This is a genomic window from Kitasatospora sp. NPDC023385, from assembly GCF_055664045.1.
In genome coordinates this window covers 171360-227157 of sequence record NZ_JBVOOL010000002.1, presented here as the reverse complement: position 1 = coordinate 227157, position 55798 = coordinate 171360, and the positions used below count along the sequence as shown (strand labels likewise).

54 protein-coding genes, 1 tRNA gene and 1 pseudogene (2 of these 56 only partly in view) are annotated in these 55798 nt (G+C 72.8%); 31 read left to right on the top strand and 25 right to left on the bottom strand.

Features of this window, described 5'->3' with window-relative positions; translation table 11 throughout:
• Both AC0B61_RS03930 and AC0B61_RS03925 read left to right on the top strand, forming a co-directional pair.
• On the top strand, positions 1-105 hold the 3' portion of the coding sequence (locus AC0B61_RS03930) for an MFS transporter (protein WP_471739025.1). The gene continues 1404 nt to the left of window position 1, outside the view; the window shows 105 of its 1509 coding nt (coding positions 1405-1509); its start codon lies beyond the left edge, outside the window; its stop codon occupies positions 103-105.
• A complete protein-coding gene (locus AC0B61_RS03925) occupies positions 102-713 on the top strand; it encodes a TetR/AcrR family transcriptional regulator (protein WP_471739024.1) in 612 nt (203 codons plus the stop codon). Before AC0B61_RS03930 ends, AC0B61_RS03925 begins: the two co-directional genes overlap by 4 nt.
• A gap of 90 nt (positions 714-803) precedes the next feature.
• Here the strand turns inward: AC0B61_RS03925 and AC0B61_RS03920 are convergent, their stop codons facing one another.
• From AC0B61_RS03920 to AC0B61_RS03895, 6 genes are all read right to left on the bottom strand, one after another.
• Positions 804-2057, bottom strand: coding sequence for an ABC transporter permease (locus tag AC0B61_RS03920; protein ID WP_471739023.1), 1254 nt, complete (start codon positions 2055-2057; stop codon positions 804-806).
• Positions 2057-2848, bottom strand: coding sequence for an ABC transporter ATP-binding protein (locus AC0B61_RS03915; RefSeq protein WP_471739022.1), 792 nt, complete (start codon positions 2846-2848; stop codon positions 2057-2059). Before AC0B61_RS03915 ends, AC0B61_RS03920 begins: the two co-directional genes overlap by 1 nt.
• The gene (locus AC0B61_RS03910) at positions 2845-4485 is read right to left on the bottom strand and encodes a peptidoglycan-binding protein (RefSeq protein ID WP_471739021.1); all 1641 of its coding nucleotides are present in this window, start codon (positions 4483-4485) and stop codon (positions 2845-2847) included. The genes AC0B61_RS03915 and AC0B61_RS03910 overlap by 4 nt, the downstream gene beginning before the upstream one ends.
• A 50-nt stretch (positions 4486-4535) precedes the next feature.
• A complete protein-coding gene (locus AC0B61_RS03905; protein ID WP_471739020.1) occupies positions 4536-5069 on the bottom strand; it encodes a hypothetical protein in 534 nt (177 codons plus the stop codon).
• Positions 5069-5977 (bottom strand): hypothetical protein, encoded by a 909-nt coding sequence (locus tag AC0B61_RS03900; protein ID WP_471739019.1) that lies wholly within the window; start codon positions 5975-5977, stop codon positions 5069-5071. The genes AC0B61_RS03905 and AC0B61_RS03900 overlap by 1 nt, the downstream gene beginning before the upstream one ends.
• A 303-nt stretch (positions 5978-6280) precedes the next feature.
• Positions 6281-6616, bottom strand: coding sequence for a hypothetical protein (locus AC0B61_RS03895; RefSeq protein WP_471739018.1), 336 nt, complete (start codon positions 6614-6616; stop codon positions 6281-6283).
• A gap of 265 nt (positions 6617-6881) precedes the next feature.
• Here AC0B61_RS03895 and AC0B61_RS03890 point away from each other — a divergent pair, with 265 nt between their 5' ends.
• Entirely contained in the window at positions 6882-7394 is a 513-nt protein-coding gene (locus tag AC0B61_RS03890) for a helix-turn-helix domain-containing protein (protein ID WP_471739017.1), read from the top strand.
• A gap of 115 nt (positions 7395-7509) precedes the next feature.
• Here the strand turns inward: AC0B61_RS03890 and AC0B61_RS03885 are convergent, their stop codons facing one another.
• On the bottom strand, positions 7510-9036 hold the full coding sequence (locus AC0B61_RS03885) for an MFS transporter (RefSeq protein WP_471739016.1): 1527 nt from the start codon (positions 9034-9036) through the stop codon (positions 7510-7512).
• A gap of 304 nt (positions 9037-9340) precedes the next feature.
• Between AC0B61_RS03885 and AC0B61_RS03880 the strand changes: the two genes are divergently transcribed.
• On the top strand, positions 9341-10117 hold the full coding sequence (locus AC0B61_RS03880) for a TetR/AcrR family transcriptional regulator C-terminal domain-containing protein (protein ID WP_471739015.1): 777 nt from the start codon (positions 9341-9343) through the stop codon (positions 10115-10117).
• A gap of 60 nt (positions 10118-10177) precedes the next feature.
• Here the strand turns inward: AC0B61_RS03880 and AC0B61_RS03875 are convergent, their stop codons facing one another.
• Together AC0B61_RS03875 and AC0B61_RS03870 are read right to left on the bottom strand one after the other, a co-directional pair.
• Positions 10178-10951 (bottom strand): isocitrate lyase/PEP mutase family protein, encoded by a 774-nt coding sequence (locus AC0B61_RS03875; RefSeq protein WP_471739014.1) that lies wholly within the window; start codon positions 10949-10951, stop codon positions 10178-10180.
• A 107-nt stretch (positions 10952-11058) separates the two neighbouring features.
• The gene (locus AC0B61_RS03870; RefSeq protein WP_471739013.1) at positions 11059-12471 is read right to left on the bottom strand and encodes a hypothetical protein; all 1413 of its coding nucleotides are present in this window, start codon (positions 12469-12471) and stop codon (positions 11059-11061) included.
• A 64-nt stretch (positions 12472-12535) separates the two neighbouring features.
• On the opposite strand from AC0B61_RS03870, the gene AC0B61_RS03865 reads away from it, so the two are divergent.
• Positions 12536-13348: an ArsR/SmtB family transcription factor gene (locus tag AC0B61_RS03865; protein ID WP_471739012.1), complete on the top strand. Its 813-nt coding sequence runs from the start codon at positions 12536-12538 to the stop codon at positions 13346-13348.
• 38 nt (positions 13349-13386) lie between these two features.
• Here AC0B61_RS03865 and AC0B61_RS03860 read toward each other — a convergent pair whose 3' ends face one another.
• From AC0B61_RS03860 to AC0B61_RS03830, 7 genes are all read right to left on the bottom strand, one after another.
• Positions 13387-13905 (bottom strand): DinB family protein, encoded by a 519-nt coding sequence (locus tag AC0B61_RS03860; RefSeq protein WP_471739011.1) that lies wholly within the window; start codon positions 13903-13905, stop codon positions 13387-13389.
• Complete coding sequence (locus tag AC0B61_RS03855; protein ID WP_471739010.1) at positions 13905-14702, bottom strand: VOC family protein; 798 nt, start codon at positions 14700-14702, stop codon at positions 13905-13907. Before AC0B61_RS03855 ends, AC0B61_RS03860 begins: the two co-directional genes overlap by 1 nt.
• Positions 14703-14845: 143 nt before the next feature.
• The gene (locus AC0B61_RS03850) at positions 14846-17413 is read right to left on the bottom strand and encodes a terpene synthase family protein (RefSeq protein WP_471739009.1); all 2568 of its coding nucleotides are present in this window, start codon (positions 17411-17413) and stop codon (positions 14846-14848) included.
• 310 nt (positions 17414-17723) lie between these two features.
• Positions 17724-18896, bottom strand: coding sequence for a hypothetical protein (locus AC0B61_RS03845; RefSeq protein WP_471739008.1), 1173 nt, complete (start codon positions 18894-18896; stop codon positions 17724-17726).
• Complete coding sequence (locus tag AC0B61_RS03840) at positions 18893-20698, bottom strand: hypothetical protein (RefSeq protein ID WP_471739007.1); 1806 nt, start codon at positions 20696-20698, stop codon at positions 18893-18895. The genes AC0B61_RS03845 and AC0B61_RS03840 overlap by 4 nt, the downstream gene beginning before the upstream one ends.
• Positions 20699-20832: 134 nt before the next feature.
• Entirely contained in the window at positions 20833-21612 is a 780-nt protein-coding gene (locus tag AC0B61_RS03835) for a toll/interleukin-1 receptor domain-containing protein (RefSeq protein ID WP_471739006.1), read from the bottom strand.
• Positions 21613-21684: 72 nt separating this feature from the next.
• Positions 21685-23001, bottom strand: a complete 1317-nt coding sequence (locus AC0B61_RS03830; protein WP_471739005.1) for a helix-turn-helix domain-containing protein — start codon at positions 22999-23001, stop codon at positions 21685-21687.
• 594 nt (positions 23002-23595) lie between these two features.
• Between AC0B61_RS03830 and AC0B61_RS03825 the strand changes: the two genes are divergently transcribed.
• Both AC0B61_RS03825 and AC0B61_RS03820 read left to right on the top strand, forming a co-directional pair.
• Positions 23596-24240 (top strand): HhH-GPD-type base excision DNA repair protein, encoded by a 645-nt coding sequence (locus tag AC0B61_RS03825; RefSeq protein WP_471739004.1) that lies wholly within the window; start codon positions 23596-23598, stop codon positions 24238-24240.
• Between the two features lie 43 nt (positions 24241-24283).
• Positions 24284-24568, top strand: a complete 285-nt coding sequence (locus tag AC0B61_RS03820; RefSeq protein ID WP_471739003.1) for a DUF2087 domain-containing protein — start codon at positions 24284-24286, stop codon at positions 24566-24568.
• Here AC0B61_RS03820 and AC0B61_RS03815 read toward each other — a convergent pair.
• Positions 24541-24762, bottom strand: a complete 222-nt coding sequence (locus AC0B61_RS03815) for a KTSC domain-containing protein (protein ID WP_471739002.1) — start codon at positions 24760-24762, stop codon at positions 24541-24543. The two genes, AC0B61_RS03820 and AC0B61_RS03815, sit on opposite strands and share 28 nt — an antisense overlap.
• 68 nt (positions 24763-24830) lie before the next feature.
• Positions 24831-26357 carry an MFS transporter gene (locus AC0B61_RS03810; RefSeq protein WP_471739368.1) on the bottom strand — a complete coding sequence of 509 codons (1527 nt, stop codon included), beginning with the start codon at positions 26355-26357 and terminating at the stop codon, positions 24831-24833.
• Positions 26358-26454: 97 nt separating this feature from the next.
• On the opposite strand from AC0B61_RS03810, the gene AC0B61_RS03805 reads away from it, so the two are divergent.
• Positions 26455-27576 (top strand): helix-turn-helix transcriptional regulator, encoded by a 1122-nt coding sequence (locus tag AC0B61_RS03805; RefSeq protein WP_471739001.1) that lies wholly within the window; start codon positions 26455-26457, stop codon positions 27574-27576.
• Here AC0B61_RS03805 and AC0B61_RS03800 read toward each other — a convergent pair.
• Positions 27513-28403 carry a hypothetical protein gene (locus tag AC0B61_RS03800; protein ID WP_471739000.1) on the bottom strand — a complete coding sequence of 297 codons (891 nt, stop codon included), beginning with the start codon at positions 28401-28403 and terminating at the stop codon, positions 27513-27515. The genes AC0B61_RS03805 and AC0B61_RS03800 overlap by 64 nt on opposite strands.
• Positions 28404-28407: 4 nt before the next feature.
• Positions 28408-28926 carry a YbhB/YbcL family Raf kinase inhibitor-like protein gene (locus tag AC0B61_RS03795; RefSeq protein ID WP_471738999.1) on the bottom strand — a complete coding sequence of 173 codons (519 nt, stop codon included), beginning with the start codon at positions 28924-28926 and terminating at the stop codon, positions 28408-28410.
• Positions 28927-29010: 84 nt separating this feature from the next.
• Between AC0B61_RS03795 and AC0B61_RS03790 the strand changes: the two genes are divergently transcribed.
• A complete protein-coding gene (locus AC0B61_RS03790; RefSeq protein ID WP_471738998.1) occupies positions 29011-29742 on the top strand; it encodes a rhomboid family intramembrane serine protease in 732 nt (243 codons plus the stop codon).
• Between the two features lie 33 nt (positions 29743-29775).
• Here AC0B61_RS03790 and AC0B61_RS03785 read toward each other — a convergent pair whose 3' ends face one another.
• Positions 29776-31353, bottom strand: coding sequence for a helicase HerA-like domain-containing protein (locus AC0B61_RS03785; protein WP_471738997.1), 1578 nt, complete (start codon positions 31351-31353; stop codon positions 29776-29778).
• A gap of 233 nt (positions 31354-31586) precedes the next feature.
• On the opposite strand from AC0B61_RS03785, the gene AC0B61_RS03780 reads away from it, so the two are divergent.
• Both AC0B61_RS03780 and AC0B61_RS03775 read left to right on the top strand, forming a co-directional pair.
• Positions 31587-31883, top strand: coding sequence for a type II toxin-antitoxin system VapB family antitoxin (locus AC0B61_RS03780; RefSeq protein WP_030061387.1), 297 nt, complete (start codon positions 31587-31589; stop codon positions 31881-31883).
• 266 nt (positions 31884-32149) lie between these two features.
• Positions 32150-32836, top strand: coding sequence for a LytR C-terminal domain-containing protein (locus AC0B61_RS03775; protein WP_471738996.1), 687 nt, complete (start codon positions 32150-32152; stop codon positions 32834-32836).
• 73 nt (positions 32837-32909) lie between these two features.
• Here AC0B61_RS03775 and upp read toward each other — a convergent pair whose 3' ends face one another.
• Positions 32910-33545: a uracil phosphoribosyltransferase gene (upp, locus tag AC0B61_RS03770; protein ID WP_030061389.1), complete on the bottom strand. Its 636-nt coding sequence runs from the start codon at positions 33543-33545 to the stop codon at positions 32910-32912.
• 174 nt (positions 33546-33719) lie between these two features.
• On the opposite strand from upp, the gene AC0B61_RS03765 reads away from it, so the two are divergent.
• From AC0B61_RS03765 to AC0B61_RS03730, 8 genes are all read left to right on the top strand, one after another.
• Positions 33720-33944 carry a hypothetical protein gene (locus AC0B61_RS03765; RefSeq protein WP_471738995.1) on the top strand — a complete coding sequence of 75 codons (225 nt, stop codon included), beginning with the start codon at positions 33720-33722 and terminating at the stop codon, positions 33942-33944.
• A 374-nt stretch (positions 33945-34318) separates the two neighbouring features.
• The gene (locus AC0B61_RS03760) at positions 34319-34804 is read left to right on the top strand and encodes a tRNA adenosine deaminase-associated protein (RefSeq protein WP_471738994.1); all 486 of its coding nucleotides are present in this window, start codon (positions 34319-34321) and stop codon (positions 34802-34804) included.
• A gap of 26 nt (positions 34805-34830) precedes the next feature.
• Positions 34831-35358, top strand: coding sequence for a tRNA adenosine(34) deaminase TadA (tadA, locus tag AC0B61_RS03755; protein WP_471738993.1), 528 nt, complete (start codon positions 34831-34833; stop codon positions 35356-35358).
• A gap of 69 nt (positions 35359-35427) precedes the next feature.
• Positions 35428-35517 (top strand) — tRNA-Ser (locus AC0B61_RS03750).
• A 445-nt stretch (positions 35518-35962) separates the two neighbouring features.
• Entirely contained in the window at positions 35963-36127 is a 165-nt protein-coding gene (locus tag AC0B61_RS03745; protein ID WP_471738992.1) for a hypothetical protein, read from the top strand.
• Between the two features lie 112 nt (positions 36128-36239).
• Positions 36240-36533 (top strand): Dabb family protein, encoded by a 294-nt coding sequence (locus tag AC0B61_RS03740; RefSeq protein ID WP_471738991.1) that lies wholly within the window; start codon positions 36240-36242, stop codon positions 36531-36533.
• A 294-nt stretch (positions 36534-36827) separates the two neighbouring features.
• Complete coding sequence (locus tag AC0B61_RS03735) at positions 36828-37667, top strand: RNA polymerase sigma factor SigF (protein ID WP_471739367.1); 840 nt, start codon at positions 36828-36830, stop codon at positions 37665-37667.
• A gap of 144 nt (positions 37668-37811) precedes the next feature.
• A complete protein-coding gene (locus AC0B61_RS03730) occupies positions 37812-38717 on the top strand; it encodes an RNA polymerase sigma factor SigF (RefSeq protein ID WP_471738990.1) in 906 nt (301 codons plus the stop codon).
• On the opposite strand, the gene AC0B61_RS03725 is transcribed toward AC0B61_RS03730, so the two are convergent.
• Entirely contained in the window at positions 38704-39615 is a 912-nt protein-coding gene (locus tag AC0B61_RS03725) for a tyrosine-protein phosphatase (protein ID WP_471738989.1), read from the bottom strand. The two genes, AC0B61_RS03730 and AC0B61_RS03725, sit on opposite strands and share 14 nt — an antisense overlap.
• 414 nt (positions 39616-40029) lie before the next feature.
• Here AC0B61_RS03725 and AC0B61_RS03720 point away from each other — a divergent pair, with 414 nt between their 5' ends.
• The 8 genes and pseudogenes from AC0B61_RS03720 to AC0B61_RS03685 all read left to right on the top strand — a co-directional run bounded on the left by AC0B61_RS03720 (position 40030) and on the right by AC0B61_RS03685 (position 50361).
• The gene (locus AC0B61_RS03720) at positions 40030-42402 is read left to right on the top strand and encodes a hypothetical protein (RefSeq protein ID WP_471738988.1); all 2373 of its coding nucleotides are present in this window, start codon (positions 40030-40032) and stop codon (positions 42400-42402) included.
• 112 nt (positions 42403-42514) lie between these two features.
• Positions 42515-44029 carry a GT4 family glycosyltransferase PelF gene (gene pelF, locus AC0B61_RS03715; protein WP_471738987.1) on the top strand — a complete coding sequence of 505 codons (1515 nt, stop codon included), beginning with the start codon at positions 42515-42517 and terminating at the stop codon, positions 44027-44029.
• Positions 44030-44102: 73 nt separating this feature from the next.
• Positions 44103-45674, top strand: coding sequence for a hypothetical protein (locus AC0B61_RS03710; RefSeq protein ID WP_471738986.1), 1572 nt, complete (start codon positions 44103-44105; stop codon positions 45672-45674).
• Between the two features lie 144 nt (positions 45675-45818).
• A complete protein-coding gene (locus AC0B61_RS03705) occupies positions 45819-46811 on the top strand; it encodes an SDR family NAD(P)-dependent oxidoreductase (protein WP_471738985.1) in 993 nt (330 codons plus the stop codon).
• An 86-nt stretch (positions 46812-46897) separates the two neighbouring features.
• Positions 46898-47599, top strand: a pseudogene (locus AC0B61_RS03700) (nucleotidyltransferase family protein); the annotation flags it as partial.
• 125 nt (positions 47600-47724) lie between these two features.
• Positions 47725-48642, top strand: a complete 918-nt coding sequence (locus AC0B61_RS03695; RefSeq protein ID WP_471738984.1) for an NAD-dependent epimerase/dehydratase family protein — start codon at positions 47725-47727, stop codon at positions 48640-48642.
• Positions 48639-49331: a spherulation-specific family 4 protein gene (locus AC0B61_RS03690; RefSeq protein WP_471738983.1), complete on the top strand. Its 693-nt coding sequence runs from the start codon at positions 48639-48641 to the stop codon at positions 49329-49331. The genes AC0B61_RS03695 and AC0B61_RS03690 overlap by 4 nt, the downstream gene beginning before the upstream one ends.
• A gap of 22 nt (positions 49332-49353) precedes the next feature.
• Positions 49354-50361 carry an endo alpha-1,4 polygalactosaminidase gene (locus tag AC0B61_RS03685; RefSeq protein WP_471738982.1) on the top strand — a complete coding sequence of 336 codons (1008 nt, stop codon included), beginning with the start codon at positions 49354-49356 and terminating at the stop codon, positions 50359-50361.
• Positions 50362-50415: 54 nt separating this feature from the next.
• On the opposite strand, the gene AC0B61_RS03680 is transcribed toward AC0B61_RS03685, so the two are convergent.
• On the bottom strand, positions 50416-50619 hold the full coding sequence (locus AC0B61_RS03680; protein WP_471738981.1) for a hypothetical protein: 204 nt from the start codon (positions 50617-50619) through the stop codon (positions 50416-50418).
• A gap of 154 nt (positions 50620-50773) precedes the next feature.
• On the opposite strand from AC0B61_RS03680, the gene AC0B61_RS03675 reads away from it, so the two are divergent.
• The 4 genes from AC0B61_RS03675 (at position 50774) to AC0B61_RS03660 (ending at position 55611) form a co-directional block, all read left to right on the top strand.
• Complete coding sequence (locus AC0B61_RS03675) at positions 50774-51727, top strand: aldo/keto reductase (protein ID WP_471738980.1); 954 nt, start codon at positions 50774-50776, stop codon at positions 51725-51727.
• A gap of 167 nt (positions 51728-51894) precedes the next feature.
• Entirely contained in the window at positions 51895-52341 is a 447-nt protein-coding gene (locus tag AC0B61_RS03670) for a hypothetical protein (RefSeq protein ID WP_471738979.1), read from the top strand.
• Between the two features lie 13 nt (positions 52342-52354).
• Positions 52355-54565, top strand: a complete 2211-nt coding sequence (locus AC0B61_RS03665) for a hypothetical protein (RefSeq protein WP_471738978.1) — start codon at positions 52355-52357, stop codon at positions 54563-54565.
• Complete coding sequence (locus AC0B61_RS03660; protein ID WP_471738977.1) at positions 54562-55611, top strand: hypothetical protein; 1050 nt, start codon at positions 54562-54564, stop codon at positions 55609-55611. Before AC0B61_RS03665 ends, AC0B61_RS03660 begins: the two co-directional genes overlap by 4 nt.
• Before the next feature lie 58 nt (positions 55612-55669).
• On the opposite strand, the gene AC0B61_RS03655 is transcribed toward AC0B61_RS03660, so the two are convergent.
• On the bottom strand, positions 55670-55798 hold the final stretch of the coding sequence (locus tag AC0B61_RS03655; RefSeq protein WP_471738976.1) for a C40 family peptidase. 699 nt of this gene lie beyond the right edge of the window; 129 of the gene's 828 nt are visible here — the last part of the coding sequence; its start codon lies beyond the right edge, outside the window; it ends in the stop codon at positions 55670-55672.

Below are 55798 nucleotides of genomic sequence, written 5' to 3'. Positions count from 1 at the left end.
GGGGGTTCGCGCGTGGACGAGGAGCTGATGGTGGACGAGAGCATCGCCGACGGCGTGGCCGGCGAAGGCGAGGTGCCCGTGCTGCGGGCCGGGACCGAGCAGTGACCGGCGCGGCAGCCGCGGAACCTGCAGAGCCGGCAGAACCGGCAGAACCGGCGGCGCCCCGACGCCGGGACGCCGCCCGCAGCCGGGAACTCCTGGTCCGGGCGGCGATGGAACTCTTCGCCGATCGCGGATTCGAGCGCACCACCATCCGGGAGATCGGTGAACGGGCGGGTGTGGACCCGGCGTTGATCGCCCGGTACTTCGGCGGCAAGACCCAGCTCTACCTGGCCGCCGTCCGGGTCGAGCTGGGCGACACCGTACCGGCCGACCTCCTGGCGGAGGACCGCCTGCGCGGCCTGCTGGAGCGCTTCTCCCAGCGCGGCCCCGGCCCCGCCTTCCAGACCGCGGTGCTGCCCGGCGACAACACCGAGGTGCAGCAGGCCGCCCGCACCTACCTCCACGAACGGCTGGTCGCGCCGCTGCGCGATCGCTTCGCCGACGAGCGGGTGGACCGGCCGCAGTTGCGGGCCGAGCTGGCGGCGGCGGCCTTCGCGGGGATCGTCCTGGCCCGGTCCAGCGGGGCGTTCGGCGAACTCGCCGAGGCCGAAACCGAGGAGCTGCTGCCACTCCTGCACGACCTGCTGGCCGCGAGCCGCCCGACCCGCTGACGGAGCCGGGCCCGGACCGCCCGGCTGCTGCCCGGGCGGTCGGCAGCTGCCCGGGCGCTCGGCGCTTCCGCAGGGAGTGCGGCCGGGGTGTCAGCCGGAGCGGAGGGCTTTGAGGGGGTCGGTGCGGGCGGCGCGGAGGGCCGGGTACAGGCCTGCCAGGAGGCCGACGATCGTGCCGATCAGCGGAGCGGGGAGGGTGGCCGCGGGTTGCAGGACGGCCGTCCAGGAGCGGGCCGCGGCCACCGCCAGGACGACCACGACGCCCAGGCTCGTACCGATCAGGCCGCCGAGGGTGCCGAGGGCGGTGGACTCGGTGAGGAACTGGGCCGCGATGTGGTGGGTGCGGGCGCCGAGCGAGCGGCGCAGGCCGATCTCCTGGGTCCGTTCCAGGACGGCGACGAGGGTGGTGTTGGCGATCCCGACCGCGCCGACCACCAGGCAGATCGCGGCGAGCGCGAGGAACAGTCCGGTGAGGTCCGAGGTGATGTGGTCCTGCAGGCTGTGCGGGTCCGGCGGCGGGGTCACCGTGAACCGGGACGCCGCGTCGGGGCGCAGCGCCGCCGCCAGCTGCCGGGCGACCACCGGGGCCGCGCCGACCCTGGTCGCGGCCAGCAGGTGGGCGCCCTGGTCCTGGCCCCGGTCGGGGTTGCCGAAGCGGTCCAGCGCCGTGGTGCCGGGGATGATCGCCCCGAGCAGGGTGTCGGGCAGCCGCTGCACGTCCGCGTAGACGCCGATCACGGTGTACGGCAGACCGTCGATGAAGACCGCCGGCTGGGCGTCGAGCCGGGTCACGCCGAGCCGGTTCGCCGCCGTACGGCTGAGCAGCACCACCGGCAGCCGGGCCTGCTGCGGGTACGGGTCGAGGGTGACGCCGGCGGCGAGGGTCGGCTGCATGGCCGCGACCGCGCCGGGGGTGGCCGCGAAGAGGGAGAGCCCCTGCCCCGCGGAGCCGTCGGCGGTCGGCGAGGCGCCGATCCGGTGCAGGCCGCCGGGGACGTGCCACCAGACGCCGGCCGCGGTGACGCCGTCGATCCGCCGCACGCGGGCGTCCGCGTCCTCGGGGAAGCTCATCGGCGGGTTGGTGCCGGGCGGCACGCCGTCGTCCGTCGGATTGTCGGCCACGGTGACCGTGGTCGCCTTGGTGAGGTCGAACTGCCGGCCGATCTGGCCCGAGGCGGTCGCGGTCAGGCCGAGGACGGCGACGAAGGCGCCGATGCCGAGCACGGTGCCGAGCATGGTCAGCACCGAGCGGCCCGGCCGCTGGAGCACCCCGGCCAGGGCCTCGTCGACCAGGTCGCGCAGGCTCAGCCGGGAGGGGGGCTCGCCGAGCGCGCCGCCGGGCATCAGGAGTCCGCCGGTTCAGCGCCGGCGACGGTGCCGGCACTGAGGCGGGCGTCGGGGTCGGCGGTTGCGCTGGCGTCGGGGGCGGCGCCGTCGCCGACGCTGAACCGGCTGTCGCTGAGCCGGCCGTCGCTGAGCCGGCCGTCGCTGATCCGCACCGTCCGTTGGGCCCTGGCGGCCACGCCCGGGTCGTGGGTGATCACGACCAGGGTGTAGCCCTGCTCGTGGAGGTGCCGGAAGTGGTCCAGGACGGTCTGCGCGTTGGCCGAGTCCAGGTTTCCGGTGGGCTCGTCGCAGAGCAGCAGGCTGGGCCGGTTCACCAGGGCCCGGGCGATCGCGACCCGTTGCCGCTCGCCGCCGGAGAGGGTGGTCGGCAGGGAGTCGGCCCGGTGGGCGAGGCCGACCTGGCGCAGGGCGGCCCTGGCGGCCTCCCGGCGCCCGGCGCGCGGGGTGCGGTTGTAGACCTGGGCGAGCAGCACGTTCTCCTCGGCCGTTCGGTTCGGCAGCAGGTGGAAGGACTGGAAGACGAAGCCGATCCGGCGCCCGCGCAGGGTGGAGCGGTCGCGGTCGGCGAGCCGCCCGGTGTCGATGCCGTCGAGGGCGTAGCTGCCGGTGGTCGGGGTGTCGAGCAGGCCGAGCAGGTGCAGCAGCGTGGACTTCCCCGATCCCGACGGGCCGGTGATCGCCACGTACTCGTTGCGCTCGATCGCCAGGTCGCAGGGGTGCAGCGCGACGACGGGCGGGGTACCGGGGAAGCTGCGCCCCACCCCGGAGAGCCGGATCACCGCCGTCACTGGCCGACCACCACCTGGTCGCCCTCCGCGAGCCGGGCGCCCTCGGCCGGGGTGACGCCGACGTAGCCGTCGGCGTTGACCCCGGTCGTCACGGGAACGGTGGTGCGCTGCCCGCCCGGGGCGACCCTGGTGACGGCGCTCTGACCGGCGGAGGTGGTGAACACGGCCGCGACCGGGACGCTCAGCACCGGGTCCTCCGCGGTGCTCTTCAGCACGGTGATCCGGACGTTCTGCCCGCTGAAGGCGGCGGGCAGCGGGTCGGTCGGGGTGATCTGCAGGGGCACGTAGGCGGCGACCGGCTGACCGCCGGGCGCGTTCGGCGCGCCCGCCCCGGCACCCCCGCCCCCGCCCCCGGTCGCGGCACCGCCCGCACCGGCTCCCGTACCCCCGCCGGCCCCGGAGCCCGCGCCGCCCCCGCCGCCTATCGCGATCACCCGGCCGGCCGGCGGCGTCGTGCTCGGCGCACCGAGTTCGGCGACGGTGCCCCTGACCGTCGTCCCGCTCGACTCGGAGAACACCTCGACCGCCATGCCCGGCCGGATCCCGGCCGCCTGGGCCGGGGTGAGCTGCCCGGTGACGGCGAGGCCGCCGCTGGTCAGCGAGAGCAGCGGACCGGAGACCGGCGCGCCGACCGGGGAGTTGATGGCCGTGACGGTGGCCGGCAGCGACGGCAGGAAGACCACCTCACCGGCCGGGACCATCGGGCCGTTGACCGCCTCCGCCTTGGCGAGCGCGTCCTCGTCCTCGGACAACTTCTTCCGGGCGTTGGCGAGTTGCTGGTCGAGGCCGAGCCCCGCGGGGGCGCCACCCGCCGTCGGTATGCCGCCGGTTGCCGCGGGGCCGCCCGTCGTCGGTGTGCCGCCCGCCGTCGGTGTGCCGGCGGGTGCCGCCGCGGCGGCCGTGCGCTGCGCCTTGAGCGCGTCGACGGCCTGTCGGTCCGCCTCGACGGTCTTCCCCGCGGTGTCGACGGCCTGCTGGGTGGTCGCGCCGGTGGTCGGCGCGGTGTAGCCGAGGTGCCGGTAGTAGCCGGTGACGGCCTTGGCCGTGCCGGGCCCGTACGTGCCCGGCGCATCGCCGCCGTGCCCGTACCCGAGCTTCTCCAGGGCGGCCTGGAGTTCCGCGACGTCCGGGCCGCTGGAGCCCGGCTTGAGGTCCCGGTACGCGGGGACCGGGCCCTCCAGGACGAACAGGGGCTGGCCGGAGACCTCGGCGAGCTGCCGGCCGTCCGCGGCCTGGTCGCCGGACTTGACCGAGAGCGCCGAGACGTAGAGCTGGGTGATGTCCGGGGAGGCCGCCCTGGGCGCGACGTCGTACTGAGTCGGCGGGTACACCTGGCCCCGGATGACCGTGGTCTGGGTGAGCGTCTGCCTGGTCACCTGGGCGGTGATCAGCGTGCTGGGCGGCGGTGCGGTGTCCGCGGCCCGCTCGGCGGGCGACTTGATCAACGAGGCGGCGCCCAGCCCTCCCCCGGCCACCACGGCCGCGGCCGCCGCGACCGCCAGCAGCGCCCGACGGCGCCGCGCCATCCGGCGGCGCCCCGACCCGGGCGGCTCCTCCCCCGGCACGCCGACCGGCTCGCCCGGCTGGCCCAGGTCGGCCCCCGGGCCGCCGGGCGGCTCGTCCGTCTCCACCGACACGATGCCGGCCCCCCTCCGCACCCTGCGCCTATGGTTCCGGGGCTCCCCGTTCAGCACGCCCCGGCCGTCTCGCTGTCCGTCACCAGCCACTGACCGTCTCTCAACGCCAAGGTATAGCTTGCCAGTTGATTGGGACGGTCGATCAGCTGACCGGCTCGCTGGGCGCCGGTGGCGAGGTCGTACTGGACCCAGTTCCTGACGTCGACACAGTCCACCAGGGTGGCGACGCCGTCCTGGAGGGAGATGCCGCGCACCGCGTGCCCGACGGTGCCCTTGGCCACCGCACCCTCACCGCGCAGATGCGTCACGTTCTGCCGGACGAGGTTCAACTGGTTGCTGGCCGCGGCACCGGCCAGCGCCGGACTGTCGGCGTCACCGGAGGCGTTGGCCTGCAACAACGCGTCCCAGTAGGTGAGGTAGCGCTGCCGGACCTGCTCCTGCTGCGGGGTCCACGCCCCGCGGGCCGCCCCCGTGCCACCGTGGCCGCCCGAGCCGACGGGACCGCCGACCAGGAAGCCGGCCCCGCACGCCGCGGCGGCGAGCAGGCCGAGCGGCAGTAGCAGCCGCTTGCGTGAGACCGCCATCAGCCCGCCCCCAGCGCCTTCTTGGCCGCGGCGACCCGCTGGTTCACCCGGTCCTTGACCCCTTGCAGGGCGGACTCGTTCTGCTGGATGAGCTCGGTCTGGTAGCCCGCTTCGACCGCGTACCAGGTGCCCAGCAGCTGGGCCTGGGTCTTGCACGCCATGTCGGCCACCGCGGTGTCCTTCTCCTGCTGTGCGACCGGGTCCGGCCAGGCGGCCGAACCTGCCTGCGCCGGCGTGGAGTAGTGGTACCCCTGCGCGGTCATGCAGCCCGCCCACTTGGTGATCGCGGCCTTGACCCGGCTGTCCGCGGTGGCGTGGTCGTACGCCTTGGCGCGCAGGCCGCCCACGACGTCGTCCTTCACCGGCGCGGCGACCGCGCCGCCGAGCTGCTGGTCGAACGCGCCCAGGCAGCCCCGGTCGGCCGCCGGCCCCGCGGACGCCCCGGGCTTGCCCCCGGAGCCCTCCAGGGCCTTCCGGTACTCGGCGCCGCCATTGCCCTGCTGCTGGACGGTGCTCTGCCCGGCGGGCGGGGGCGGGCGGTGGTAGCCGGTCAGCCGGGCCGCCGCGGCCGAGAGGATGCCGAGGAAGTCCGGGTCGAGCGGTGACGGCGGGGGCGCGGCGGGCAGCACGGCGGGGGTGTAGTCGAACCCCTTCGACGTCATGCACGTCCGGGTGGCCGCCTCCCGGGCCTGGAAGATCAGCGCCGAGTCCGCACTGCTGATGGCGTAACCGTCGAGGGGCAGCGGAACCGCCGCCCCGTCGGGGGGCTCGGTGAGCACGGCGGGAAGGACGGGCTCGGCCAGTGCGGCATCGTGACTGCCGCCTCCGCCGGAACCCCCGCAGCCGGTCGCCAGCCCCGCCAGGACGACAGCCGCGCCGAAACGTCGCAGCCCGTGGCCTCGCACCACGAATTCCACCCTCCCGGTCGGACGGTGATCGAATTCGAGCAATCACCGTCGAAGGATCTCGATCCGATTCAATCAGGGACGGGCCGCCGGGGCTGCCCGGTCCGCGGTATTTCCGGAGAACTTCCGGCACGTCGCATTTCGGACGTCGAACGTCGAAAACAGGACGTCGAACGCCGGAAATAAGGTGCCGGACGTCGGACCTGGGGCGTCCGACATCGGACAAAAGGGCGTCCGACACCGGAGACACCCGAATGCGCGGGGCGCGCGGCGCGGACGAACCCGCACCGCGCGCCCCGCACCGATTCAGCACTTGTAAATGCCGCCGCTCCAGGTCATGTAGGTGTCCGCGCTGTAGTAGCGGCCGTAGAACGACCAGTCGGCGAGGTAGTGGTCGTGGTCGGCCCACCCGGCGTCGCCGTTGACGTTCTGGCCGACGACGTAGCAGTAGAGGTACGCGTGCTGGTCACTGAAGCCACGGCCGTGCATGGCACAGGTGGTCCACGCACAGTCCCGCAGGGCCACGCCGCCGTCGCGGGTGTTGTAGCTGCCCCACTGCCCGGCCTCGGCCACCCCGCTGCCGGCCCCGAGCGCGCCCAGGCTCAGCAGTGCCGCGGCGACCGTGGTCGCGATCTTCCGCATTGACCCTCCTTGGATCCCTGACGTACGAGCAGCCGAAAGGCTGTTCGGGCAGCCATTCTGCGCAGCCCGGCCAGTATGCGACACGAATTTGTCGGCGAAATTCCACGGAAGAATGCCGGAAGATTTTCCGGCGCCGGACGGAACGGAGCAGTTCGCTCCGAATATCGTGATGTGATGCGCATCACACGGCCTTCGCCGCCCTGATACTGTTTAGACTGCGTTGCCTGAACCACACCTGCCTCGCCACCGAGCACGGGGGGATTCGATGTCAGAGCAGGTAGAAAGCTTCGGCGCACTACTGCGCCGCACCCGCATCCTTCACGGACTCAGCCAGGAAGAACTCGGAAAAAGATCCGGAATCACGGCCCGGGCGATCAGCAACCTCGAACGGGGCTGCAGTCGGCCGAGAGGCAACACCCTCAGGGAACTGATCAAGGGGCTCGACCTCGATGAGGACCACGCCACCGGTTTCCTGCACGCGGCGACCAGATCCACCCGGCATGCCGCCGGACACCGGAACGCCCACCGCCTCCCTCACGGGGGAGAGGGCCCGCTGACCGACTCCGAGGTCGTCTCGACGCTGCGCCGGCTCAGCCTGGCAGATCCGGCTCGGTGGGAACCGCGGGTCACCGCCACCCTGCTGGCCGCATGCTCGGGGCAGCCGAGCGCCGTACGACTGCTCGGCGCCGTCCTGGCCGTCCATCCCGAACTGCCGCTCGCCGCCCTGGCCGACCGGCTCCGCCGCGACGACCGGAGGCCCACCCTGCTCCTCGGCTGACCGAACGGCGTGGCGGGCACGCCTCGCGGCCGGCCGGCTCTCCGTCCGCGGCAGACCGATGCCCCGGCCGCGCGGGGCGGCCGGGGCATCGGGCGGAGTCCGGCAGGGCGGCGGCTCAGCCGACCGACTCGGCCACCGGCCCCGCCGAGGCCTCGCTCCCGGCGGCCTTCACGGCGCCGTCACTGCTGCCACCGCCGCGCATCAGCACCAGGGTGAGCGCCGCGGCAGCCACGACCGCGATGCCGCCCACCGTGAAGGTGGTGGAGGTGGCGGTGTTGAACGCCTCGCGGGCGGCCGCGACCAGCCCGCCGTCCCCCGTGGACCCCGCGACCGCGAGCGCGCCGGTGATGTCGTGGCGCGCGGCGGCGGGGGCGCCGTCGGGCATCGCGCCGGTGTAGGTGCTGGAGAGCACGGTGCCGAGGACGGCGACGCCGAGCGCGGCGCCGGACTGCTGGATGGTGTCGTTGAGCGCGGAGCCGACGCCCGCGTGCTCGCCGGGGATCGCGCCCATCAGCGCGTTGGCGGCGGCCGGCATGCCGAGGCCGGAACCGACGCCCAGCACCAGCATGGCCAGGGCGACCTTGGTGAACCCGTCGCCGACGGAGAGCGTGGCCAGCAGCCCGAACCCGCCCGCGATGACCAGCATGCCGACCGCCGTCAGCACCCGCGCCGGGAGCTTCTTGCCGAGCGCGGCGCCCACCCCGTTGAAGACCAGCGAGGCGACGGCCAGCGGGATGAAGGCGAGGCCGGTGTCGGTGGGCGAGAACTCCAGCACGAACTGCAGGTACTGGGTGAGGACCAGCATCAGTCCGCCGGTGGCGAAGGTGAGCAGGACGAGCGAGAAGCTGGCGCCGGTGAACACCCGGTTGCGGAACAGCTGGAGCGGGACCATCGGCGAGTCGGTGCGGACCTGCCGGACGGCGAACCCGGCCAGCGCGACCACGGCGACGGCGAGCGAGCCGAGCGAGCCCGGGCTGGTGAAGCCGTCGCGGGGCAGCACGATGATCGACCAGACCAGCGCCGTCATGCCGACCATCGACAGCACCATGCCCGGCAGGTCGGGCCGGCGCCACGGCCCCTTGGACTCCGGCATCAGCAGCACTGCGGCGAGGATGGCGACCGCCGCGACCGGCACGTTGAGCAGGAAGACCGCGCCCCACCAGAAGTGCGCGATCAGCGCGCCGCCGAGCACCGGCCCGCCGACCAGGCCGACCATGGCCACCGCGGTCCAGGCGGCGATCGCCTTCGGCCGCTCGTCGTCGTCGAAGACGGTGATCAGGATGGAGAGCGTGCTCGGCATGACCAGCGCGCCGCCGACGCCCATCAGGACGCGTCCGGCGATCAGCTGGCCGGGGCTGTCGGCGACGGCCGCGACCAGCGAGGCGGCGCCGAACAGGGCCAGCCCGACGATCATCACCTTCCGCCGTCCGAAGCGGTCGGAGAGGCTGCCCGAGGTGAGCAGCAGTCCGGCGAAGACCAGGATGTACGAGTCGATGATCCACTGGATGTCCTGCGCCCCGGCCTTGAGGTCCTCCGCGATCGGCGGGATGGACACCGTGAGCACCATGTTGTCGATCACCAGCACCAGGCTGCTGAGGCAGAGCACGACCAGGATGAGCCAGCGTCGCGGATTGCGTTCCACCACGTTCCCCCTTCGGATTTTTCGGCCTTCGGACTCGTCGTCGCCAGTTTCAGCCCGCGCAGGCCGCGGCCGCGCGGAAGTCGTCGCGGCGCACTCCGCCCTCCGTCCCCGCGGGAACAGCGTGCGCCGCTCCGCACACTGTACGGATACCGCACACTGTTCGCAACGCCGTACAGTGTGCGGAGCGACTTATGCTGAACCGGACGAAGCCCGCTCGGAACCGCACGGAACCGGACGGGACCAGACCGGCCCGGACGGGCGATCACCAACAACCACGAACGACCCTGAGCGATGAGGAGGGCCGATGGCGGCCACACCCGAGGACGGAACGCCGGGCATCCCCGCCCTGTGGAGCCGCCCCCAGCGACCCCGCCGGGACCAGCCCGCGCTCAGTCGCGACCAGATCGTCACGGAGGCCCTCGCGCTCCTGGACAGCGACGGCATCGAGGCGCTCAGCATGCGCAAACTCGGCGCCCGCCTCAACGCCGGCGCCACCTCGCTCTACACCCACGTCCTCAACAAGGACGAACTGCTCGCGCTCGTCGTCGACCAGGTCTTCGCCGAGCTCCCGCTGCCGAAGTCGGAAGGCCCCGAAGGCGATCCGAAGGTGTGGCGTGCCGCCATCGAGGAGTGCGCCGAGGGCGTGCGCGCGGTCATCCTGCGCCACCCGTGGATGGTCTCGGTGCTCGGCGACGTCGGGATGGTCTACTTCGGCCCCAGCTGGATGCGACTGTCCGAGGCCTTCCTCGCCCTGCTGGAGGAGTCCGGCCTCGCCCTCACCCAGGCCAACGAGGCGATGGGCGTCGTCATCGGCTACACCATCGGCACCGCCACCGTGGAGGCCGCCTGGCTGAGCGCCCTGACCAAGCGCGGCCTGGGCGAGCAGGAGTGGATGGAGCAGCTCATGCCCGCCGTCGTCGAGGCCACCAAGGACCACCCGCGGCTGCACCGGCTGTACACCACGCAGGTGCACCAGGAGATCGAGACGGGACGGGACTCCGCCTTCCTCGACGGCGTCCGGCTGATCCTCGACGGGATCGAGACCTCGTGGGCGGCCAGGTCCGCCGACCGGCAGGGCTGACGGCCCGGAGGGCCACCCGTTCCGGGGTCCGCCAGGCGGAGGACCGGGCCGCGCCTCGGCTCACCGCCCGTTCAGCGCCTGCACCTCCGCATACCCGGGCACCGGCCCGACCGGCTCGCCCGCCGCGACGGCGGCCGCCGTGGCCACCGCCGCCGCCAGCGCCGAGCGGTACAGCAGCGAGCCGAGGCTGACCCGGGCCACCCCGAGCGCGGCCAGCTCGGCGAGGCCCGGACCGGTCGGCGTCCAGAGGATGTTGAGCGGCACGCCGACCGCGCCGACCAGCCGGGCGATGGCCGCCGGCTCGGTCAGCCCGGGGGCGAACACGCCGTCGGCGCCGGCCCGCCGGTACGCGTCCAGGCGCCGGAGGGTCTCCGGCTCCGGGTCGTCCTGCCCGCACCAGTAGGTGTCGGTGCGGGCGTTCACGAACAGCTCCGGCACGGCCGCCTTCACCGCCGCGACCTTCGCCGCGTGGACGGCGATCGGCGCCAGAGTGCCGTCCGCCCGGCCGTCCTCCAGATTGATGCCGACCGCCCCGGCCTGCGCCAACTCGACGGCCAGCGCGGCCACTTCGTCCGGGTCGTCACTGAAACCGGACTCCGCGTCGACACTGAGCAGGAAGCCGCCGTCCCCGAGTCGGTGCGCCAGCCGTACGGTCTCCGCACGGGTGGCGGCGGCGCCGTCGGGCAGCCCGGCGGCGGCTGCCACACCCAGGCTGGTGGTGCCGATCGCGGCGTGGCCGGCGGCGGCGAGGGCGGCGGCCGTGGCGTGGTCCCAGGCGTTGGGGAGCAACAGGGGGCGGCCGGGGCGGTGGTGCAGGGCGGCGAAGGGCGTCATGGCGTGGGCTCCGGGACGGTCGGGGTCTGCGGGACGGATGTTGTCTTCGGGACGGGTGTTGTCTGCGGGACGGGTGCCGGCTGCGGAGCGTGTGCGGGCCGCGGGGCTCATGAGGTCGCCTCTCCCCCCGTCGCGGCCTCCGCCGAGCGCAGGTCCCCCACGGAGTCCGCGTAGTACCCGGATCCGGAGACATGGCGGACGACCTGCCGGAAGCTCCAGCCCGTACCCGGCGAGTCGTCCAGGGAGGCATCCGGCAGCGCGGCCACCCGGCGGGCCCAGATCCCGGCGAGCCGGGTGAGGCGGCTGCGGGCCTCGTCCAGGTCGGCGACGGTGAACGGGGCGAGGTCGGCCGGGGTGGTGGCGTGGGAGGCGTGCCAGTGGTCGGGCTCGGTCGGCTCCCCGGCCAGGCGGGCGTCCAACTCGGCCAGGTGGTCGAGGAGATGGTCCGCAATGCGGCGAACCGCCTTGTGCGGCGTGTAAGTTCGGCCATCAGCGTTGACGATCGGGCGGCCGTCCCAGGCCGTCCAGGTGTCGGCCAGGTCGAGCACGTGGACAACCATCTCCGGTACCAGGGCTACGAGTTCGCCCTTGCTTTCGCCTTGGTCGGCCCGCGCACCGGAGCCCACCGAGACCGCGTCCGTCGAGGTCACGTCCGCCGAGACCGCGTCCGCCGAGGCCCCGTCCGCCGAGACCGCGTCCGCCGAGGCCCCGTCCGCCGAGACCGCGTCCGCCGAGGCCCCGTCCGCCGGGTCGGACGCGCCGAGCAGGATCCCCTCGGCGATGACCAGGGCGTGCGAGCGTCCCGGGCAGATCCGGGGGCCGGCGCCGAAGCTGAGCGCCACGCCGTCCGGGGCCTCGGGCTGGGCGGCCGCGACGTCGAGCACGAGGTGCGTCCCGGCCGGTACGGCGGTCCCGCCGACCTCGGTGGCCTTCGCGGCGAGGCGGCGCATCACCCGCAGCGGCGGGTCCTCCCGCAGTGCGACGGCCAGTCCGCCCCCGTTGCGGCGGGCGGCCTCGACCAGCGCGGCGGTGGCGTCGCAGGCCTGGACGAGCAGGCCGATCCGGTTCGCGGCCGTCTCCTCGTCCGGGTCACCCATGGCCGGCAGCAGCCGGGCCACCGCGGCGTCCTCGTCCGGATCGTGCGGCGCGTCCGCGAAGTACGCCCGGGACACCGTCGCGACGTCCCGTGCCACGGCCTCCGGGTCGGCCAGGCCGAGCGCCGCCGCGAGTACCCGGACCACCCGCCGCCGGACGTCGGGGTCGAAGCCGGCCGCCGCGGCCACCCGCAGCGCGGCCGGGTCCAGTCGCTCCAGGTCGGCCAGCACCAGGGCCCGTCGCCGGGCGTGCGGCTCGCCCGAGCTGAACCGGGCGACGGAGGCCCGCAGCCAGGCCACTCCGACGGGCGCGACGGGCGCCGCCGGCAGCGGGACCAGCGCCGGGTCGGCCAGGGCCGCCGTGACGTCGTCGTAGCGGGAGAAGGTCATGGTCCCGGGGCCGGAGATCACCGTGGGTTCGCTCATGCCGCCATCGTGGCCCCGGCTCGTTTCGGCCCCCGCCGAACTGTGCCGGGGCGACGATGGAGGCATGTCGACTGAACTCCGCGCCGCCCCCCGACCGGCCCGGCGCCCCGACCGCCACGGCAGGGCGCTCGCCGCCTTCGCCGCCCTCCTCGCCGACCCGACCCGCGCCGCCTTCTGCGACGCACTGCTCGACGGCCGCGCCTGGACGGTCGGCGAGCTGGCCCGGTACGCCCGCGTCGCGCCGTCCACGGCCAGCGAACACCTGTCGCGGCTGGTCGCGGGCGGGCTGCTGGCCGAGGAGCGGCAGGGCCGGCACCGGTACGTCCGGGTGGCCTCGCCCGCGGTGGCCACTCTGCTGGAGGACCTCACCTCCTTCGCCGAGTCCGGTGGCAGCGGCTCGCCCGCGCCGCGCACCCTGGGCGAGGCCACCCGGCTGAGCGCGGAGGCCCGCGCCCGCACCTGCTACGACCACCTGGCCGGCCGCCTCGGCGTGGCCGTCGCCGACGCGCTGCTCGCCCGCGGCCTGGTCGCCGCCGACACCGGGGCTCATGACACCGAGGCTGACGACACCGGGACCGCCGACACCGGAGCCGCCGTCACCGGAGCCGCCGTCACCGAAGACGGCCGGGCCTGGCTGGCCGCCCAGGCGATCGAGCTGCCGCCGCGCGCGGGCCGTCGCGGCGGGCGGCCGGTGGTGCGCAGCTGCCTGGACTGGACGGAGCGCCGCAACCACCTGGGCGGAGCGCTGGGCGCGGCGCTCTGCCGGACCGCCCTGGACCGCGCGTGGGTGGAGCGGATCGGTTCCGGCCGGGCCCTGCGCATCACCCCGGACGGCGGCCGGGCGCTGCGCGAACTCCTCGGCGTGGAAATCCCCTGACGCCCCTCACCCCTCGCGTCTCGCCCCCACCCCCGCCTTCATCCCATCGACTTCGCCCCGTCCAGCGACTCCCGGATGATGTCCGCGTGCCCGGCGTGCTGCGCGGTCTCGGCGATCACGTGCAGCAGCACCCGCCGGGCCGACCAGGCCGCGCCCGGCTCGAACCACGGCGCCGACGGCAGCGGGTGGGCGACGTCGAGGTCGGGCAGGGTACGGATCAGCTCGTCCGTGCCGCGCGCCACCCGCTCGTACTCGGCGAGCAGTCCGGCCAGCGTCTCGCCCTCCATCATTCGGAACTGCGCCGCCCAGGCATCCGCGCCCCCGGCACGCCCGGCATCACCGCCCCCGTCCCCGCCCCGCATCGCCTCCGCGCCTCCGGTCATGAACCGCGTCCAGCGCGCCTCGACCGCCGCCACGTGCTTGACCAGGCCGCCCAGGCACAGCTCGCTGACCGTGGGGTGCTCGGCCGCCTGGGCGTCGGTGAGGTCGCGGACGGTGCGTCGCAGCAGGCCGCGGTGCTTGTCGAGCGTCTCGACGAAGTCCTCGCGCTCCCCCATCAGGCATCCACCGTGTTCGGCCGTTCGCCGACGGTCCGGCCGAGGTCGATGATCCCGAAGGCCGCGCCCTGTGGGTCGCCGACCGCCGCGAACCGGCCGAACGGGCTGTCCATCGGCCCGAAGTGCACCCTGCCGCCGCGCGCCGTGAGCCGTTCGATCGCGGCGTCGGTGTCGTTCACGGCGAAGTAGACACTGATGTAGGACGGTGCCTCGGGCGGCAGGAAGTCGCCTTCCGCTCCCATCCGGCCCAGCACCGGCCGGTCGCCGACCTGGAACATCCGGTAGTCGAACTCCTCGGAGTCCATCTTCCGCACGCCGTACGGGAAGACCGCCGGGAAGAAGGCGTCGGCCTTCGCCGGCTCGCGGGTGACCAGTTCGGCCCAGCTGTACGCGCCGGGCTCGCCCTGCTTCTCGAAGCCCTCGTGGCGCCCGGCCTGCCAGACGCCGAACACGACGCCGCCCGGGTCCTTGGCGATCACCATCGTGCCGAAGTCGCCGACCTGCATCGGCCCCATGACCACCTCGCCGCCGTGGGCGCGGATCCGCGCGGCCGTGGCACCGGCGTCCGGCGAGGCGAGGTAGAGGCACCAGGCGGACTGCGTCTGGTCGCCGGGCATCGGCGGCACGACCGCGGCGACGGCCTTGCCGTCCGAGTACGCCTGCGTGTAGTTGCCGAACTCCGACGAACTCTCGCCGAAGGTCCAGCCCAGCACATCGCCGTAGAAGGCCTTCGCGCCCTCCACGTCGGTGAACATCGCGTCGGCCCAACAGGGTGTGCCCTCAGGTAGCGCAGCCATGGTCCCTGCCCTCGTGTGTGGCGAAGAGCGCGCGCCGGAAGGCGTGCGCCGGCCCCCGACTCGCCAGCCTAGCCACGACGCGGCGCACCCGCGCGGGATGGCCCGCACGGGTGCTCCGGGAGGTCGGCCGCCCCTTCGACCGGTCAGTGCCCGGGCACCGCCCCGCTCCGCGGCGGCCGCAGCGCGGTCGTGCCGAGGCCGGTCGGCCCGAGCGGCACCGCGCCGGTCAGGACGGCGGGCGAGGGCTCCGGGGCCCTCTCGGCTCCCGGTACGGGCAGCGGCGGCACCGACGGCACCCGAACGGTCGGGACCACGGGCAGCCCCGGAACCGCGGGCACCGATGCCTCGGCGGCACCCCCCGACGGCGCCTCGGCGGCCCCCGCCGATTTCGCCCGCCGGGCCGCCGTCGCCGCCACCATGTCCCGCTCGGCGCCGAAGTGCCGCCGCAGGTCCGCTTCACCGTACCGGCGGCAGTCCTCGTGCCAGCTCAGGATGCCCGCGAGCCAGTTCTCCAGCTCCTTGACGTACCCGTCGAGCATCTCCCGCGCCGCCGCGTCCAGCCCGAAGTCCTCGTACATGACCGGGAGTTCCTTCTGCGCGACGTGCTGGAACTGGCCCAGCCGCGAGTGCATCAGGTCGTCGACGATCCGGACGGCCGCCGGGTAGTCGCAGTTGAAGAAGTTCTGCACCACCAGGACGACGTTGTGCAGTTCGCCCTCGTACTCGACCTCCTTCTGGTACGAGAAGAGGTCGTTCATCATGGCCGCGTAGTCCATCGCGGAGTGCTCCAGCGCGCGGATCGAGCCGTGCTGGTAGACGTCCGGCGGCACCGTCTGCCCGTGGCCGAGGCGGCAGAGGCTCGCGGTGAGGTCCGAGCCGAAGGTGGCGCGGCGCATCTCCAGGTAGTCCACCGGGTCGGGGATCCGGTGCTGGATCTGGTTGGCGAGCTCCCAGATCCAGCTCGCCGTCATGTCCTCGACGGTCTGCCGGAACCGGCCCCTGGCCTCGACGGTCATCGGGCCTGCGGTGCGCTCCCAGATGTCGGCGAGGCCGCGTTCCAGCGCGTTGGCCGGCTCGGGCGCGGGGCTGCCGTCCACCGGCATGAACAGGGTCAGCCGCTCGTTGGCCAGCTTGGCACCGGCCAGGTCGCGGGTGCGGCCGAAGGCCAGCGGGTAGTAGTCGTCGGCCCAGGTGCCCCAGGCCAACCAGGCCGAGTCGATGTCGAGTTGGTCGGCGGTGGCGTCCGGGTGGATGCCGGCCGCGCAGAGCGCGAGGTCGTAGTCGCGCATCGACTCGGCGTCCCAGATGCCGGAGCCGGGGACGGCCGGGTCCGCGTCCAGCAGGCCCATCCGCTCGGCCCACTCGACGACCCGCTGCCGGGCGCCGTCCAGGTGCGGGCTCAGCGTCAGGGCGAACGGCAGCTTGAACCCGGGCAGGCGGGACGGCCCGACGGCCTGGAACGGCACGTGGCCGTGCGAGCGCGCCCGCCGCACGGCCGGGCTCGCCCCGGCCTCCGTCGCTCCCGTCGCTGTTCCCGTCCCGCCGCTCGTCCCCTCGCCTGCCCCCGCTCCCGTCGCCCCGCTGCGCAGGATGTCCAGCGCCGAGGTGCCGATGCCGCCGATCGCGTACTGGTCCCACCAGCTGCCGGAGCCCGCCACCCCGGGCAGACCAGGCAAGCCGGGCTGACCCGCCGCCTCTCCGCCCGCACCCGCAGCCGCCCCGCCGCCGTTCATGTACCGGCTGGAGCGCATGTGCCACTCGTGGCCGCCGGACTGCCAGTCCTGCAGGCCCTTGACGTACGCCATGACCTTCGCCCGGCCGTCCGGTCCGAGCCCGGTCTCCGCGAACAGCGCCGGCAGTTCGGTGAACACGGTGTTCTCGAACTGCTGGAGCCGCGAGGTGAGCAGGTCGTTCACCGCCTCGGCCGCCTCCTGGGTGGTGCACTCCAGGAAGCGCTCCAACACCAGGATGCCGTTGCTCAGTTCGCCCTCGTCCTCCACCTCCCGCTGGTACGAGAAGATGTCGTTGCGGAGGTGCACGCCGTCGGAGAAGGCGTCCATCAGCACCCGCAGCGCACGCGTGCCCGACACCTCCGTCGGCACCTCGGCGCCGGCCGCGTACTCGACCAACTGCGCGGACCACGGCGCACCGCCGACCTTGCGGCGCATCTCGATGTACTCGACGGGGTTCGCCACCCGGCCGGCGTTGATGTTGGCGAGCTCCCAGAGCGATTCGTTGAGCAGGTTGCGGGTGCTCTCGGCGAACCGGATCCGCCAGTCCTCCCCCATCGCCGGCACGGTGCGCCGCCACAGGTCGGCCAGGCCCGCCTCGACCGGGTTCGCCGGCTCGGGCACCGGTGCGGCCGGGTCGGCCGGCATGAACAGCGGCAGCCGGTCGAGGTGCGCCTTGCCCGCCGCGCGGTCGTTGGTGCGCTTGTACATGTCGAGGAAGTGGTCGTCGAAGAAGAAGACCCAGACGTACCAGTCGGTGACCAGCGACAGTGCCTCGGCGGAGGCGTCGGGGTGGGTGTAGGCGCAGAGCAGCCCGTAGTCGTGGGCCTCCAGGTCGGCCTGATCCCAGATCCCGGAACCCTCCAACATGCCCATCTCCCGGGCCCAGCCGGTGGAATGGGCCCGCGCCTCGTCCAGGTGGGGGTTGAGGCGTGCCGGGTGCGGCACGTAGAAGGACGGCAGTTCGAACGGCTGGGTCACGGCGGGCGAGCCTTTCTGGACGCGTCGATTGGACCAAGAATGACCCGCGACCCGGGCGCCACACCGGCACACCGAAACAGTCATATGAGATGACCAACCCGCTCGAACCCCAGCTCGACCCGCAGATCCAACCGCCCACCCGAGCAACCGACCAGCCCTGTATCGTACGTACAGCCCCACCCCACCACCCCACCCCTCCCCCAAAACCACCCACCCAGCCGAGCGCACCACCACCCCAACACGCCCCTCACCCCACCCCACACCACCCCCTGCGCTACCCACCCATCGCCGCCGCCCGAACGTCCCGCCCCTACTCCTCGGCCCTGTGCCACTCCCCGGGCCCGTGCCCGTGTCCCGGCGATTTCCCGTTCGGGGCGGACCCGTTCACTGGCCCGTCGAACTTCGTAAAGCGCACATGCGATCCATCGGCGGCGCGATCCTCCGCAGGCCCCGGCTGCCCCGGGACGTCGCCGTCCTCGCCCAGCAGGTTCTCCCTGATCAGCCTGGAGTGCTCCGGTCTGCCGGCCGCGTTGGTGAATTCCGCCAACCGGCGTGTGTAGACGTACCGTTCGTCGGAATCCTCCGGCAAGTCGATGTCGTCCAGCAGTTGGTTCACCGGCCCGATCACCGGCGTTCCCCCGGTCGGCCCGCGCGGTCCGACCGGCCCCTCAGGCCCGAACGGCCCCGCCGGCGGCGCGTCATCGTCGTCGTCATCCGGGAACGAGTCGGCCCCCGGCACGAGATGCTCGTACAGGTCGCTCACGGCCTCGTCGTTCGCCGCCGCCGAGAGCTGTGCGAGCGGGCCGATCATGTCGACCGCCTCCCTGACCTGCTCGTCATGGCGCGCCAGCCACCACACCACCGCGCTGCCGGGCGACTTCAGGACGTCGTCGCCGAGGTAGGCCCGCTTGCTCTGCTCGTAACGCCGCTCGTGCTCCCACACCTCCTCGGTCTTGCGCACCTCGGACAGCTTCCCCAGCCGACTCCGGTCGTCCTCCGACAGCCTGAGTTCGACTCGCCCACCCATGGCTTCCACCAGCCCCGACCGGTCCTGGCTCTGGGTGCCGAGCACGCCGTTCAACCGGTGCTGCACCAGTTCGAGCCGTCCCGGGACTTCGTGCTCGGTCAGCGCCCTGGCACGCTCCAACACCGTCTCGACTGCCAGACTGGCCGGGTCCGCGTGCACCAGCCCAGTCGCGTTCAGGACCGGGCGCCACCACACCGTCGCCGAGAAGTGGAAGTCGTAGTCCGGCACCCGGCTCGGCAGCGCCACTGCGACCACCCGGGTCTTCTCCCACGGCGGCTCATCCGACTCCGGCCTCGGAGTCCTGGCCGATGCCAGCAGAACGGCCAGCAACAGAGCCATCGCCGTGGGCATCGCCCACAACCAGACCGGCCACCTGGCCGACACCCCGAGCACCACCGTCGCCGCCCCCGCAGCCAGGGCCAACCCGACCAGCGGTACTTTTCCCATGCGCTTCACAGCCCTCTCCCCCCGGTCGTGCCGACGAGCGGTTCGATCCCCTGCGCGCGGTCGATCTCCTGGCAGAAGCGCGCCAGCACCTCTGGCCGGCTCACCGGGGCCGGGGAGTCATCGGCCCCGGCCGCCCAGCCATGCGCCAGCCGGTAATAGCGGTTGAGCACATCGACCCGCCCGTCGGCGGCATCGGTGAGGATCCTCATCAGCCGTCCGCCCCCGTCCGGCGCCCGCCGCGCGGCCGAGAGCCAGTTCCGGACCGCGGGCTCCCACACGTCCGCCGACGAGACCGCCAGTACCGAGCGCCAGCCCCGCACGACCTCCGGACGCGGTGCCCAAGCCGGCAACGGGTCGACCAGTTCCAGGAAGATGCCGGCGTCCGGTCGCATCGTCACTCCCCTCTCCAAGCCTTCGCCCAGGCGGTCGAGCAGCTTCAGATAGAGCCGCTTGTCCCTGCCCGCCAGGTCGAACAGGGCCTCCCGGCCGTACCGTGGACCGTCCTGGGCCTCCCGCCGCGTGAGGTGGTGCAGGCGAACGAGCGCCTGGCCCGGATGGTGGGTGGCCATCACGTCGGCGCAGATCCGGGCGAGGACCCGTACCAGGTTGGTGTGCAGCCGCTGCCCCACCACCCATTCGTAGATCTTCGAGCGGAAGGCCGAGCCGCCGGTCTCGCTCGTGATTCCACGCTCCAGCACCCGCATCGCCTCCGGCAGGAACCTGGTCTCCGCCGCCCAGGACTCCACAAGGCCGGTCAGTACATCCACATCACCACTCTGCAGAGCCGATTCGATCAATCGGTCGATCAGCCGCTGCCGATCCGGCGTGTCAAGCCAGGCCGTTGCCCTGGCCGCGCCCTCGACCCAGTCCCCGAACCCGTCCCGCAGGTCGGGGTAGTACAACCAGAAATGGGTACGGACAGCCTCCGCGTAAGCCAGTCCCTTGAAGCGGACCCGTCCTTCCGGGACCTCCACCCGCAGTTCGTGCAACCGCTGGGTCAGATCGGTGCGGTCGAGGCGGGGCCGTTCGTCCTCGGGATGACCGAGCTTCGTCAGCAGCTGATCGGAGAGCCGGAAGACGGCATCCGCTGGAGCCCCCTCCAGCATCGCTGCCGTGAACAACAGCGCCCGCTGGCGACCGTCGGCGAGCTCGGCGACCTGCTGGGCCACCTCACCACCACGCTCCCGAAGCGCTGCGACGGCCTTCGCAACCCACTCGTCGAGGTCACCACCCGCCGAATGAGCCTCGACCAGCAACTCGTGCAGCCGCTGCAGCTCCCTCATGGAAGAGATGTCCAGAAGCTCACCGAGAGCCGACCGGCTCAGCTCCTTGGAAGACACCGTGACACCGGCCTTGTGGAGATGTCTGGCCAACACCCGCGCGCCGTTCGGCCGGCCGATCCGCACCAGCAGCTGTCGAAGGTCCGGCTGCAGGAGAGACTCGTGATCTTGGTGCAGAACCACCGCGAGCCGGCCACCGACATGCTCCACCTTGTGCCAGTACGAGCTCACCAGGCCCTGTGCGTCCGTCAACCGCGCGTCGGACGTGACCGACAGATCGACAAGGACGCATTCGCCTTGTGCCAGGGGGAGCTGGTCATCCTTCTGGTCGTCCAACGCGACCTCACGGAAAGGGCCGCAAGGCGCGCCCGTGCCGTGCAACAGGACAACGGCTGCCGTGCGCCGCCCGCTGCCGTCCGCTCCGGAGATCAGCGCGGCCGTGCCGGGATCCTCCAGCCTGCTGACCGCTTCCCCGTATCCCAGCGGCGGAACGAATCGCTGGGTCAGCCAGCGTCGGCGCTCAGCTGCCATCCGCAGCGGATCTCCTCCACCGCGAACCAGCCGATCCGAGGAGATGTAGTAGTAGGAGTAGTTGTTCTGGCTTCCACTACCCGTGTGCGTCTGCCCCTGAGCGTTGCCGAGCCACGTGGCACTCCCGGCGTCGCTCACCGCCGTCCCTCGTGATCACTCCGGCCGCTGAAGTCGTTGTTGACCGTGCCGCGTTCGACGTAGTTGTTGCCGCTGCCGTGGAACTCGACGCCTCCCGTGCGGGTGGTGTTGTTCTGTGTACCGCTCCCGGTGTGGACCGGCCCGCTCGCGTTGTTGATGAACGTCCCCACGTCGCCTCCCACATTGCCGATGCCGCCGCTCTGGTCGTGCCGGTAGTCCCGAGCCTGCACCACACTCCCATCCACGCTGCCGATCTCGTTGTGGGTCTCCGTCGCCCGGTGCTCCTTGGTGGTCCGCCGCTCCGCCTCGGCGAGCTGGGGGCACGCCTCCGCCAGGTCGTCCCCGAGGCGCTTGAGGTTGGACTCCGCGTCACGGTTGTCGAAGCGGCGGTACTGGCAGTCCGCCAGCTCGGCGATCTCGGCGGGCAGGTCGTGCCGGTCGAGCCGCGTCATGCGGCCGACGAGCACCGGGACGACCAGTGCTCCGCTCTCGAAGGCCTCGGCGATCTCCCTCCTGGTCCAGTCCTCCGGGTCGTCGAGCGCACGTCGCCCGTCCGCAGTCCGGGCGTCGGCCCAGCGCGGACCGATGACGGCGACGAGCACGCTGCTGCGCCGGACTGCGGTCAGGAGTTCCTGGGGGAAGGGTCGGCCGATCGGGATGGACTTGCTGGCCCGGAACACCCGGTCGGTGCCGAAACGCCGGGAAAGCTCCCGCTCGATCAGGGTGGCGGTCGTGTCCTCATCGCTGGTGCGGTAGTTGACGAAGATGTCGGGCATGGCGAAGTCACCTCTCCGGTGAGTGAAGGGATGGAACGTCGGCCGGGGAACGGGCCGTGGGTTCGGATCGGTCTACGGGTGCAGTGCGTCGGCGAGCAGGGGCTGGATGTCCTGCGCGGACTGGCCGGTACGGAACCGGTTCAGCTCGCGGGCGAGCCGCCGGACGTCGGAGCGAATGGTGGCCGATCGCAGCGCCGGGACCAGCGGCAGGAGCTCCGCGGCAAGCTCGCAGGCATGCTCGGGCTCGCCTGCTGCCGCGTGCGCCAAGGCGCGCCGGAGGCCGTACCGGGCGCGACTGCGAACGGCCTGCGCGGGGATCCTCGGGTACTCGCGGTCGAGCGCCTCGGCAGCCTGCGCGGGGCGACCGAGGTCGTACAGGCACCATCCGGTGACCATGGCCGCCGGGTCGGCCAGATTGGTGGTGCCGAGGACGGGGGCTCCGCCGCCGGCCTCGGCGTCGGTCCTGGCCAGCAGCACTCGGGCGCGGTCGAGGCCGCGCAGACAGGCGGTGTGGTCCCCGGCGAGCGCATGGCCCTGTGCTTCCCGCTGTGCCGCGAGGCCGCGGATCCGCGGTGGCAGCGAACCGTCCTGGGCCGGTTCGACCAGTTGTACGGTCTGGATCGCGTCGCCCGCGTAGAAGGTGATCAGGGCTCGCCTGACCAGCGCGTACGAGGCCAGATCGCGGTCGCCGCCGGCCTGCGCGAGTTCGACGGCGCGGGCGGTCCACCACAGGGCCGAGGAGTTGTCGTCGGCCTCCTGGGCCATCCAGCCCGCGTACTCCGCGTACCGGGCCGCCAACACGAGCAACCGGTCACGGTTCACCCCGTCGGCTTGGACGGCGAGTTCCCGCAGGGTGTGGGTCTGGACCGTGAGCAGCGGAAGCAGCATGCCGGGATCACCGGTCTGGCCGAGCTGCCTCATCTGGTCGAACTGGGCTCGGAAGATCTCGACCGGGGCGGACTCCGCGACGACTGCCGCCGGGGCGACCGGCGGCGGAGCAGCGACGAGACCTCCGCCGAGCAGGGTGGTGGCCCCGGCGGCGAGCAGTTGCCTCCGGCCCATGGCTCCGGACCAGCGGACGCCCCCGCGATCGACCCGGAGCAATGGCTCGCCGTCGCCACTGGCGTCGCTCTCCGCAGGGTCGGCACACCCGGGCGCATCCCCGGCATCACGGCTCGGCAGCAGCCGCTCCAGCTCACCGTCGGCGGCGAGCTGGACGTCACAGCGACGGGCGAACTCGGGCGGCGGTTGCTTGTGCCCGCGTTCGATCTTGCTCAGGTGGCCCTTGCTGTAGCTGAGCAGTTCGGCGAGCCGGGTGAGGGTCAGCCCGGCGGCGATCCGGCGCCTGCGAAGCTCCGGACCGAACTCGCCGGATGACGCCCTGGACATGCGCATGCCATCCCCCATCGTCGACCGCCCAAGCGCCTGCTGCATCGTGGGCCGGAAGCGGTCACCCCTCGCTTCCGCCTGGAATCTTGGCATGCGATCGAGCCGGTCAAACGGGGTTCTCGCGGGTTTCCCGTTTCCCCTTTCCTCCTCGAATGGCCATACGAACAAAACGAGTTGGCGACATGTCCACCCATTGGAACAACACGTACGAGTACCGGTCGGACCGCCAGGCCCACTGGCTGACAAGGGGCGGATCGCGCCGACCGCGGCGTCGCGGCCAATGGCCGGGACGGCGTGGCGGCCCAAGAGCCGAAGGCGTCAAAGGCGGCGCCGACAGCCGGTGAAGTGCCGCCCACTCGACGGCGGTTCGGTTCGCTACGCCTCCGACCGCGCGCCCGCGACGGATGCGGGCAAAAAATACCCCGCGTCACCCCACGGCGGCCCCAACAACCGCTCCGCCAACGAACAAAGCAGGTACGGCAAGGCCTGGAACACCAAGAGTTCCCCCTGTACGGGCGTGTTGACCGCCTCGGTCCACGTCTCGTCCACCAGACTGGGCGCCGACCCGACGTCAACTCCGAGGAGGGCAAGCCCATGAACGCCACCGTTCGGCTCGCACAGCAACCCGAGGCCGACGAACTGCTCGGACGGAGCGCGCTCGCCGCGCTCGTCGGCATGCTGCTCGATCAACAGGTCCCGATGGAGTGGGCGTTCACCGGCCCGCTGACCATTGCGCAGCGCCTCGACCGGGACGACCTGGACGCCCACGAGATCGCCACCTACAACCCGGAGGAGTTCGTCGCGCTCCTGTCCGCGAAGCCCGCCGTCCACCGCTATCCCGCCGCGATGGCCAAACGGGTGCAGCAGCTCTGCCAGTTCCTCGTCGCGCAGTACGACGGCGACGCCGCCGCGCTGTGGAAGAACGTCCGTACCGGCAAGGAACTGCTGAGCCGTCTCAACGCCCTGCCGGGCTTCGGCAAGCAGAAGTCGCAGATCTTCCTCGCCCTGCTGGGCAAGCAGTACGGCGTACGGCCGGAGGGCTGGCGCGAGGCGGCGGGCGCGTACGGCGAGGAGGGCGCGCACCGCTCGGTCGCCGACATCACCGGGCCGGAATCCCTCACCCTGGTGCGGGAGTTCAAGCAGGAGATGAAGCGCGCCGCGAAGGAGGCCAAGGCGGCCGCGAAGCCGCGCACGGTCGGCCGTACGACGGCCGCGCCGGCTCCGACCGGAGCGCGCTGAAAACCGGTTGCCCCGGCCCGTCCCGCCGGGCGACGCTCCCGCCATGACCGCAACCACCCCGACCCCGCCGAGCGTGTCCGCCTTCTTCGCCCCCGACGGGCGGCTGACCGCCGTCCCCCGCAAGGCAGCCCGCCGGGAGCAGCTCCTGGCCCACCTCGCCGGCACCCTCTTCGAGCCCGGCCGCGGCTACACCGAGGCCGAGGTCAACGCCGCCCTGCACGCCGTGCACGATGACGCCCCCGCGCTGCGCCGTTCCCTGGTCGAGGCCGGGCACCTCGCCCGCCCGAAGGACGGCAGCAGCTACCGGCTGGTCTCCGAGCGCCGGTAGGCGTACCGCCCGCGGATCCGTCGGACGAAGTACCGCCCGTGGCTCTCCGCCGCCAGCAGTTCCCGGTGCACCCGGGCCGGTACGCCCGCGTAGACGTACACGTGGCCGCTGGTGAACTCCAGCTCAAGCAGCCGCGCCGCCGGGTCGTAGCCGACCGAGCGCAGCACCGAGGAGTCCACCGCCGTACGGTCCATCGCCTCAAGTGTGCGACGGGGGCCCCGGTCGCGCAGTGCGACCGGGGCCCCGCGTGGAGCGTCTTCCGTCAGACCAGGGCGGACTCCCGCTCCTCCGGGGCACCCCCAGCAGCCCCGGCCGGAGCGCCCTCGGCAGCACCAGCCGGAGCGCCCTCGGCAGCGGCGGCGCCTGCCGGGCGCCGCCGCGGCAGGGCGAACATCAGCAGGAACACCGCCAGCAGCACCCCCGCGACCCACCACATCGCGTGCACGAAGGCCCCGTTGAACGCCGTTCCGACCGCCTCCGGCGCGACCACGTCGTCCATCGCGCCGAAGAAGGCCACCGAGACCAGCCCGAGTCCGAGCGCGTTCCCCACCTGCTGCACGGTGTTGATCAGTCCGGACGCCGAACCGGCGTGCTCGCGCGGCACCTCCGCCAGGATCGCGTCCGTGATCGGCGCGACGATCAGCCCCATGCCGAGGCCCATCACCACCAGCGGCAGCGCCATCTGCCAGGGCGTGATCGCCGTCCCGTACCGGTGCGCCTCCCCGATGTAGGTGAGCACGCCCGTCGCCATCACCAGCGCGCCCGCCTGCAGCACCTTCCGCCCGAACCGCGGCACCAGCTGCTGCACGGACAGTCCGGCCGCCATGGAGACCGCGAGCGAGAACGGGATGCCGGTCGCGCCGGCCTTGAGCGGGCTCCAGCCCAGTCCCACCTGCATGTAGAGCGTCCAGACCAGGAAGAAGATGCCGAGGGCCACGCCGAAGGCCAGCTGTACGCCGATCCCGGCGGCGAAGGACTTCACCCGGAACAGCGCCAGTTCGACCAGGGGCGAGCCGTCGCGCCGCGTCTTGGCCTTCTCGTACGCCACGAACAGCGCGAACACGGGCAGGCTGCCGGCCATCGACAGGTACCCCCAGAGCGGCCAGCCGGCCTCCCGTCCGTGCGTCAGCGGGTAGATCAGCATCAGCAGGCCGACGCTGGCCAGCGCCACGCCCACCAGGTCGAGCTTGAGCGCCTGGTCGGCCTTCGACTCGTCGATGAAGCGGCGCCCGAGCAGCAGGCCGGCGATGCCGACCGGCAGGTTGATCAGGAAGATCGGCCGCCAGGCCAGTCCGAACAGGTCCCACTCGGTGAGCAGCGCACCGATCATCGGACCGGAGACGGCGCCCAGTCCGACCACCGCGCCGAACATGCCGAACACCTTGCCGCGCTCCTCCGCCGGGAAGGTCGCGTGGATGATCGACAGCACCTGCGGCACCATCAGCGCCGCCGTCCCGCCCTGCAGCAGCCGCGTCGCGACCAGCATCTCCGGCCCGGAGGCCAGCCCGCAGAGCGCGGAAGCGACCGTGAAGCCGCTGATCCCGATCAGGAAGAGCCGCTTGCGGCCGTAGATGTCGCCCAGGCGCCCGCCGGTGATCAGGCCGATCGCGAAGGCCAGGGCGTAGCCGCCGGTGACCCACTGGATGGCGCTGAACGAGGCGCCGGTGTCCGCCTGGATGCTGGGGATGGCGATGTTGACGATGGTGACGTCCACCAGGTCCATGAAGGAGGCCACCATCACGATCGCCAGGGCGATCCACCTCCGCCGGTCGGCTCCTGCCGCACTCATTCCGTACTCCTCGCTCGTGCCCGCCTTCTCCACGTCCACGACGGTACGGGCCATGTAGGTCAGGTCCTGTCCCACTTCGTCCGGCATGCTGGACGGCATGAGCGACACCCCGGCCCGGCTGCTGAACCTGCTGTCCCTGCTGCAGACCCCGCGCGAGTGGCCCGGCAGCGAACTCGCCGAGCGGCTCGGGGTCAGCCCCCGCACGATCCGGCGCGACATCGACCGGCTGCGCGAGCTCGGCTACCCGGTGCAGGCCAGCATGGGCGCGGTCGGCGGCTACCGGCTGGTCGCGGGCACCGCGATGCCGCCGCTGCTGCTGGACGACGAGGAGGCGGTGGCCATCGCCGTCGGGCTCCGGGCCGGGGCCGGACACGCGGTCGTCGGCATCGAGGAGGCCTCGGTACGGGCGCTCGCCAAACTGCTCCAGGTGCTGCCGAGCCGGCTGCGGCACCGGGTCGGGATGCTCAACTCCGCCACCGTGCCCCTGCTCACCGGGGACGGCCCGACCGTCGACCCGGAGGACCTGACCGTGCTGGCCGGAGCCGTCACCAACCGGGAGCGGCTGCGCTTCGCCTACCGCGCCTACGACGGCACCGCCACCAGGCGGCTGATCGAGCCCGAGCGGCTGGTCTCGGTCGGCCGCCGCTGGTACCTGGTCGGCTACGACCTGGACCGCGAGGACTGGCGGCTGTTCCGGGTCGACCGGCTGAGCGAGCCCTTCGCCACCGGCGCCCGCTTCACCCCGCGCCCGCTCCCGGCCGAGGACGCCGCCGCGTACGTGGCGGGCAAGCTGCGCCGCCCGTCGCCGAGCGGCACCGTGGTCGCCACCGTGCACGCCCCGGCCGAGCTGGTCCGGCAGCGGTTCAAACCGGCCGACTCCGAGATCGAGCCGGTCGACGGGCACAGCTGCCGGCTGCGCTCCCGCTCGGACTCGCTGGAGTGGACGGCGATGCGGCTGCTGTCGCTGGACTGCGCCTTCGAGGTGCACGAGCCGCCGGCCCTGCGCGAGCACCTGCGCGGGCTCGCCGCCCGCGCCCACCACGCGGCCGGCCGGGAGCCCAGCCTGGAGACCGGCCAGGAGACCGACAGGGAGCCCAGCCAGGAGTCTGCCAAGGAGCCCGGCCGGGAGCCCAACCAGGAGACCGGCCGGCCGGATCAGGCCTCGACCCGGAACCAGCCGTTCCCGGACCGGAACCACAGCACGCCGTCCCGGCCGTGAGCGCGCCCCCGGTCGAGGCCGCCGGGGACGCCCACCGGCTGCCGGCGGACCTCCCGCCAACCCTTGCGGCTCTCCCGTTCGCACCGGATCAACTCGCCGCCGGGCTGCAGGAACACGGCCCGGTCCCCGGCGATCGCGAAGCCCACCGGCTGCCGGGCCGGCAGCCGCATGGCGACCGGCGGGCCGGTTGCGAGGTCGATCCCGGTGAGGTGGCTGTGGTCGCCGTACCAGGCCAGCCAGGCCCGACGCCCCTCGGTGGCGGCGGCGAGGCCCTCCAGCGGGGCGTCGCGCAACTCCCCGGGTGCCGGCCGCCAGACGGTCCGTCCGGCGGTGTCCAGTGCGAGCAGGCCGCACCGGGCGAGCGGGTTGTCGCCGTGGCTGCCCTCGTCCCCGAAGGCCAGCCAGATCCGGCCGTCCCGATCGGTGACCAACGCCTGGATGTGGTCGCCGAGTTGGAGCGTCCGGGTGGGCAGTCCGTCCGGGCCGAGGACCAGGCCGTTGCGCTCCCACCCGTCCGGCAGCTCGTCGGCTCGGCCGCCGGCCAGCAGCACCCGCCCGCCGGGCAGCAGCGCCAGGTGGTCCGGTGAGACCCCGACCCCGGTGAGCGGCACCCGCCGTTCGCCCCGCCGGCCGTGCACCACCACCTCGCCGTCGAACGGCAGCCGGGCGGCCGGCCACGACCCGGCCGGCGCCGGGTACTGCTCCGGCACCACCAGGACGGCCAACTCACCGTCCGGCCCGACCGTCCAGGTCAGGGCCCGGCGGCCGGCCCGCCATTTCTCCTCGGGCAACCGCCAGACCTCGACCGGGCGATCGGGTGCCGGCAAGCGCTCAGACCCCGTACTCGGCGGTCAGCAGCGCGCGGCCGAGGGTGTGGAAGGTGAGGTGGAAGCCCACCTGTGCCGGCGGGAGGTCGGGGGCGACGTCCAGCTTCTCCACGTCCAGGGCGTGCACGGCGAAGACGTAGCGGTGCGGGGCGCCGGGCGGCGGCGCGGCGCCGTCGTACCGGTTGCCCGGGAAGTCGTTGCGGCCGTGGAAGGAGGCCGAGCCCGGCAGGCTGTCGTCCGAGGAGCCGGCGCCGCGCGGCAGTCCGGCGGTGTCGGCGGGCAGGTCGAGGGCGAGCCAGTGCCACCAGCCGGAGCCGGTGGGCGCGTCCGGGTCGTAGCAGGTGACGGCGATGCTCCGGGTGCCCTCCGGCAGGCCCGACCAGGCCAGCTGCGGCGAGAGGTTGCCGCCGGCGTGGACGAACTCCTGGCCCAGCGTGCCGCCTTCGGTGATGTCCTGGCTGCTCAGTTCGAAGGACGGCACCTGCGGCAGGAAGTCGTACGGCAGCGGCGGACGGACACTCATGGGTGGTCACCTCTCACGCTCGGATTGTCACGAGTCACTGTAATGGGGTGCACGTCCGATCCGGCCGCCCATAAGGTCGGGGTCATGGCCTCGAACGACCCCAGCCGCGCGGCGACCACGCTCGACCCCGCCCAGATGATCGCCGACGCCCGCCGGGCGCTCTTCACCATGGTCGGCGTATTGGCCGCGATCTGGCTGATCCAGCTGGTGAACTGGATGGACGGCTACGACCTCGGCCGGCGGTTCGGCGTCATCCCGCAGGATCCGGGCCGGCTGCCGAACATCGTCACGGCGCCCTTCCTGCACTGGAACTGGGCCCATCTGGAGGCCAATTCGGGCCCGCTGTTCGTCTTCGGCTTCCTCGCGGCCTACCGCGGGGTGAAGAAGTTCCTCGGCCTGACCGTGCTGGTCGCGCTGACCAGCGAGCTGACCGCCTGGGTCTTCGACCCCCCGAACTCGGTCGGCGCCGGGGCCAGCGGCGTGGTGTTCGGCTACTTCGGCTACGTGGTGCTGCGCGGGGTCTTCGACCGCAACCTGGTCGACACCCTGATCGGCGTCGTCCTCGGCGCCTCCTTCGCCTACATGGTCACCGCCGCCCTGCCCGGCGTCGCCCCGGGCATCAGCTGGTCGGCCCACCTCGGCGGTCTGGTCGGCGGCCTGGCCGGCGCCTGGATCTTCCGCGACCGCACCACACGCGCCCCGCGCGCCGCCGCCACGCCGCCCGCAGCCACGCAGCCCGCCGCCGCGAACTCCGCACCCGCCCCGGACAGCCCCCACGCCGCCCTGCTCAAGCAGCTGGACGAGATGGGCCTCTGAGGCCCCCGGCCGGCCCCCGCCCCGGCTGAGTCCTCACCGCCGCCGCTTGGACGTCCCGAACAGGCTGCGCGAGATCTCCTGCCCGAGCTGCCGCCCGGCCGTGCGCGCGAAGGACTTCACCGTCGGATTGCTCAGCAGTGACCCGAGCAGCCCGCCCACACCCTCCTTGTGCGCCTCCCGGGCATCCCGCGGCGTCTCCCGACCGGAGGCCCCGGGGGCGGCTCCGGCCGGCTCCGTCGGCGCCGCCTCCGGCCGGGGCGCCCGCGCCGCCAGCTTCTCGTACGCCGACTCCCGGTCGACGGCGTCCCGGTAGCGCGCCGTCAGTGGCGAGGCGTCCACGGCCGCCTGCAGCGCCGCCGCCTCGATCGGCCCCATCAGCGACTGCGGCGCCCGCAGCCTGGTCGCCGCGACGGGCGTCGGCGCGCCCTTCTCGGACAGGACGGTGACGACGGCCTCGCCGGTGCCGAGCGAGGTCAGCACCGCGCCGAGGTCGTACGAGGAGCGCGGGAAGGTCGAGACGGTGGCCTTGAGCGCCTTGGCGTCGTCCGGGGTGAAGGCGCGCAGCGCGTGCTGCACCCGGTTGCCCAACTGCGCCAGCACGTCGGACGGTACGTCGCGCGGCGTCTGCGTCACGAAGAAGATGCCGATGCCCTTGGAGCGGATCAGCCGCACGGTCTGGGTGATCGCCTCCAGGAAGGCCTTGGAGGCGCCCTTGAACAGCAGGTGCGCCTCGTCGAAGAAGAACACCAGCTTGGGCCGGTCGGGGTCGCCGACCTCGGGCAGCTCCTGGTAGAGGTCGGCGAGCAGCCACATCAGGAAGGTGGAGAACAGCCGCGGCCGGTCCTGTACGGCGGGCAGCTCCAGTACCGAGACCACCCCCCGGCCGTCCTGGGTGGTCCGCAGCAGCTCGGCGGTGTCGAACTCGGGTTCGCCGAAGAACGCCCCGGCGCCCTCGTTCTCCAGCACGGTGAGCGCCCGCAGGATCACGCCGGCGGTGGCCGCCGAGAGCCCGCCGATGGTCCTCAACTCCTCCTTGCCCTCGGGTGAGGCGAGGAGGGCGATCACCGCGGTCAGGTCCTTGAGGTCGTAGAGCTCCAGGCCCTTGCTGTCGGCGTAGTGGAACACCAGGCTGAGCGAGGACTCCTGGGTCTCGTTCAGGTCGAGCACCTTGGCCAGCAGCAGCGGCCCGAAGCTGGTGACGGTGGCCCGGACCGGGATGCCGGCGCCCTGCCCGCCGAGCGAGTAGAACTCGGCGGGGCAGCCCTGGGGCGTCCACCGCTGCCCCACCTCGGCGGCCCGGGCGCTGGTGCGGTCGCTCGGCGCGCCGGGTGCGGCGACGCCGGAGACGTCCCCCTTGACGTCGGCCAGGAACACCGGCACGCCCTGTCCGGAGAGCTGTTCGGCGATCAGCTGGAGGGTCTTGGTCTTGCCGGTGCCGGTGGCCCCGGCGACGAGGCCGTGCCGGTTGAGCACGCCCAGCGGGATGCGCACCTGGGCGTCCGGGTACGCGGTGCCGTCCAGCAGCACCGCTCCGAGGTCGAGGGCGGGGCCGGTGAAGGCGTACCCGTCGGCGATCTCCCGGACGGCCGGCGGGGTGGGGGCGGAGGACATCGGTGCACACTCCTGGGCGGATGGGAACGCTGGGGGAACGCTTCGGAACGCTGGGGAACACTTGGGAACGCTTCGGAACGCTTCGGCGTCGGGACCGGAACCCGGTCGCACCGGGCGATGTTCGCGACATTTCCCATCAAACAGCCGCATTCGTCCACCCGCAGTTCACAGCGGTGCGCGTGGCGGCGTCGCGGCTGCTGCGCCATCCGTCGCCCAAACGGTAGGCTTTCCGTGTGATCTTCAAGCGCATCGGCAATGGGCGGCCGTACCCGGATCACGGCCGGACGAGCACCCGACAGTGGGCTGACGTCGCCCCGCGTCCGGTGCGGCTCGACCAGCTGGTGACCACCAAGGGCCAACTCGACCTCGAAACCCTGCTGGCCGAGGACTCGACCTTCTACGGGGACCTCTTCGCCCACGTGGTGAAGTGGCACGGCGACCTCTACCTGGAGGACGGCCTGCACCGGGCCGTCCGGGCCGCGCTGCAGCAGCGCCAGGTGCTGCACGCCCGCGTCCTCGAAATGGAGTGACGGGCCGCCACCCCAGGCCCCGTCGGACCCTCCGCAGACTTCCGGACCGCCCCCTCGCCACCCGGCGCAGGGCGGTCCGCCCGTACCCCGGTACCCCCTTTCGGGTACCGGGGTACTCCAGATGATGATCGTTTAGTACCTTCGCAGCCGTACGGCACTACGCTGCTGACTACGGCCGCGACCAGGGGATCCGCCCGCACCCGGGGCACCCCCACCCGGCCGATCCGTCATCCCGACCCCGCCCCGGCACGAGGGGGAGACAACCCATGAGCATGCTGACTCCCCAAGGCCTCAAAGGGAAGCAGTACCGCATCACCGGCAACGCCTATCCGCGCCTGGGCCGGCCCCCGAAGCGGAGCCGCAAGGTGGTCGCCGCGCTCGTCGGGCTGCTCGCCCTCGCCCTGATCGCCCTCGGCGGCGTGCAGCTGTACGACATCTTCACCGGCAAGAACAAGAACTCCTCGGCCCAGGCCTGCGCGACGCCGTCCGGCAAGCCGCTGGCCGCCCCGACACCGGGCGCCACCCCGGGCGCCACCGCCGCCTCCGGCGCGCCCGCCGCCCAGGGCGACCCGCACGCCATCCCGCAGCCCTCCACCGTCACCGTGAACATCTACAACGCCACCACCAAGGCCGGCCTGGCCGGGCGGACGGCGGAGGAGTTCAAGAAGCGCGGCTTCACCATCGGCAAGGTCGGCAACGCCCCGGCCGAGCTGGACAAGAAGGTGCCCGGCACCGCCCAGGTGATCGCCGGCCCGACCGGCGCCGGAGCCGGCACCCTGGTCGGCTCGCAGATCGCCGGGGCCGCCGTCACCGCCGACGCCCGCGCCGACACCAGCGTGGACTTCGTGATCGGCGACAGCTACAACGCCCTGCTGGACGAGACCCAGGCGGCCGCCGCCCTCGCCCTGGCCACCAAGCCCTCCCCCACCCCGACCACCGCCGGCAGCTGCTGACACCCCGGCAGCGACGGAAGGGCCCTCCGGCGGTTCGCCGGAGGGCCCTCGGTCGTCCTCTGCCTGCCGGGTCTCAGCCCGCGGTGCCGTACAGCCGGTCGCCCGCGTCGCCGAGGCCGGGCACGATGTAGCCGTTCTCGTTGAGCCGCTCGTCCAGGGCGGCGGTGACCACCGTGACCGGCAGGCCGGCCAGCTCCCGCTGCATCAACTCGACGCCCTCGGGGGCGGCCAGCAGGACCACGGCGGTGACGTCGGTGGCGCCGCGCTCGATCAGCATCCTGATCGCGGCGACCAGGGTGCCGCCGGTGGCCAGCATCGGGTCGAGCACGTAGACCTGGCGGCCGGAGAGGTCGTCGGGCATCCGGGTGGCGTACGTGGAGGCCTCCAGGGTCTCCTCGTTGCGCACCATCCCGAGGAAGCCCACCTCGGCGGTCGGCAGCAGGCGGGTCATCCCGTCCAGCATGCCGAGCCCGGCCCGCAGGATCGGCACCACCAGCGGGCGCGGGTAGCTGAGCCGGGTACCGAGCGTGACCGCCACGGGCGTGGTGATCTCCACCTCGTCGGTGCGGACGTCCCTGGTGGCCTCGTACGCGAGGAGGGTCACCAGCTCGTCGGTCAGGCGACGGAAGGTCGGCGAGTCGGTGCGCTCGTCGCGCAGGGTGGAGAGCTTGTGGGCGACCAGGGGGTGGTCGACGACGTGGAGACGCATGTACCGAGGTTAGCCCGGGTCTGGACGGGTGTACGACACGCCGGGCCCGCCAGGGGTGCCGAACCGGACACCGGACCGGGTGACGCCTCGTGACACGCCGTGACGCGCCGCTGATGTCCGGACGGAAGCACCTCCTGTGGTATCAACCGGGCCGTTCTGGGAATGTCACCTCTTATGACGAGCAACCCGAAAGCCGGGGACGGCTCGGCGGACACGCCCGTCGGCGGGGCGGGCCCGCCGCACGACCCCCCGGAGACCGAGGCCGAGCGCCGCAGACGGCGGGCCGTCTTCCTGCGCGAGCTCACCGAGGCCCGGGAACTGCGGGAGCGCGTCCAGCCCCGGCGGACCAAGGAACGGCGGATGCGCGAGGCGATGCGGATGCGAACCTTCCGGATCTGAGCGGCGCCCCGGCGGCCTCCGAGTGGACGCCCGTCTGGACGCCCGTCTGGGCGCCCGAGTGGACGCCCGATCGGCCCGGACGTGCGTTCGGAGCAATTTTCGACCGGCCCCGGGCCGCACCGGCACGACCGAGCCCCCCGCCGCCCGGTCCTTCCGACACGACCTGCGAAGACGCGCTGCCGAACACTCCCCGCAAGGGCGGGCTTTCTGTCACGATTCCGAGGGGACGGTCCGAACAAGCGGACCGCCTCTGGCGCGGGGGCGGCCAGATTTCCGCGTTGCCCAGCGCGCCGGCAGCCGAGACCGATGATCTTGGGAGTGTCCTGGTGGCGTACTTCGCTGCAGTGCTTGCTCGCACCGAGGACGGGTGGGATGTGAGCGAGACGGAGCTCGACGACGTCGAAGCCCTGGCCGATCTGGCCGACCTGGCCCGCGACTCCGCCCAGGACGACGACAGCGTCCTGATCTTCATCGAACAGGAGGACGTCTGGTTCGCCGTCGTCCGCGTGGACGGTGAGGAGGACCCGCGGATCTTCGTGTCGGACGGCGCCGCCGCCGCCCGCAGCTCCTACGGCTCCGTCCTCACCGACGAGCTGGTCGACCAGGCCGGCGAGAGCGAGTTCGGCGACCTGGACCACCTGCTGGACGACAGCGAGGAGGCCGAGGAGCCGGACGACGACGCCGAGCCGCTCGGCAGCGTCCCGGTCGGCCCGCTCGGCGACGCCCACCTGCTCGCCGAGTTCGGCCTGGCCGCCGACCGGCTGCTCGCCCTCAGCGGCGAGGGCGCCGTCCCCGGCGACGCCTTGGAGGAGATCGCCGAGGCCCTGGGCTGCGGCGAGGTCCTGGAGGCCGTCCGGTAACGGCCGGATGCCCGACACTGGATGCCATGCAGTCCGCATCCACCGCACCGGCCGTCCCGTACGTCCCCCCGCTGCCCGCTCCCGTCCGCCCCGACCCGGTCCGCGACCGCTGGGCGGCGCCGATGCGCCTCGCCATCGCCGAGGCCGCCCTGGCGCCGGCCACCGGGGACGTCCCGGTCGGGGCGCTCGTCCTGGGGCCCGACGGTGAGGTGATCGGACGCGGCCACAACGAGCGCGAGGCGGTCGGCGACCCGACCGCGCACGCCGAGGTGGTCGCGATCCGCCAGGCCGCCGAGAGGACCGGAGAGTGGCGGCTGAGCGGCTGCACCCTGGTCGTCACGCTGGAGCCGTGCACGATGTGCGCCGGCGCCATCGTGCTGTCCCGGATCGACCGGGTGGTCTACGGCGCCCTCGACGAGAAGGCCGGCGCCGCCGGCTCGCTCTTCGACGTGATGCGCGACCGCCGGCTCAACCACCGCCCCGAAGTGATCTGGGGCGTCCTCGCCGACGAGTGCGGCGACCAACTGCGGGCCTTCTTCGACACCCACCGCTGAACCCCTCGCGCCGGCGGGCACCCCGATACGGATTTCGTTCCCGAGGCCACCGTTGGTAGAGTTCCCCTCGGTAGCGTGTCCGAGCGGCCAAAGGAGCACGCCTCGAAAGCGTGTGTGGGGGCAACTCCACCGTGGGTTCGAATCCCACCGCTACCGCCAGAAAGCCCGAGGGCCCGTCCGATCCGGACGGGCCCTCGGCGTTTCCCCCGCACCCTCGGGCGCGGAAAGGCTCCGCACGCCGGGCCGATGACCACCGGCGCCCGGTCCGTACGGAGCCTGGAGGGGGAGCGGCTCGGGGGGACTGACCGCTCCCCCGGCGGAGTCCCACAACCGGCGCCGCGTCGGGGGGAGCCGCGGCGGCCGGTCCCACAGCGGGGAGCTCCGGATCCACGTACCGGGGATTCCTGCCGGATCCTCGGTACGTCATCCATCCTGCCGCCCGGCTCGCGGCCGGGCTCCCGGAGAAAGGCCCCACTCGCGGGGACCTTCGTCCCGCCGGCCGAACGCGTCGCACACTTGATAGCCCGTCCGGGTGGATAAGCTGCCCCCTGCAGGCCGCTCGGGGACCGAATGACGGCGGCCACAGCTGGAGGAGGGTCACCCGATGGCGCAGGCGAAGAAGATCGGCACGGCCCTCCTGCTCATCTTCGTGCTCTACTCGATCATCACCTCGCCGACCCGGTCCGCCGAGCTCGTCCAGCTGGGTTTCGAGGGCATCTCGAACGCGGCGAAGGCCGTCGGCACGTTCATGACCGGGCTGATCAAGTAGCCGTGCCCGGCCCGGCTGTTCCCGCCCAGGGTGCGGACGGCCGACGGCATGCCGCGGCGCACCGGCTACGGTGGGCGGGACTCTGTACCCCCGTCCGCGAGGAGCGCCGATCGTGATCCGGCACCTGGTCCTGTTCAAGCTCAACGAAGGCGTCGGCAAGGACGACGAGCGCGCGCTCGCCGGTGCCAAGGCGTTCGCCGAGCTCGGCGCGGTGATCCCCGAGCTGCGCGAGTGGGACTGCGGCTGGAACACCACCGAGCGGGACATCGCGTACGACTACGCGATCAACAGCCTGGTCGAGGACCGCGACGCGCTGCAGGCGTACCTGACCCACCCGGCCCACCAGGCCGCGGCGGGCCAGTGGCGCGAGTTCGCGACCTGGGTGATCGCCGACATCGAGGTCTGACCCCCCGTCCGACCGGGCCCTTCCCGGGCCCTTCCCCCGGACGGACCGCGGCGCCCCCTCCGACCTTCGGCCGGGGCGCCGTGCTCTGTCCCGGAACGACCCTTGCGGCGCCTCGCCGACGGGCCCGGCGAAGGTTGAACACCCCACCAACACACCTCCACCGGGTGCTTGCCGACCTGTGCCCACCTTGTGATGCTATGACCGGTTTTGCCGGACATGGCGAGGTGGTGAACCAGCCGCGACACCCGATCCGCAGGGCCCGTCGTTGTCGACTATGGGAGGGGTGACGTGTCCGTGGACGACGTACTGGCGTCGATCATCAGCCCGGCCGGCGAGCTCCGTCCCGACGGGCTGCGCGGCCCCGGCGGCCGGCCCGTCGTGGACGTCCGGACGCTGACCCGGGTGCTGTTCGAGCGGCTCGCCGAGCTGCCCCCCGACGCCCCCGAACGGGAACGGGTCCGGGCCGCCCTGATCGAGGTGAACATCCCCCTGGTCCGCTACGCGGCCACCCGTTTCCGCAGCCGCAGCGAGCCGATGGAGGACGTCGTCCAGGTCGGCACCATCGGCCTGATCAACGCGATCGACCGCTTCGACCCCGGCCGCGGCGTCCAGTTCCCCACCTACGCGCTGCCGACCATCCTCGGCGAGATCAAGCGCTACTTCCGGGACAACGTCCGCACCATGCACGTCCCGCGCCGGCTGCAGGAGCTGTGGGTCCAGGTCAGCGGCGCGATGGAGGAGCTGACGGTGCTGCACGGGCGGTCCCCCAAGGTGCCCGAGATCGCCGCCTGCCTGCGGATCCCGGAGGAGGACGTCCGGGCCTGCCTGGACGCCGGGCGGGCCTACAACGCGGCGTCCCTGGAGGCCGCGCAGGAGCACGAGGGCGGCCTCGCCCTGCTTGACCGGCTCGGCTACGAGGACGCCGCGCTGGCCGAGGTCGAGCACCGCGACATGGTCCGCCACCTGCTGGTCCAACTCCCCGAGCGGGAGCGACGGATCGTGATGCTGCGGTTCTTCGCCAACCTCACCCAGTCCCAGATCAGCACCGAGCTGGGGATGTCCCAGATGCACGTCTCGCGGCTGCTCTCGCGGATCCTCACCAGGCTTCGGACCGGGAACTCATGGGAAGAGTGAGATTGCAGCGCGTTACCCCCGCGTGACATCTCGCGACGTTCGGGTTTGCCGTGGACCGTGTTCCGGTATGGAGGGGGCAGGGCCCGCCGGGAACCTCCCTGCGACGGCTCCCGTTTCCACTGTCAGTCACAAGGGGGTGGGTGCATGTCCGGAGAGCTGGGCACTGCGGAGATCCACGCTGGTCACGCCAATGGCACGGCCGTCGTCGAGGACCTGGTCCCGCGGCAGCGGGTCGAACCGGTCGAACCGCCCGGCCCCGAGGCGGCGCCCGAGACCCCGCCCGCCTCCGGGCTGGACACCCGGACGCTCTCCCGCTCGCTGTTCCTGCGGCTGGCCGCGCTGGAGCCCGCGAGCGCGGAGCACACCTACGTCCGGGACACCCTGATCGAGCTCAACCTGCCGCTGGTCCGGTACGCCTCGGCGCGCTTCCGCAGCCGCAACGAGCCGATGGAGGACATCGTCCAGGTCGGCACCATCGGCCTGATCAAGGCCATCGACCGCTTCGACCCGGAGCGCGGGGTGGAGTTCCCCACCTTCGCGATGCCCACCGTGGTCGGCGAGATCAAGCGCTTCTTCCGGGACACCAGCTGGTCGGTCCGGGTGCCGCGGCGGCTCCAGGAGCTGCGGCTGGCGCTCACCAAGGCCGGCGACGAGCTGTCCCAGCGGCTGGACCGCTCGCCCACCGTCGCCGAGCTGGCCACCTGCCTGGGGGTCAGCGAGGAGGACGTGGTCGAGGGCCTCGCGGTGGGCAACGCGTACACCGCCAGTTCGCTGGACTCCGGTTCGGGCGAGGAGGACAGCGACGGGCCGCTGGCCGACCGGCTCGGCTACGAGGACCTCGCGCTGGAGGGCGTGGAGTACCGGGAGTCGCTGAAGCCGCTGCTGGCCAAGCTGCCGCCACGCGAGCGCCGGATCATCATGCTGCGCTTCTTCGGCAACCTGACACAGTCCCAGATCGGCGAGGAGATCGGGATCTCGCAGATGCACGTCTCCCGGCTGCTCACCCGGACGCTCACCCAGCTCCGCGAGGGGCTCATCAGCGAGGTCTGAGCCGGTCCGGTCGACTCCCGGCGCCGTCCAGCAGGTTGACGCGCAGGCCGGCCAGCACGCCGTCGTCCAGCCCGAGCCCCTCCCGCCAGAACGGGTCGAAGCCGCCCCAGCCGGCCTCGACCTCCGCGAAGGCCGCGTCCAGGTAGCTGCCGTCGGCCCGGAAGACCGGCAGGAGGAGCTCGGGTTCGCGCATCAGGCCGCGGGCACCGAAGTCGTCCAGCACCCGGGCGACGGCCGGGGCGGAGCGCTCGTTGGTGAGCAGGTAGTCGGCCAGGACGGTCCCGCGGTCCACCCCGAGGGCGGTCAGCAGCAGCGCGGCCGCCCAGCCGGTGCGGTCCTTGCCGGCCGAGCAGTGGAACAGCAGCGGCGTCCCGTCCGGGGCGGCCAGCAGGCGCAGCAGTGCGGCGAAGCGCTCGCGCGCCACCCGGTCCGTGACGAACCACCGGTAGAGGCCGGTCATCAAGGCTGCCGCCCCGCCATCGCCGAGCAGGGCGCGCTGGCGCTGGGGGCTGCTGTCGGCCAGGGCGTCCCTGACGGTCAGGTGGATGTCGAAGTCCCTGGCCAGCAGCGGCAGGTGGTGCAGGGTCACGCCTCCGGGCAGGCGGTCGAGGCCGGCCGCGCGGACCTCGTTCATGCTGCGCAGATCCACCACCTGGCGCAGGCCGAGCGCGGCCAGCGGGCGGAGGTCGTCGGCGGTGGCATGGTTCAGGCCATCGCTGCGCAGGGCCACGCCGCTCCTCAGCACCCGCCCGTCGGCCGTCCGGTAGCCGCCCAGATCGCGGGCGTTCACCGCACCGCGCAGCCCCAGGCTGCGCCCGACCAGCGCCGTTCCGTCCGGTTCCGGCCCCCTATTCCGGGTGCCCCCGATTCTCTCGGACTCGGCTTGCCGATCGACCATGCGGGGCCTCCATTGCATATTCGGACTGTCACATGGCACAGCCGTGCCCGATATTGCATGAACCTGCCCAATGGACCGGCGAGATGTGCGAGAGTGTCGTGCGCGACGACGCCAGTGTAGGTGTCCCTTCCGCCCCATCGGGCTCCACCGTCGGTAACCACGCGTAGCACTCGGCTTCCGGTTTTTCATTTTCAATTCATCATTTGCATCACCGGTCCAGTTCCGGTCACAATCAGCGCCTTCATGGCATCGCCATGAACGTTGGTAACAGGTTCGCTGCACTCTCGCCCTTTTGGCCCCCCGCACGGCCGACCCTCGACCAGGATGGGCGCCGGGCAGCCTGCTGCCCGCGAACAGCTACACGGGCAGGCGAGCGCCGAGCAGCGCGACGCGTGCCCCAAGGGGAGGATCACCATGGGTCGAGCGACCCGAAGAGTCGCCGCGTGCGCGGCGGCAGTTCTGCTGGCCAGCGGGCTGCAGACCACCCTGGCCTTCGGCGGCACCACGCCGCCCAGGATCGACCTCACCATCCTGGTCGTCGACGACGGCGGCCCGTCGGTCGCAGCCATCACCGCCGAGCTGAAGAGCCAGGGGACGCCGTACAAGGTCGTCAGCCTCAATGACCCCAACCGCCCCGTCATCAACTCCGCTTTCCTGAGCGACACGGTGAACGGCCAGCCCCGCGGGAAGTTCCAGGGCATCGTGCTGCCCAACGAAAACCCCTTCCCCGACAGCGCCGCCGAGATGACGGCCATCGCGAGCTACGAAGCCGCTTTCAACGTCCGCCAGATCGACGCGTACACCTGGGCCAGTCCGGCGGTGGGGCTGAACTACGCCCAGAATCCCGGATTCGTCGGCACACTCGACGGATTCCAGGGAGCCACCACCACGGCCGGAACTTCGGGCCCGTTCGGGTACCTCAAGGGCAGCGTCCCCTTCGAGGACAACGACCCGAACGTCAGCGAGAGCTACGGCTACCTGGCCACCCCGCTCGCCACCCTCCCCTCGGGCGCCTCCTTCGTCCCGCTGGTGGACGCGCCGATACCCGGCGCGACCACGCGCGGATCGCTGGTCGGTGAGTACACCCACGACGGCCGCAAGGAGCTGGTCGTCACCTTCGTGTACAACCAGTACCAGCAGCAGTACCGGCTGCTGGCCCGCGGCATGGTCGACTGGATCACCCAGGGCGTCCACCTCGGCTACGACCGCAACTACTTCGCGGCGCACGTGGACGACGTCTTCCTGGCCGACGACCGCTGGGACACCGTGCTGAAGTGCACCCCCGGTGACGTCACCTGTCCGCCCGGCACCCCGGACACGGCCAACCCGATCCGGATGACCCAGACCGACGCGCAGTACCTCAAGCAGTGGCAGACCGCCAACAACTTCACCCTGGACATGGTGTTCAACGGTGGCGGCAGCGAGGACTGGAAGGCCGACCACGCGACCACCGTGGACCCCACGGCGAACCAGATGATCGCCGACCAGAACAGCTACCGCTGGGTCAACCACACCTACAGCCACCCGTACCTGGGCTGCGTCCAGGACGTCTCGGTGGTGCCGTGGAAGTGCACCAAGGACGCCTCGGGCAACGCGGTCTGGACCGACCAGAACACCATCTCCACCCAGATCAAGAGCAACTTCGACTGGGCCGCCGCCAACGGTCTGAAGCCCGACCCGCAGGTCCTGGTCACCGGTGAGCACTCCGGCCTGCTGACCGCCCCCCAGGAGACCAGCGACAACCCGTACCTGGCCCCGGCGCTGGCCGCCAACGGCATCAAGTTCACCGCCAGCGACGCCTCGCGCGAGGCCGGCCAGCGGGCCGTCGGCTCGTCCACGCTGACCGTGCCGCGGTACCCGATGAACGTCTTCTACAACGCCGGCACGGCGAAGGAGGAGGCCGACGAGTACAACTGGATCTACACCAGCAAGGCCAACGGCGGCAGCGGCGTCTGCGAGAACAACGCCAACTCGACCTGCCTGCCGGCGCCGCTGGACGCCAACACCGGCTACCAGTCGTACATCGTGCCGCTGGAGGCCCGGATCGACCTCGGCCACGTGCTGAGCAACGACCCGCGGCCGCACTTCATCCACCAGTCGAACCTGTCCGAGGACCGGATCCTGTACCCGGTGCTGGAGAAGATCCTCGGCACCTACCGGTCGCTGCACGCCGACAACGCCCCGATCGTGAACCTCGGCGAGCGCGAGATCGGCCAGGAGTTCCAGAAGCGCGCGGCCTGGAACACGGCCCTCGCCGCCGGCCAGGTCACCGCCTACCGGGTCGGCAACACCGTCACGGTCAACGCGCCGTCCGGCGTTCAGGTCCAGGCCACCATGCCGACCGGAACTGCTCAGAAGCTGGCCATCGGCTCGACCGCCTTCGGTTCGTCCTACGCCGGTACGCTCTCCGGCTGGGTGGCCCCGGGCGCCCTGCAGAGCAGCATCACCCTGCAGCTGCCGGCCGCGCCGGCCGCCCCGGCCGCCGTCGCGCCGAGCATCGCCGCCAAGTCCGTCCCGGCCCCGGCGCCGGCGGACAAGAAGGTCGTGCCGCAGGGCGTCGCCACCCCGGTCCCGGCGGGCCCGGGCGACACCACCCGCAAGCCGGCCCCGTCGCTGGTCCCCGGCAGCGGAACCCCGGTGCCCGGCAAGGGCCTCGCCGCTGACGGCAACGGCCACGGCGGCACGAACCAGAACGGCCGCGGCGACAAGACCGCGGCGAAGAACGGCAAGGCCTCTGGGGGGACGGCCTCGGCCAGCAGCACCACCGGACGCTCCGGCAACCGGTAACCCGCACCACCCGCCGGCGGGGTCGGACCGGGCGACCGGCCCGACCCCGCCACGGCTCCCGTTCCGGCCACCCACGCCGGAACCGACGCAAGAACAGGAGGGGGGACAGGAGATGCGCGTCACCCTGCTCACCGAGGGGACGTATCCGCACCAGCACGGCGGCGTCAGTGTCTGGTGCGACCAGCTCGTTCAAGGCATGCCCGACGTCGACTTCGACGTCATCGCCGTCACCGGTACCGGCCACGAAGCACTGGCCTGGGAGCTGCCCGCCAACGTGCGGTCGGTCACGACCGCCCCGCTGTGGGGCCCGGCCGTCGAGGCCAGAGCGCCCCGCGGCAAGGAGATGCGGCGCTTCCTCAACGCGTACGAGCGCTTCCTGCACTCCCTCCTCGACCCGGTCTACACCACGCACTTCGGCACCGAGCTGTACGGGTTCGCCGACCTCGCCCGGCGCGGGCTGCTCAGCCCGGCGCTGCGCAGCGAGCGCGCGCTGCGGACCCTCCAGCACGTGTGGACCCGCGACTACCTGCCCACCGCCGCCTCCCGGCCCACCCTGCACGACGCCCTGAACGCGACCGACCTGCTGGAGCACGCCCTGCGGCCGCTCTCGGTCGAGCCGCCCAAGGACGGCGTCGCGCACGCGGCCAGCGGCGGCCTCGCCACCCTGCCGGGGCTGATCGCCGCCCAACAGTACGGCGTACCGTTTCTGCTCACCGAGCACGGCATCTACCTGCGCGAGCGCTACCTCGGCTACCGCACCGGCCCGTACCGCTGGCCGGTCAAGGCGCTGCTGCTCGGCTTCTACCGGATGCTCGCCGAGGAGAGCTACCGTCAGGCCGCGCTGGTCACCCCCGGCAACCGGTACAACCGGCGCTGGGAGGAGCGCGGCGGCACGCCGTCCGCGCACATCCGCACCGTCTACAACGGGGTGGACCCGGCGGCCTTCCCGCCGGCCGGCCCCGAACCCGCGACGCCCACCCTCAGCTGGGCCGGCCGAGTCGACCCGATCAAGGACCTGGAGACGCTGATCCGGGCGTTCGCCATCGTCCACCGCGAGATCCCCGAGGCGCGGCTGCGGCTCTTCGGAGGCACTCCCAAGGGCGGCGAGGCGTACCGGGACGGCTGCATAGCCCTGGCCGCCGAGCTCGGCATAGCCGAGTCGGTGGCCTTCGAGGGCCGCGTCGCCGACATCACCGACGCGTACGCGGCGGGCAACGTGGTCATGCTCTCCAGCATCAGCGAGGGCTTCCCGTTCACCCTGATCGAGGCGATGTCCTGCGGCCGCGCGACCGTCTCGACCGACGTCGGCGGCGTCCGTGAAGCCGTCGGCGAAACCGGCCTGGTCGTCCCGCCCCGCGAACCCGAGCCGATGGCGGCCGCCGCGATCGAACTGCTCCGCGACGCCGAACGGCGCGCCCGGCTCGGCGAACAGGCCCGGCTGCGGGTGATCGAGCAGTTCACGCTCCGCCAGAACATCGACGGGTTCCGCGGCATCTACACCGAACTCCTGGGCACCGCCCGCTGGATGCCCGACCGCATGGTCGCCGTCACCGACCAGGCCCCGACTCCCGACTGGGACCAGCCGCTGGCCGTCGTCCGCCCCCAGCCGAGCGAGGTGGGCGCGTGAACGGGCGAAGCGAGCGAACCGTCGACAGGTGCGCGTTCCGCGAAGCCACCGCCGAGTGCAGCGCGGTGGCAGCATGAGCGGCCCCCTGCGGCTCGTTCCGGACGAGGACGGCTCCGAGCGGACGGTGCAGTTGCGCACGCTGCCGCTCAAGCTCCGCCGTCCCGCCCCGCCGGAGCCCGAGCCCGGCCCCGAGGAGCAGCTCGGCCTGTCCGCCGACCCGCTGGACGAACTCGCCGAGCGCCTGCGCGAGATCTGCGCCGACGCCGTCCACCCGTACGAGATCGCGGCCATCCTGGAGTCGGACGGGCTCTCGGACGAGCAGGCCGCCCTGCTGTACGGCCGGCCCGACGCGTTCACCGTCGCCGAGGAGCTGTTCGAGAAGGTCGAGCGCCGCTACCCCGGCCCCAGCTCCGAGTTCGCCAACCCCTGGCGGGCGGACCCCTGGCGCTGCGTCGTGCGCGGCCTGGTCTTCGCCCTGCCCGGGCTCGGCTACCTGCTGGGCGCCAACCTGTTCGCGACCGCCCGGATGCGCTTCGGCCTGCCCTCGGGCATGGTCGCGCTGTCCGTCGCCACGCTGGTCAGCTGGGGCTTCAACCAGGCGCTGGCGCACCGCGCGTACCGCTGGCTGGGCCGGCTGCGCCGCCGGGAGGCCGCGGTCTGCCTGGTGTTCGGCGCACCGCTCGGCGCGCTGGTCGCGTCGGTCTGCGCGTACGTGGTGGGCGGGCCGCTCGGGGCGCTGTGCTTCGCCGCCGGGCAGTCCTGCTACCTGGGCGCGGCGACCGTGCTGCTGGTGCTCGGACGGGAGAAGTTCCTGCTGCTGGCGCTGGCGCCGGCCTCGGTCGGCGCGGGCGTGGTGCTCGCGGTGGACGTCCCGCAGGTGGTCCGTACGGTCGTGCTGGGCGCCTCGCTGCTGCTGGCGGTCGGGCTGGCCGTCCGGGAGCTGCTGGCCTGCGTCCGCGGGGGCGAACGCGAACCGGTGGCGCTGAAGCTGCCGATCCGCCAGGAGGTCCCGCACCTGCTGTTCGGCCTGGCCTGCGGCGCGCTCACGCTGATCGCGGGCCTCGGCGAGACCATCCACCAGGCCGTGCAGGCCGCCTCGCACACCGCGCACGCCGTGCACGCCGCGGCCGCGGCCCTGCCGCACCACCGCGGGCCCGAGGTGAGGACCACCCCAACCGGTCCGGCCATGATCGCGCTGACGCTCAGCCTCGGCCTCGCCGAGTGGCTGCTCTTCCGCTACCGGGCGATGGCGGTGGCCGCGCTGCGCAGCAGCCACACCGCCGGGCAGTTCACCCGCCGTACCGGCGGGATCCTGCTCGGCTGCCTGTTCATCTACCTCACCACCGTGGCCGCGCTGGACGCCGCCGCGACCGTGCTGTGGCCGGGCGCCCCCTCGCTCGGTGTGCCGCAGCTCGGCGCGATGCTGCTCCTCGGCGGCTCGCTCTGGCTGGCGCTGCTGCTGAACGCCTTCGGGTTCAGCTGGAGCACCGCCCTCATCTGTCTGGCCGCCGCGGGTACCGAGAGTGCCGGGCTGCTGACCGGCGCGGATCCGATCGTCCTGCAGCTGATCGGCTGCGGGGCGGCCGCCGTCCTCCTCACCGCCCTCGCCGGGCACGCGCTCGGCCGCACCACCCAGCACCGCTGAACCGCTTCCGTACCCCGTCCGACCCGCACCACGATCCACCGCAGCACGTCCGACCCGCCCCACCTGGGGCACCAACCAGGCCACCGGCGGCCGACCACCACACAGCGTCCGGCCGCCCCGGCAGATCGAGAAAGCGAACCCCGCATGAGCAGCGTCGCGGTTACCGGAGCCGAGGGCTTCATCGGCTCCCATCTCGTCGAGACACTGGTCGCCGACGGGCACCACGTCCGCGCGATGGTCCAGTACAACTCCTTCTCCTCCTTCGGCTGGCTGGAGACCCTGTCCGAGGAGGTGCTGGGCTCGGTCGAGGTCGTCCTCGGCGACGTCCGGGATCCGGGCTCGGTCAACGGCCTGGTCAAGGGCACCGAGGCGGTCTACCACCTGGCCGCCCTGATCGCGATCCCCTACTCCTACCGCGCGCCGCACTCGTACGTGGACACCAACGTCACCGGCACGCTGAACGTGCTGGAGGCGGTGCGCCACCTGGAGATCCCGCGTCTGGTGCACACCTCCACCAGCGAGACCTACGGCACCGCGCAGACCGTGCCGATCACCGAGGACCACCCGATCAACACCCAGTCCCCGTACGCGGCCTCCAAGGCCGGCGGGGACCGGCTGGCCGACAGCTACCACGCCAGCTTCGAGACCCCGGTCGTCACCCTGCGCCCGTTCAACACCTTCGGCCCGCGCCAGTCGATGCGCGCCGTCATCCCGACCGTGATCGCCCAGGTCGCGGCCGGCCAGACCGAGATCACCCTCGGCGACCTGCGCCCGACCCGCGACTTCACGTTCGTCAAGGACACCGCCAACGCCTTCCGCACGGTGGGCACCGCGGCCGCCGAGACGGTGGTAGGCCGGACCTTCAACGCCGGCACCGGCGGCGAGATCTCGGTCGGCGACCTGGTCACCCTGGTCGGCAAGCTGATGGGCGTCGACCTGGTGGTGAAGGAGGACGAGCAGCGCATCCGTCCGACCAACTCCGAGGTCATGCGCCTGGTCGCCGACGCCACCCGGCTGCGCGAGGCCACCGGCTGGGCGCCGCGGTTCAGCCTGGAGCAGGGCCTGGAGCAGACCATCGAGTTCTTCCGCGACCCGGCGAACCTGGCGCGCTACAAGACCGACATCTACAACGTCTGACGCCTGACGTCCGACGTCTTAGCGATCATGCTCGTCCCGGCAACCAAGGTTCGTGTCCTGCACATCCTTTCCGTGGGGGAAACACCATGCATGCAGTGATCCTGGCCGGCGGCAAGGGCGTCCGCCTCCGCCCGTACACCACCGCGCTTCCCAAGCCGCTCGTCCCGATCGGCGACCAGCACGCGATCCTGGAGATCGTGATGCGCCAGCTCGCCGCCGCGGGCTTCCAGACCGTCACCCTGGCCATCGGCCACCTCGGCCACATCATCCGCGCCTACGTCGGCAACGGCACCCAGTGGGGCCTGCGGGTCGGCTACGCCGTCGAGGACAGCCCGCTCGGCACCATGGGCCCGTTGCTCACCATGCAGGACCGCCTGCCCGAGCACTTCCTGGTGATGAACGGCGACATCCTGACCGACCTGGACTTCGCCGGGGTGCTCAAGCACCACGAGTCGTCGGGCGCCCCGCTGACCATCGCCACCTACGCCCGCCAGGTCAAGATCGACTTCGGCGTGCTGACCAGCGAGTCCGGCACCATCACCGGATTCCAGGAGAAGCCCACCATCGACTACCGCGTCTCGATGGGCGTGTACGGCGTCTCGCGCTCAGCGCTCGCCAAGTACACCCCCGGCCTGCCGCTGGGCTTCGACGAACTGGTGCTGGACCTGCTGGCCGCCAAGACCCCGCCGGCCTCGTACGAGTTCGACGGCTACTGGCTCGACATCGGCCGCCCCGACGACTACGACCGGGCCAACGCCGAGTTCTCGACGATCCGCCCGGTCCTGATGCCCTTCGAGTCGGCCGGCGTCGCGCCGGGCGTCGCGGAGCTGCCGATCCCGGCCGCCCGCACCGCCCCGGACGACACGGCCGACGAGCCCGCCGCCGCGGGCGCCGAGAGCGACGGACGGGCCGCGTGAGAATCCTGCTTCTCGGCGGCGACGGCTTCCTGGGCCGTCACGCCTCCGCCGTCCTGCGGTCACTGCCCGGTGCCACCGTGCTGACCGCGGGCCGGCGGCCCGCCCACGACCTCCGGCTGGACCTGGCCACCGCCCAGGCCCGTCCGCTCGGCGAGGACCTCGCCGAGCTGGCCCCCGACGCCGTGGTCAACTTCGCCGGTGCGGTGGCCGGCAGCCGGGTCACGCTCGCCGAGGTGAACGCGCGTGGTCCGGCGGTGCTCTGCGAGGCGCTGCAACTCGGCGCCCCGGAGGCCCGCCTGGTGCACATCGGTTCGGCCGGCGAGTACGGCGTCTGCGCGCAGGGCAGCTCGCTGTCCGAGGACGCCGACGCCCGCCCGGTCGGCGTGTACGGCGCGACCAAGCTGGCCGGCTCCCTCGCGGTGGCCGAGTCGGGTCTGGACGCGGTGGTCCTGCGGGTGTTCAACCCGGTCGGCCCCGGCGCCCCGGCGGGCTCGCTGCCCGGCCGGCTGGCCGCCGAGCTGCGCCGGGTGGCGCCCGAGGGCGCCGACGGCGTCGTGACGGTCGGGGACCTCTCCGCCTACCGCGACTTCGTCGACGCCCGGGACATCGCCGCGGCGGTCGGACTGGCCGTCGCGGCCGACCGGCCGCTCCCCCGGGTGCTCAACCTCGCCTCCGGACGGGCCCGGCAGGTCCGGGCGATCGCCGACGGGCTGGTCGCCGCGGCCGGCTTCACCGGCCGGATCGACGAGAGCGGGGCGGGCTCCGAGCGCTCGGCCGCCGTCTCCTGGCAGCAGGCCGACGTCTCGGCCGCCGCCCGGGAGCTCGGCTGGCACCCGGAGACGGACCTCGCCGACACCCTGCGCGACCTGTGGCTCAGCACCACCGAGCCCACGCCGACCCCGGTGGTCGCATGACCGCCGGGCACCCCGACGGCCGCCTGCTGGTCCCGCTGTACGTCCACCCCGCGGTGGACCCGGCGGCCTGGCAGGCGGTCGCCGCCGCCGACCCCGACCGGATCGCCGCCGTCGTGCTCAACCTCGCGGACGGTCCGGGCGAGGTCCCGGACGGCGTGTTCACCGAGGCCGCCGACGAACTCCGCGCGGCCGGACTGCCGTTGGTCGGCTACACCGACACCGACTACGGCCGCAGGCCGCACGCCGCCGTGGTCGCGGACATCCTGACGTACCGTCAACGGCATGGCATCACCGGCGTCTACTTCGACCAAGTGGCCACCCACCCGGGCGCGTTGGCGCACTACCGGCGGCTGGCCACAGCGGCCCGCGCGGCCGGCTGCGGCATGGTGGTCTTCGGCCACGGCGAGCACCCGGACCCGGGCTACGCCGAGGTCGGCCTGGCCGACCTGCTGGTCACCTTCGAGGGCGACTGGGACACCTACCGCGCGATGACGCAACCGCTGTGGACCGGCCGGCACGCGGCATCCCGCTTCTGCCACCTGGTCTACGACGTCCCGGCCGAGCACGCCCGGGACGCCACCGCGCTGATCGGCGCCCGCCGGGCCGGCGTGGGCTGCGCCGTACCCGGCGCCGGGGAGAACCCCTGGCGCACCCTGCCGTACGGCCTGACCGCCGCTGAACTCACCTGACCCGATGCGGAGTTCGACTACCGTGAACCGCCGTACCCGGCTGCTGCCGACCGCCCTCGCCCTCGCCACCGCCACCGCCCTGCTGGCCACCTCGTGCAGCAGCTCCGGCTCGGAGGACGACGACTCGGCCGACGGCTCCCCGAGCACCCCGCCCACGGCCACCGCCCCGGGCACGCCCGGCACCACGGCGCCGGACACCCCCGACGGCAGCACCCCCGCCACTCCCGGCCCGTCCGGAGCCGCCACGAGCACGGCCCCGGGCACCCCGAGCGGCACCGCTGCCCCGGGCACGACCCCGCCCGGCACCACCACCCCGCCGCCGGCCGGCGCCCGCTGGCAGCCCACCCCGGGCCTGGCCTGGCAGTGGCAGCTCGGCGGCGGCGCCGTGGACCAGTCGGTGGACGTCCCGGTCTACGACATCGACGGCTTCGAGACCGACGCCTCGGTGGTGGCCGCGCTGCACGCCAAGGGCCGCAAGGTGATCTGCTACATCAACGCCGGTTCCTGGGAGGACTTCCGCCCCGACTCCGCCGCCTTCGCCAGGGCCCTGCAGGGCTCGGACACCGGCTGGAAGGGCGAGAAGTGGTTCGACATCCGCAAGCTCGACCAGCTGAAGCCGCTGATGGGCGCCCGCTTCGACATGTGCCGGAGCAAGGGCTTCGACGCCGTCGAGCCGGACACCATCGAGGCCTACAACCAGAACAGCGGCTTCCCGCTGACCGCCGACGACCAGCTCAGGTACAACCGGATGCTGGCCCAGCTCGCGCACGAGCGCGGCCTGGCCATCGGCCTGAAGAACGACCTGGACCAGATCCCCGCGCTGCTGCCGGACTTCGACTTCGCGGTCAACGAGGAGTGCGCGCAGTACGACGAGTGCGACCGCGTCGCGCCCTTCGTCAAGGCGGGCAAGGCGGTCTTCCACGTCGAGTACAAGCTCGACACGGGCCAGTTCTGTACCAAGGCCAAGTCGCTGGGCTTCAGTTCGATGCAGAAGAAGCTCGACCTGAACGCCTGGCGCAAGCCCTGCTGAAGTTCTCGTCCGCCGTCGCGCGGGTGACCCGGACGAGGGCCACCCGCGCGAGGGTCACTTGACCGCCAGCCAGATGACGGCGCCCAGCGCGACCAGCACGACGACGGCGATAGCCGCGATCAGGCCGGTGCGGTTGCCGCCGCCGCTGCTGCGGCCGTAGGTGGAAACGTTGCCCGGCTCCTGGCGTGCCGGGGTCTCGTCGACGAACGCCCGGAACATCTGGGTGCTGCCGGCGGGGTCGTAGTCGTTGTCAGCCATGGCACGGACTCTAACGAATCGGCCCACCTCAGGCACAGCCCGGACCCCCGTCCCGGCCGGCACCCCACCCCGTCGTGCGGCGCCGGTGCGACGGGCTCGTGAACATCGCGTGGCGCGCGGAATGCCCCATGGCGGAATCGGGTTGGCCCCGTTCATGACCGGAAACCACAGCCGGGTGAGCCTCGGCACCTCCGACCTGTCCGTATTCCCGCTCTCCCTCGGGGGCAACGTCTTCGGCTGGACGGCCGACGAGCAGCAGTCCTTCACCGTCCTGGACGCCTACGCCGCCGCCGGCGGCAACTTCATCGACACCGCCGACGTCTACTCGGCCTGGGCTCCGGGCAACACCGGCGGCGAGTCCGAGACCGTCCTCGGCCACTGGCTGCGCAGCCGCGGCAACCGCGACGAGGTCGTGATCGCCACCAAGGTCGGCATGCACCCCGACGCCCGCGGCCTGGGCGCCGCCAACATCAAGGCGTCGGCCGAGGCCTCGCTGCGCCGCCTGGGTGTCGAGCGGATCGACCTGTACTACACCCACCGGGACGACGACACCCCGGTCGAGGAGTTCGTCACCGCGCTGGACGAGCTGGTCCGCGAGGGCAAGGTCCGCGCGGCCGCCGCCTCCAACATCGGCGCCGAGCGGCTGTCCGAGGCGCTGGCCTTCGCCGAGCGCGAGGGCCTGGCGAAGTACGTCGCCGTCCAGCCGCACTACAACCTGGTCTCGCGGCACACCTTCGAGGGCCCGCTGGCCGACGTGGTCGCCGAGCACGGCCTGGCCACCGTCCCCTACTACGCGCTCGCCTCCGGTTTCCTCACCGGCAAGTACCGTCTCGGCGCCCCCGGTGTGGACAGCGCCCGTGCCGAGGGCGCCGCCCGCTACCTGGACGACCCGCGCGGCCCGAAGGTCCTGGAGGCCCTGGACGCCGTCGCCGAGGAGCACGGCGTCGAACTCGCCACCGTCGCCCTGGCCTGGCTCGCCGCCCGTCCGACCGTGGCCGCCCCGATCGCCAGCGCCCGCACCGTCGACCAGCTCCCGCCGCTGCTGGCCGCCACCGACCTGCGCCTCACCCCCGCGCAGACGGCCCTGCTGGACGCCGCCTCCGTCTGAGGCCGTCCGGCACCGCACGTCTCCGTCCTCCCGCAGGCCGCGAACCCGCCCCACCCCGGGCGGCGTTCGCGGCCTGCTGCGTTCGCGGCCTGCGGCGTTCCGACGGCACCGCCGGTCCGGGAACTATCGGCGGCACGGGCAAGTCATGGTCAATGAAACGCCAAGCAATGATCAAGACTTCCATCGACCACGACGCTCACAAGGGGGACGCTTTGGCCGACAATCCTGCTTGGAACGGTCTCTTCGACGACGAGGACCGGAAGCGGTACGCGAGCCTGCGGCTCAACTCCGCCGGCGGCAACGGCGCGAGCGGCAGCGGGAAGACGACCGTCAGCCCCGCCGACCTGAAGGCACGGGCCGGCACCGTCGACGAGATCCAGGGCAACTTCCGCACCGTCGACGACAACGCCCAGGAGAAGACGACCAACGCGTACGGCTCGCTGACCAGTTGGCTCACCGGCCCGGAGCTGCGCAACCGTTCCATCCGCTGGGACAACCAGGTGGCCACCCTCGGGAACACGCTCTTCGACATCGCCAAACGGCTGCGCCACACCGCCGACCAGTACACGGCGACCGAGAACGCCAACAAGCAGAACCTGTCCGGCGGGAACTGAGGGATCCACCACCGTGCTGAGCTACGAAATCGTCCGGAACGCCAAGATCGAACCGCTGCACGCGGCCGCCGAGGAGTGGAAGACCCTCCAGTCCCGCTACACCGGCCTGAAGGACCGGCTGACCAGCGAGGTCGCCGGCAAACTGGCCGCCGGCTGGGAGGGCGAGGCCGCCACCGAGGCCCGCGCGCTGATCCAGAAGGCCGCCGAACAGATCGACGCCGCCGGCAAGGAGTCCGCCGACATCAGCGGCCTGCTGGCCGATGCCGCCCAGCAGTTCGCCGACGCCCAGAACCGGCTAAAGAAGATCGCCGACGAGGACGGCCCCGCCAACCACCTCCAGGTCGACGGCACCGGGACGGTCACCGACGTCCACCCGCTGCTCCACGACAAGGCGGCCCAGGCCGACCCGGACTACCGGACGGTCTTCCTGCCCCAGCGCAAGCGCGCGGTGGAGGACCTGGTCCACAGCCTGGAGACGGCGCTCCAGCAGGCCGCCGACGCGGACCAGGCCGCCGCCTGGGCGCTGCGCTCGGACCCGAACGGCGCGAACGACAACGCGTTCAACCCCAACGGCTACCACACCCTCCAGGAGGCCACCGAGGCCCGCAAGGACCTCACCGACGCGCTCGCCCTGGCCGGAAAGGGCGGCGACCTCTCCGTCGAGGAGCTGACCAGGCTCAACGCCCTGCTGGAGAAGCGCAGGAGCGACCCGGCCTTCGCCGAGCAGTTCGCCACCACGCTCGGTCCCAAGGGCACCCTGGAGTTCTGGCGCGACGTCAACGACCCGGCGAAGTTCGGCGCGTACAGCAAGGAACGCAACGAGGCCGTGAAGAAGCTCCAGGCCTCGCTGGGCGCGACCCTGGGCACCGCGACCCAGAGCCACTCCACGTCCATGCAGGACTGGGAGAAGGAGATGGTCAAGCTCGGTCCCCGGGTCATGAACCGCCCGGGCGGCGGCCCGACGCCGCTGGGCTACCAGCTGATGAGCAGCCTGATGCGCTCCGGCGAGTACGACACCGAATTCCTCGACAGCTACGGCAAGAGCCTGCTCGCGTACGAGCGCAACGCCAAGACCGACCCCCAGCTCATCTGGGCGCCCGACTCGACCCAGCCCAGCTGGGACCACCTCGGCGGGGCCCGCGGCGGCGACGCGGTGGCCGGCTTCCTGGAGTCGCTCAGCCACAATCCGCAGGCCTCCACCCGCTTCCTCGACCCGGGCGACCCCCGGCACGACGACACCCTCAAGTACCTGCTGGAGGAGCGCCGCTGGCCCGAGGAGATGGGCCCCGACGGCAAGCACGTCCAGGGCCACCACTCGCTCGGCCTGGCCATCGAGGCCGCCGCCACCGGCGACCGGCCGGGCCAGGAGGACACCGTCAGGCACCACTCCGAGGCCCAGGCCCGGGTCATGCGCGACACCGTCAACCTGCTGGACGGCGGCATCGGCCACGAGAAGCTCCCGGCCGGCATGCAGCGCCCGATCGCCGACGCCCTGGCCGACTACTCCTCCGACACCCACGACATCCTCTCCGGCACCAACCGCGCCGCCAAGGACCACGCGGGCAGGGACGCCAGCGGCGTCTGGGTCGACCCGGCCACCGGGGAGACCAGGATGGCCACCGACAAGGGCGCCCTGATCCGGGTCCTGCGCGGCATCGCCGACGACCCGGAGTCCCACCACGTCGTCCAGCAGGCCGAGATGGTGCACGTCGCCCAGCAGCTCGCCGAACTCCCGGCGAACGCCGGCGAGAAGGACTGGAAGGGCGTGATGGCCAACTCCTCCGCCGCCCTCGGCGTCTACGACGCCGTCCAGGCGGACGCCATCCTCGACCAGCGCGACGACGACACCAAGGTCGCGGCCTGGAAGGCCAAGGGCCTGTACCAGGGCATCGGCACCCCGCTGAAGCTCGTCCCGGTCCCCGGGGTGGGAGCGATGGCCCAGAGCCTGCTCGGCGACGGGATCATGGGGTGGCAGTTGAACGCCACCGAGGAGATCAACGCGACCGCGGCCGGCCGGATCGAGGAGAACACGCTCACCGGCGCCGACGGCCGCAGCGGACACGAGGGGATCAGCGCCATGGTCGAGAAGTGGCAGCAGCAGCGCAACGGCCTCAACCCGGACGCCCCCTCCGTCGACTGGGACGAGCAGCAGATGCGGACCATCTACAACACCGGCCGCAGCGACGCGGCCACCGCACTCGGCCGTGGAGGCGAGAACAAGTGACGCCCGAGCCCACGCACCCGCGCGGGGCACTCCGGCGGTGGCGGCTCCCGGTCGCCGCCGCCGTCGGGCTGGCCCTCGCCGCCGGCGCCGTGTTCTACCTGGGCGGCGGGTACGACCGCTGGCGGGACGGCCGCAGCCTGGCCGGCCTCTGCCACGGCAGCCTGGACACGGCCGAGGTCAAGGAGTTCCTCGGCGTGGACCGGATGCACGGCAAGGACGCCGTCGCGCCCGACGGACCGGCGGCCTGTTCCGTCGTCAACCCGGAGCGCACCGGCGGCTTCCTGTCCGTCCAGACCGGCTGGAGTCCGAAGGGCGCCGCGCAGGCGCTGACCGCGCTGCGCCGCGAGCGCGCCGACCTCGCCACCACCATGGTCATGCCGCTCGGCCACGGCCGCCGGGGCGTCCTGGACCTGCGGGAGGACGACGGCGCGGTCGCCGTCCTCGCCCTGGACTGCCCCGCCCCGGGCGGCAGGGAACTGCTCGTCACCGTCAAGGGCCTGCCGCGCGCGGGCGCCGTCGACGACGCCGCCCAGCGGGCCAGGTTCGCCCGCATCGCGGCGCGCACCGCCGACGGGGCGGCCCGGGTGTGGGGCTGTTCGGCCCCCTCCGGTCCGGAAATCACCGACGTCCCGGCGGATTCCCGGTACCGGAAGGTTCCGGCCGGGCAGGCGACCGGCACCTGCGGCGGGCTGGCCGGGACGACCGGCGAGACGGCGGCCGACCCGAACGCCCCGGTCGAGGACTGCTTCCTGTACGACGACGGCGACAGCCCGCGGTTCCGCCTGGGGGCGTACTACCCGCCGTTCGCGGACGCCCTTCCGAAGGTGGCGCACTACCCGGTCGCCGGCGCGTCCGGCAGCCGGGACGGCCTGCTCTGGGCCACCGCCTCCTGCCCCGGCGGCGGCACCGCGCTCTACACGGTGGACACCGTCGACGACGGCAAGCGCACCACCACGCCCGACCCCGCCGCCCAGGGAGCCGCCCTGCGCGCCTTCGCCACCCGGTCGGCCGAGCGCCACGGCTGCTCCGCACCGCAGCTGCCCTGACACGCGGTCCGGGCCCTGACCGCGGCGCGCGCTGTCAGGGCCCGGTGCGGCTCCGGCGCTACGGTCGGCCGAAGTGGGTCGGGTAGTAGCTCGAGTCGAGGGTGGAGACCCGGACGGTCCTACCGGGCCGGGGGGCCTCCACGAACGTGCCGCCGCCCAGGTATATCCCCACGTGGTGGATCCCCGA

Excerpts from the sequence above, each read along its gene's own strand:
- tadA (WP_471738993.1), top strand. The coding sequence starts at position 34,831 with ATGCAGTCCGCATCCACCGCACCGGCCGTCCCGTACGTCCCCCCGCTG.
- AC0B61_RS03670 (WP_471738979.1), top strand. The coding sequence starts at position 51,895 with ATGATCAAGACTTCCATCGACCACGACGCTCACAAGGGGGACGCTTTG.
- AC0B61_RS03705 (WP_471738985.1), top strand. The coding sequence starts at position 45,819 with ATGAGCAGCGTCGCGGTTACCGGAGCCGAGGGCTTCATCGGCTCCCAT.
- AC0B61_RS03865 (WP_471739012.1), top strand. The coding sequence starts at position 12,536 with ATGTCGACTGAACTCCGCGCCGCCCCCCGACCGGCCCGGCGCCCCGAC.
- AC0B61_RS03725 (WP_471738989.1), bottom strand. The coding sequence starts at position 39,615 with ATGGTCGATCGGCAAGCCGAGTCCGAGAGAATCGGGGGCACCCGGAAT.
- AC0B61_RS03890 (WP_471739017.1), top strand. The coding sequence starts at position 6,882 with ATGTCAGAGCAGGTAGAAAGCTTCGGCGCACTACTGCGCCGCACCCGC.
- AC0B61_RS03860 (WP_471739011.1), bottom strand. The coding sequence starts at position 13,905 with ATGGGGGAGCGCGAGGACTTCGTCGAGACGCTCGACAAGCACCGCGGC.
- AC0B61_RS03870 (WP_471739013.1), bottom strand. The coding sequence starts at position 12,471 with ATGAGCGAACCCACGGTGATCTCCGGCCCCGGGACCATGACCTTCTCC.
- AC0B61_RS03730 (WP_471738990.1), top strand. The coding sequence starts at position 37,812 with ATGTCCGGAGAGCTGGGCACTGCGGAGATCCACGCTGGTCACGCCAAT.
- AC0B61_RS03710 (WP_471738986.1), top strand. The coding sequence starts at position 44,103 with ATGAGCGGCCCCCTGCGGCTCGTTCCGGACGAGGACGGCTCCGAGCGG.
- AC0B61_RS03905 (WP_471739020.1), bottom strand. The coding sequence starts at position 5,069 with ATGGCGGTCTCACGCAAGCGGCTGCTACTGCCGCTCGGCCTGCTCGCC.
- AC0B61_RS03830 (WP_471739005.1), bottom strand. The coding sequence starts at position 23,001 with ATGTCCAGGGCGTCATCCGGCGAGTTCGGTCCGGAGCTTCGCAGGCGC.
- AC0B61_RS03790 (WP_471738998.1), top strand. The coding sequence starts at position 29,011 with ATGGCCTCGAACGACCCCAGCCGCGCGGCGACCACGCTCGACCCCGCC.
- AC0B61_RS03775 (WP_471738996.1), top strand. The coding sequence starts at position 32,150 with ATGAGCATGCTGACTCCCCAAGGCCTCAAAGGGAAGCAGTACCGCATC.
- AC0B61_RS03810 (WP_471739368.1), bottom strand. The coding sequence starts at position 26,357 with ATGAGTGCGGCAGGAGCCGACCGGCGGAGGTGGATCGCCCTGGCGATC.
- AC0B61_RS03795 (WP_471738999.1), bottom strand. The coding sequence starts at position 28,926 with ATGAGTGTCCGTCCGCCGCTGCCGTACGACTTCCTGCCGCAGGTGCCG.
- pelF (WP_471738987.1), top strand. The coding sequence starts at position 42,515 with ATGCGCGTCACCCTGCTCACCGAGGGGACGTATCCGCACCAGCACGGC.
- AC0B61_RS03820 (WP_471739003.1), top strand. The coding sequence starts at position 24,284 with ATGACCGCAACCACCCCGACCCCGCCGAGCGTGTCCGCCTTCTTCGCC.
- AC0B61_RS03880 (WP_471739015.1), top strand. The coding sequence starts at position 9,341 with ATGGCGGCCACACCCGAGGACGGAACGCCGGGCATCCCCGCCCTGTGG.
- AC0B61_RS03680 (WP_471738981.1), bottom strand. The coding sequence starts at position 50,619 with ATGGCTGACAACGACTACGACCCCGCCGGCAGCACCCAGATGTTCCGG.
- AC0B61_RS03720 (WP_471738988.1), top strand. The coding sequence starts at position 40,030 with ATGGGTCGAGCGACCCGAAGAGTCGCCGCGTGCGCGGCGGCAGTTCTG.
- upp (WP_030061389.1), bottom strand. The coding sequence starts at position 33,545 with ATGCGTCTCCACGTCGTCGACCACCCCCTGGTCGCCCACAAGCTCTCC.
- AC0B61_RS03765 (WP_471738995.1), top strand. The coding sequence starts at position 33,720 with ATGACGAGCAACCCGAAAGCCGGGGACGGCTCGGCGGACACGCCCGTC.
- AC0B61_RS03805 (WP_471739001.1), top strand. The coding sequence starts at position 26,455 with ATGAGCGACACCCCGGCCCGGCTGCTGAACCTGCTGTCCCTGCTGCAG.
- AC0B61_RS03875 (WP_471739014.1), bottom strand. The coding sequence starts at position 10,951 with ATGACGCCCTTCGCCGCCCTGCACCACCGCCCCGGCCGCCCCCTGTTG.
- AC0B61_RS03815 (WP_471739002.1), bottom strand. The coding sequence starts at position 24,762 with ATGGACCGTACGGCGGTGGACTCCTCGGTGCTGCGCTCGGTCGGCTAC.
- AC0B61_RS03785 (WP_471738997.1), bottom strand. The coding sequence starts at position 31,353 with ATGTCCTCCGCCCCCACCCCGCCGGCCGTCCGGGAGATCGCCGACGGG.
- AC0B61_RS03675 (WP_471738980.1), top strand. The coding sequence starts at position 50,774 with ATGACCGGAAACCACAGCCGGGTGAGCCTCGGCACCTCCGACCTGTCC.
- AC0B61_RS03840 (WP_471739007.1), bottom strand. The coding sequence starts at position 20,698 with ATGGCAGCTGAGCGCCGACGCTGGCTGACCCAGCGATTCGTTCCGCCG.
- AC0B61_RS03835 (WP_471739006.1), bottom strand. The coding sequence starts at position 21,612 with ATGCCCGACATCTTCGTCAACTACCGCACCAGCGATGAGGACACGACC.
- AC0B61_RS03920 (WP_471739023.1), bottom strand. The coding sequence starts at position 2,057 with ATGCCCGGCGGCGCGCTCGGCGAGCCCCCCTCCCGGCTGAGCCTGCGC.
- AC0B61_RS03855 (WP_471739010.1), bottom strand. The coding sequence starts at position 14,702 with ATGGCTGCGCTACCTGAGGGCACACCCTGTTGGGCCGACGCGATGTTC.
- AC0B61_RS03690 (WP_471738983.1), top strand. The coding sequence starts at position 48,639 with ATGACCGCCGGGCACCCCGACGGCCGCCTGCTGGTCCCGCTGTACGTC.
- AC0B61_RS03895 (WP_471739018.1), bottom strand. The coding sequence starts at position 6,616 with ATGCGGAAGATCGCGACCACGGTCGCCGCGGCACTGCTGAGCCTGGGC.
- AC0B61_RS03825 (WP_471739004.1), top strand. The coding sequence starts at position 23,596 with ATGAACGCCACCGTTCGGCTCGCACAGCAACCCGAGGCCGACGAACTG.
- AC0B61_RS03745 (WP_471738992.1), top strand. The coding sequence starts at position 35,963 with ATGGCGCAGGCGAAGAAGATCGGCACGGCCCTCCTGCTCATCTTCGTG.